General features: G+C 68.5%; 45 protein-coding genes and 1 pseudogene (2 of these 46 running past the window's edge). 19 read left to right on the forward strand and 27 right to left on the reverse strand.

Annotated elements, in window-relative coordinates; translation table 11 throughout:
• Nucleotides 1–154, forward strand: the 3' portion of a protein-coding gene (locus tag OD750_RS18870) for a glycosyltransferase family 2 protein (RefSeq protein WP_272842044.1). 785 nt of this gene lie to the left of the window's left edge; only the last 154 of its 939 coding nucleotides appear in the window; the start codon falls outside the window, past its left edge; the stop codon is at nt 152–154.
• Nucleotides 147–1,160, forward strand: coding sequence for a hypothetical protein (locus OD750_RS18875; protein WP_263542171.1), 1,014 nt, complete (start codon nt 147–149; stop codon nt 1,158–1,160). Before OD750_RS18870 ends, OD750_RS18875 begins: the two co-directional genes overlap by 8 nt.
• On the opposite strand, the gene OD750_RS18880 is transcribed toward OD750_RS18875, so the two are convergent.
• Entirely contained in the window at nt 1,138–1,530 is a 393-nt protein-coding gene (locus OD750_RS18880) for a DUF3658 domain-containing protein (RefSeq protein WP_263542170.1), read from the reverse strand. The genes OD750_RS18875 and OD750_RS18880 overlap by 23 nt on opposite strands.
• Entirely contained in the window at nt 1,449–1,832 is a 384-nt protein-coding gene (locus OD750_RS18885) for a hypothetical protein (protein WP_272842046.1), read from the reverse strand. Before OD750_RS18885 ends, OD750_RS18880 begins: the two co-directional genes overlap by 82 nt.
• Before the next feature lie 481 nt (nt 1,833–2,313).
• On the opposite strand from OD750_RS18885, the gene OD750_RS18890 reads away from it, so the two are divergent.
• Nucleotides 2,314–14,616, forward strand: coding sequence for a DUF6923 family protein (locus OD750_RS18890; RefSeq protein WP_263542168.1), 12,303 nt, complete (start codon nt 2,314–2,316; stop codon nt 14,614–14,616).
• A 112-nt stretch (nt 14,617–14,728) separates the two neighbouring features.
• Here the strand turns inward: OD750_RS18890 and OD750_RS18895 are convergent, their stop codons facing one another.
• The 6 genes from OD750_RS18895 to OD750_RS18920 all read right to left on the reverse strand — a co-directional run bounded on the left by OD750_RS18895 (nt 14,729) and on the right by OD750_RS18920 (nt 20,111).
• Nucleotides 14,729–15,220 (reverse strand): hypothetical protein, encoded by a 492-nt coding sequence (locus tag OD750_RS18895; protein WP_263542167.1) that lies wholly within the window; start codon nt 15,218–15,220, stop codon nt 14,729–14,731.
• Nucleotides 15,221–15,223: 3 nt separating this feature from the next.
• Nucleotides 15,224–15,562 carry a zinc ribbon domain-containing protein YjdM gene (locus tag OD750_RS18900; protein WP_263542166.1) on the reverse strand — a complete coding sequence of 113 codons (339 nt, stop codon included), beginning with the start codon at nt 15,560–15,562 and terminating at the stop codon, nt 15,224–15,226.
• A gap of 80 nt (nt 15,563–15,642) precedes the next feature.
• Nucleotides 15,643–16,686 (reverse strand): Fic family protein, encoded by a 1,044-nt coding sequence (locus tag OD750_RS18905; protein WP_263542165.1) that lies wholly within the window; start codon nt 16,684–16,686, stop codon nt 15,643–15,645.
• Between the two features lie 151 nt (nt 16,687–16,837).
• The gene (locus OD750_RS18910) at nt 16,838–17,263 is read right to left on the reverse strand and encodes a GNAT family N-acetyltransferase (RefSeq protein WP_263542164.1); all 426 of its coding nucleotides are present in this window, start codon (nt 17,261–17,263) and stop codon (nt 16,838–16,840) included.
• A gap of 119 nt (nt 17,264–17,382) precedes the next feature.
• A complete protein-coding gene (locus OD750_RS18915) occupies nt 17,383–19,182 on the reverse strand; it encodes an acyl-CoA dehydrogenase (RefSeq protein ID WP_263542163.1) in 1,800 nt (599 codons plus the stop codon).
• Between the two features lie 38 nt (nt 19,183–19,220).
• Nucleotides 19,221–20,111, reverse strand: coding sequence for a LysR substrate-binding domain-containing protein (locus OD750_RS18920; protein WP_425508241.1), 891 nt, complete (start codon nt 20,109–20,111; stop codon nt 19,221–19,223).
• A gap of 76 nt (nt 20,112–20,187) precedes the next feature.
• Here OD750_RS18920 and OD750_RS18925 point away from each other — a divergent pair, with 76 nt between their 5' ends.
• Nucleotides 20,188–20,970 (forward strand): cupin domain-containing protein, encoded by a 783-nt coding sequence (locus OD750_RS18925; RefSeq protein ID WP_263542162.1) that lies wholly within the window; start codon nt 20,188–20,190, stop codon nt 20,968–20,970.
• A 40-nt stretch (nt 20,971–21,010) separates the two neighbouring features.
• On the opposite strand, the gene OD750_RS18930 is transcribed toward OD750_RS18925, so the two are convergent.
• The 3 genes from OD750_RS18930 to OD750_RS18940 are packed head-to-tail and all read right to left on the reverse strand — an operon-like array spanning nt 21,011 to nt 22,396.
• Complete coding sequence (locus OD750_RS18930) at nt 21,011–21,388, reverse strand: DUF3037 domain-containing protein (protein ID WP_263542161.1); 378 nt, start codon at nt 21,386–21,388, stop codon at nt 21,011–21,013.
• Nucleotides 21,375–22,142, reverse strand: a complete 768-nt coding sequence (locus OD750_RS18935) for a HipA family kinase (protein WP_336407567.1) — start codon at nt 22,140–22,142, stop codon at nt 21,375–21,377. Before OD750_RS18935 ends, OD750_RS18930 begins: the two co-directional genes overlap by 14 nt.
• A 2-nt stretch (nt 22,143–22,144) precedes the next feature.
• The gene (locus OD750_RS18940; protein WP_263542159.1) at nt 22,145–22,396 is read right to left on the reverse strand and encodes a DUF3297 family protein; all 252 of its coding nucleotides are present in this window, start codon (nt 22,394–22,396) and stop codon (nt 22,145–22,147) included.
• 141 nt (nt 22,397–22,537) lie between these two features.
• Here OD750_RS18940 and OD750_RS18945 point away from each other — a divergent pair, with 141 nt between their 5' ends.
• On the forward strand, nt 22,538–24,664 hold the full coding sequence (locus tag OD750_RS18945; protein WP_263542158.1) for a hypothetical protein: 2,127 nt from the start codon (nt 22,538–22,540) through the stop codon (nt 24,662–24,664).
• Here the strand turns inward: OD750_RS18945 and OD750_RS18950 are convergent.
• The 3 genes from OD750_RS18950 to OD750_RS18960 form a co-directional block, all read right to left on the reverse strand.
• On the reverse strand, nt 24,637–25,764 hold the full coding sequence (locus tag OD750_RS18950; RefSeq protein ID WP_263542157.1) for a YkvI family membrane protein: 1,128 nt from the start codon (nt 25,762–25,764) through the stop codon (nt 24,637–24,639). The genes OD750_RS18945 and OD750_RS18950 overlap by 28 nt on opposite strands.
• 2 nt (nt 25,765–25,766) lie before the next feature.
• Nucleotides 25,767–26,954 (reverse strand): dipeptidase, encoded by a 1,188-nt coding sequence (locus OD750_RS18955; protein WP_263542156.1) that lies wholly within the window; start codon nt 26,952–26,954, stop codon nt 25,767–25,769.
• A 76-nt stretch (nt 26,955–27,030) separates the two neighbouring features.
• Entirely contained in the window at nt 27,031–27,969 is a 939-nt protein-coding gene (locus tag OD750_RS18960) for a GlxA family transcriptional regulator (protein ID WP_263542155.1), read from the reverse strand.
• Nucleotides 27,970–28,082: 113 nt separating this feature from the next.
• Here OD750_RS18960 and OD750_RS18965 point away from each other — a divergent pair, with 113 nt between their 5' ends.
• Nucleotides 28,083–28,880, forward strand: a complete 798-nt coding sequence (locus OD750_RS18965; protein ID WP_263542154.1) for an SDR family NAD(P)-dependent oxidoreductase — start codon at nt 28,083–28,085, stop codon at nt 28,878–28,880.
• 42 nt (nt 28,881–28,922) lie between these two features.
• Here OD750_RS18965 and OD750_RS18970 read toward each other — a convergent pair whose 3' ends face one another.
• The 5 genes from OD750_RS18970 to OD750_RS18990 form a co-directional block, all read right to left on the reverse strand.
• Nucleotides 28,923–29,354 (reverse strand): DUF411 domain-containing protein, encoded by a 432-nt coding sequence (locus OD750_RS18970; protein ID WP_263542278.1) that lies wholly within the window; start codon nt 29,352–29,354, stop codon nt 28,923–28,925.
• 65 nt (nt 29,355–29,419) lie between these two features.
• Nucleotides 29,420–29,890 (reverse strand): YybH family protein, encoded by a 471-nt coding sequence (locus tag OD750_RS18975; RefSeq protein ID WP_263542153.1) that lies wholly within the window; start codon nt 29,888–29,890, stop codon nt 29,420–29,422.
• 2 nt (nt 29,891–29,892) lie between these two features.
• Entirely contained in the window at nt 29,893–31,305 is a 1,413-nt protein-coding gene (locus OD750_RS18980; protein WP_263542152.1) for a multicopper oxidase family protein, read from the reverse strand.
• Complete coding sequence (locus OD750_RS18985; RefSeq protein WP_272842048.1) at nt 31,302–32,897, reverse strand: TolC family protein; 1,596 nt, start codon at nt 32,895–32,897, stop codon at nt 31,302–31,304. The genes OD750_RS18980 and OD750_RS18985 overlap by 4 nt, the downstream gene beginning before the upstream one ends.
• 120 nt (nt 32,898–33,017) lie before the next feature.
• Nucleotides 33,018–33,416, reverse strand: a complete 399-nt coding sequence (locus OD750_RS18990; protein ID WP_263542151.1) for a CopL family metal-binding regulatory protein — start codon at nt 33,414–33,416, stop codon at nt 33,018–33,020.
• Nucleotides 33,417–33,910: 494 nt separating this feature from the next.
• Between OD750_RS18990 and OD750_RS18995 the strand changes: the two genes are divergently transcribed.
• The 8 genes from OD750_RS18995 (at nt 33,911) to OD750_RS19030 (ending at nt 44,860) form a co-directional block, all read left to right on the forward strand.
• The gene (locus OD750_RS18995; protein ID WP_263542150.1) at nt 33,911–34,336 is read left to right on the forward strand and encodes a DUF2170 family protein; all 426 of its coding nucleotides are present in this window, start codon (nt 33,911–33,913) and stop codon (nt 34,334–34,336) included.
• Nucleotides 34,337–34,340: 4 nt separating this feature from the next.
• Nucleotides 34,341–34,898: a hypothetical protein gene (locus tag OD750_RS19000; protein ID WP_263542149.1), complete on the forward strand. Its 558-nt coding sequence runs from the start codon at nt 34,341–34,343 to the stop codon at nt 34,896–34,898.
• A complete protein-coding gene (locus OD750_RS19005; protein ID WP_263542148.1) occupies nt 34,895–35,248 on the forward strand; it encodes a hypothetical protein in 354 nt (117 codons plus the stop codon). Before OD750_RS19000 ends, OD750_RS19005 begins: the two co-directional genes overlap by 4 nt.
• On the forward strand, nt 35,245–35,871 hold the full coding sequence (locus tag OD750_RS19010; protein WP_263542147.1) for a YqiJ family protein: 627 nt from the start codon (nt 35,245–35,247) through the stop codon (nt 35,869–35,871). Before OD750_RS19005 ends, OD750_RS19010 begins: the two co-directional genes overlap by 4 nt.
• A 48-nt stretch (nt 35,872–35,919) precedes the next feature.
• On the forward strand, nt 35,920–37,977 hold the full coding sequence (locus OD750_RS19015) for a flotillin family protein (RefSeq protein ID WP_263542146.1): 2,058 nt from the start codon (nt 35,920–35,922) through the stop codon (nt 37,975–37,977).
• Nucleotides 37,978–38,162: 185 nt separating this feature from the next.
• A complete protein-coding gene (locus OD750_RS19020) occupies nt 38,163–43,226 on the forward strand; it encodes a DNA repair ATPase (RefSeq protein WP_263542145.1) in 5,064 nt (1,687 codons plus the stop codon).
• Nucleotides 43,227–43,651: 425 nt separating this feature from the next.
• On the forward strand, nt 43,652–44,041 hold the full coding sequence (locus tag OD750_RS19025) for a MarR family winged helix-turn-helix transcriptional regulator (protein WP_272842051.1): 390 nt from the start codon (nt 43,652–43,654) through the stop codon (nt 44,039–44,041).
• A 3-nt stretch (nt 44,042–44,044) separates the two neighbouring features.
• Nucleotides 44,045–44,860: an NAD-dependent epimerase/dehydratase family protein gene (locus OD750_RS19030; protein WP_272842052.1), complete on the forward strand. Its 816-nt coding sequence runs from the start codon at nt 44,045–44,047 to the stop codon at nt 44,858–44,860.
• A 148-nt stretch (nt 44,861–45,008) separates the two neighbouring features.
• Here the strand turns inward: OD750_RS19030 and OD750_RS19035 are convergent, their stop codons facing one another.
• The gene (locus OD750_RS19035; protein ID WP_263542141.1) at nt 45,009–45,638 is read right to left on the reverse strand and encodes a TetR/AcrR family transcriptional regulator; all 630 of its coding nucleotides are present in this window, start codon (nt 45,636–45,638) and stop codon (nt 45,009–45,011) included.
• 86 nt (nt 45,639–45,724) lie between these two features.
• Here OD750_RS19035 and OD750_RS19040 point away from each other — a divergent pair, with 86 nt between their 5' ends.
• Nucleotides 45,725–46,708 (forward strand): oxidoreductase, encoded by a 984-nt coding sequence (locus tag OD750_RS19040; protein ID WP_263542140.1) that lies wholly within the window; start codon nt 45,725–45,727, stop codon nt 46,706–46,708.
• A 106-nt stretch (nt 46,709–46,814) separates the two neighbouring features.
• On the opposite strand, the gene OD750_RS19045 is transcribed toward OD750_RS19040, so the two are convergent.
• The 3 genes and pseudogenes from OD750_RS19045 to OD750_RS19060 form a co-directional block, all read right to left on the reverse strand.
• A complete protein-coding gene (locus tag OD750_RS19045; protein ID WP_263542139.1) occupies nt 46,815–47,267 on the reverse strand; it encodes an Hsp20/alpha crystallin family protein in 453 nt (150 codons plus the stop codon).
• 180 nt (nt 47,268–47,447) lie between these two features.
• Nucleotides 47,448–48,229: pseudogene (locus OD750_RS19055) on the reverse strand (SDR family oxidoreductase).
• Nucleotides 48,226–48,552, reverse strand: a complete 327-nt coding sequence (locus OD750_RS19060; RefSeq protein WP_263542136.1) for a nuclear transport factor 2 family protein — start codon at nt 48,550–48,552, stop codon at nt 48,226–48,228. The pseudogene OD750_RS19055 and the gene OD750_RS19060 overlap by 4 nt, the downstream one beginning before the upstream one ends.
• 100 nt (nt 48,553–48,652) lie before the next feature.
• On the opposite strand from OD750_RS19060, the gene OD750_RS19065 reads away from it, so the two are divergent.
• The 4 genes from OD750_RS19065 (at nt 48,653) to OD750_RS19080 (ending at nt 53,228) form a co-directional block, all read left to right on the forward strand.
• Nucleotides 48,653–49,588 carry a LysR family transcriptional regulator gene (locus OD750_RS19065; RefSeq protein ID WP_272842053.1) on the forward strand — a complete coding sequence of 312 codons (936 nt, stop codon included), beginning with the start codon at nt 48,653–48,655 and terminating at the stop codon, nt 49,586–49,588.
• Nucleotides 49,589–49,675: 87 nt separating this feature from the next.
• Entirely contained in the window at nt 49,676–49,951 is a 276-nt protein-coding gene (locus OD750_RS27530; RefSeq protein WP_425508242.1) for a hypothetical protein, read from the forward strand.
• 303 nt (nt 49,952–50,254) lie between these two features.
• Entirely contained in the window at nt 50,255–52,228 is a 1,974-nt protein-coding gene (locus tag OD750_RS19075) for a DUF7933 domain-containing protein (RefSeq protein ID WP_263542133.1), read from the forward strand.
• 781 nt (nt 52,229–53,009) lie between these two features.
• Nucleotides 53,010–53,228, forward strand: a complete 219-nt coding sequence (locus tag OD750_RS19080) for a type I toxin-antitoxin system SymE family toxin (RefSeq protein ID WP_263542132.1) — start codon at nt 53,010–53,012, stop codon at nt 53,226–53,228.
• 77 nt (nt 53,229–53,305) lie between these two features.
• Here the strand turns inward: OD750_RS19080 and OD750_RS19085 are convergent, their stop codons facing one another.
• From OD750_RS19085 to OD750_RS19100, 4 genes are all read right to left on the reverse strand, one after another.
• Entirely contained in the window at nt 53,306–54,601 is a 1,296-nt protein-coding gene (locus OD750_RS19085; protein ID WP_263542131.1) for a sensor histidine kinase, read from the reverse strand.
• A complete protein-coding gene (locus OD750_RS19090; RefSeq protein ID WP_263542130.1) occupies nt 54,598–55,338 on the reverse strand; it encodes a response regulator in 741 nt (246 codons plus the stop codon). The genes OD750_RS19085 and OD750_RS19090 overlap by 4 nt, the downstream gene beginning before the upstream one ends.
• 27 nt (nt 55,339–55,365) lie before the next feature.
• A complete protein-coding gene (locus tag OD750_RS19095; protein ID WP_263542129.1) occupies nt 55,366–55,899 on the reverse strand; it encodes a redoxin domain-containing protein in 534 nt (177 codons plus the stop codon).
• Nucleotides 55,900–56,203: 304 nt separating this feature from the next.
• Nucleotides 56,204–57,671 carry the end of an efflux RND transporter permease subunit gene (locus OD750_RS19100; RefSeq protein ID WP_263542128.1) on the reverse strand. Its footprint extends 1,658 nt past the window's final position, so 1,468 of the gene's 3,126 nt are visible here — the last part of the coding sequence; its start codon lies beyond the right edge, outside the window; it ends in the stop codon at nt 56,204–56,206.

A 57,671-nucleotide genomic window follows, 5' to 3' on the forward strand; every position in this document is an offset into this window, starting at 1 on the left:
CACCGCGGCGAAGAAACTGGCGCGCGGCGCGGCGACGGCGCTGCGTTCGCCGCGGCGCGGCGGATGGATCGCGCGCGGCGCGTTCGATGCGGTCGCGGGCCGTCTCGGCAAGACGTTCGCGCCGGAAGACCATCTCGGAGACGGCGATGCGTGAGCGCGTGCTGCGCAAGCTGCGAACGCTGTGGCGGCGCGTGTTTCCGCGCGCGCCGGCGTGCCGCATCGAGGCGGTCGGCGAGGCGCGCCTCGCGATCGATCCGGAGTATCCGGCGGTCGTACGCGAGTACTACGCGCACGTCGTCGGGCTGTTCCGGCGGGCGCTCGCCGAACGCGATGCGGCGGTGAACCTCGTCTTCGGCGACCTTCCGGCCGATTTCGGCAACGCCAATCCCGTGCGTCGCATCGACCTGCAATGGGAGCACACGCTGGTCAAACCGGGCGGTCGCGACAGCGACGGCGCGCCGGTCGGCGACGTGCCGCTGATGGACGGGGCAGGTCGCTATCTCGCGCGCGTCGCGAATCGCGCACATCTGGAAACGTGCGACGCGATCGTCGACTACAGCCGCGCGAACGTCGAAAACCTGCGGCGCGCCGGCGGCTTCGAGGCGTATCTGGCGAAGACGATCGTCGTCGCGCCGCTGCTGTACGACATCGATACGACGCAAGGCAGACGGAGGCGCGACGCGATCACGCTGTTCGCCGATCTTTCGCAGACGCGGCGCCGCGCGTTTCTCGACGCGGCGCGCGCGGCGCGGCTGCCGCTCGCGAACGTCAACGGCATCTACGGCGGCGACGCGCTGCGCGCGCTGTACCGCGACACGCGCGTGCTCGTGAACGTGCACCAGACCGGCGAGCATCACACGTTCGAAGAGCTGCGCGTGCTGCCGGCGCTGCTCTGCGGCGCCGTCGTCGTCAGCGAAGACGTACCGCTGCGCGAGACGATTCCTTACCACGCGTTCGTCGTCTGGGCGCGCTACGGCGAACTCGCCGACACGGTGCGCGCGGTACTCGCCGACGATGCGGCGTATCGCGAGCGGATTTTCGGCGGCGGGCGGTTCGAGGCGCTTGTCGAGCGGATGCGGCGGGACGATCGCGATGCGGTCGGCGCACTCGTAACGCGCTTCGTCGCGACGGGTTTGCTCAGCGTCGAGCCGACAATCTGACTTCGCACCAGCGCATGCGATCGACGAAGCCTTCGAGTTCGACCGCACCGGTCTGCGCTATCGCACGCACACGTTCCGCATAGAACACATCCGGCAACGGCGGTTGTCGGTTTTCGAACGCGTTCATTGCCGTCGCGACGACGTAGGCGACCCTGCGCCAGCGCACATCGACGATGTCGAGCAACGTACGGTCGATCTGTGCGAGTTGCTCGTCGGTCAACGCGTCCGCAATCGCACGCTGTTGCGCGTCGAGCGGCGGATCGGGTGGTTCGAAGTCGCCTTCTTGCGTCACGCCGCCAACCCGTGCCGCGCCCCAATCGCCGCCAGCAACGCCGCACCCGGCGACGTCGATTTGCGCCGCGCGAACCATGCCGGCAGCTCGGACAGCTTCTTCGGCGGCACGTAGCCCGGCCCGCCGCAGCCGCAGCTTTCGAAGTTCAGGCCGCGCGCGTACAGGTGCTCGACGATCCGCCACGCCTCGACGTCGCGCTGCGGCGGCGCCTTGAAGTCGAGTCCCATCTTCGCCATGCGTCGGGCGCATTGCGGACACACCGAACGCGCGCCGTCGCAGTCCTCGCCGGTGGCGAACCGGCCGCGCTCAGACGCCGACCACGCCTTCCTGTACGTCTTGCGACAGGCGAAGCAGGCGAAGTGATCCTTGTAGGTGTGCATTCCGTAGCGGCACATGACCCACTCGGGTATTGGCGACGAGGCGCGCGGATGCTGCGCTTGTCGCGGGGGTTCGTCAATGGGATTTTAGTGCGTGCATTTTTGTGACGCTTTTCACAATGCGCGCCGCGGCCTGCGCGTGCTCGGACCTTCTCGTCGGTTGGACCATTGGCGAGTGTCCCTGTGGACATTGCGCAAAATACAAAGTGCGGTAATTCGGAACGCTTGCATCGTTGCGATTTTCACGCGGCATTGACGCTCGCGTGGCCTATACATTCCGAGAAGTACGGAGCGTGAGCGAACACGTGCGGGCAGGCGTGCGTGTTCGTTGTACGTCGGGTTGCGCGTGCCGGAAAGCTGCTGCGCGCGTGAAGGTCAGGGCTCGGCGCAAGGGACTACCAGGAGGGCGATCGAAACCGGCCGTTACGGGCCGGGCGGACGCGTGCGTCCTCAAATCGGCGCGACATCAGCTAGGGGTCAGGCAATGCACACGACAGATATCACGCAGGCGATACGAAGCACGGCGACCAGTGCCGTCTCGTCGGCGCAGGCGCAGCCCGCGGCCGATACCGGCCGCATCGTCCGGTCACGAACGCGCGTCGTCGCCGGCTGGCTCGCCGCCGCATTGGCGATGTTTTATACTATGCCACAAGTTAATGCGGCGCCCGGCGACAACCTCGCGCTCGGCAAGCCCGTGACGATGTCGGGCGGCAATCCCGCCGATCCCACGCAGCACGGCGCCAACTGCGTCGACGGCGTGACCGCCGGCAACTATCCGACGAATACGATCTGCCGCACGACCGGCGCGCAGACCGGCGCCAATCGCGAGTGGATAGAGGTCGATCTCGGCCAGGACTACGTCATCGATCGCGTGCGCCTGTTCAACCGCACCGACGGCGCGAACGGCGACTTTGCGCGCTGGGTCGTCGTCACGACGCGACCGTCCTCGTTGACCGGCGTCACGTCCGACCCGCAGTCGACGCTCGATACCGCGGTCAACCCCAGTGCGCCGTTCGTCAACAAGATCGCCTACGCGACCGGCAATACCGCCGGTGTTTCGTACGGCACCGCGCAGGCCGCGGCGTATACGTCGCTCGACCTGCAGGTCGGCCGGCACATCGCGCGCTATGTGCGCATCTATTCGATGAAGCCGGCGCCGACAGCGCTGAACCTTGCGGAAATCCAGGTGATCGAGGGGCCGCCGCCGGTCCGCACGATCGGCAATGCGAGCTTCGAATTGCCGGGCGTCGCCGCCAGCTCGTTCGCGCAGATCTCCGAAACGCTCGTGCCGGGCTGGTCGACGACCGAGCCCGTAGCGGTGCCGACGACCGGCGCGTCGTTCGTCAACGGCGGCGACGTCGAGATGTGGGGCAACGGGTTCGGCGGCGTCCTGGCGGACAACGGCCTGCGGTTCGTCGAACTCAATGCCTACAGCAACGGCGCGCTCAGCCCGTATCCGTTGTGCGTGTATCCCGGCGAAACATTCCAGTGGCGCGTCTCGCATCGCGCTCGCGGCGCCGCAGCGCAAGTCGACGTCGCGCGGCTGCGTATCGCCGGACAGGACATCGCGACCTTCAGCGACGGCACGATACAGGCCGGCACTCATACGTGCGCGCCCGCGCCGGGCTATACGTGCACCGCGCAGGCCGGTTCGCCGACCACGGCCGGTTGGGGCCGCTGGGAAGGCTCGTGGACGAACGCGGCGCCGACGCCGACCGCGATGACGTTCGAATTCGCCGCGATCTCGGCGAGCGGTCCGGGGGCCGGCAATTTCATTGACAACGTCAGCATCACGGGCCTGACCGCCGCGGTGGAACTGTCCGGCGACGCGAGCGGATCGGAAACGATACCGACGGCGAACCTGCCGACGCTGCTGGTCAACGGTCCGGTCACGGTGGCGCAGACGATCCAGCTCGACATCACGGGCGGCACGGCCATGCGCGGCGTCGACTACACGACGACGCCGGCGACCGGACCGATCACGATCACGATTCCGGTCGGCACGTACGACGGCACGGCCGCGACGTCGATCTCGCTCGCGCCGTACATCCAGGTGACGTCCGACTTCGCGATCGAAGGCGACGAGACGATCGCGCTCGGCGTCGGCAATCCGTCGGGCGGGTTGTCGATCGCGGGCGCGTCGGGTTGCCGCGCCGGCGTCGCGACCGCGACGTATACGATTCTCGATCTCGTGCAGCCGCAGATCACGGTGACAAAGACCGCCGCGCCGACGCCGTTCCAGACCGGCCAGCCGGCGAGCTATGCGATCACGATCGAGAACACGGGCAATGCGACCACCGTCGGCAACATCACGCTGGCTGACACTTTGCCGGCCGGCATCACGCTCGCGAGCGCGAGCGGCACGAACTGGAGCTGCACCGGCACGACGACGCTCGCGTGCACGTTCACCGGCACGCTCGCGGTCGGCGCGAGCACGGTGCTGACGCTGAACGTCAACGTCGGCCTCGGCGCCGTGTCGACCGGCGGCAACAACTCGGCGACGGCCCGCGGCGGCGGCGATCCCGACTGTCCGGCGAGCGGCGCGACCGCGGCGCACTGCACCGGCACCGTCAACGTGTCGGTCGTCAGCGGCTACGTGTGCTCGCCGTCGACGATCTTCGTCGCGCAAGGGACGCCGACGCAGCTCAACGCGCAGACCTACGGTGCGGGCAGCACGACATTCACGCCGATCGGGCCGGCCGTGTGGAGCTACAACGCGATCGCCTATCGCGCAGCCGACAATTTCATCTACGGGGTCAGCGGCGACCTCGACGCCGGCCATCCGGCGAACCGCCTGCTGCGCGTCGATCCCGGCACCGGTGCGGTCAGCAATCTCGGCGCGATCACCGGCGCGCTGCCGGCGAGCGGCAGCGCCAACGTCGGCGTGTTCGACGGCGCCGGCAACTACATCATGGCGCAGTCGTCCGAGCAGCGGTTCATGCGCGTGAACCTGACGACGCGCGTGTCGACCGCCGTCGCGCTGGCGCCGGCGCAAGCGATCGCGATCGCCGACCTCGCGTTCGCGAACGGCTTCCTGTGGGGCGCCGACGGCGGCACCAACCCGGCGCAGATGGTGCGCATCAATCCGAACAACGGCGCGATCGCGCGCTTCAACATACCGGCCGCCGTGATTCCGACCGGCGTCGCGTTCGGCGCGGCGTGGACGTTCGGCAACGGCAATCTCGGTTTCTCGGACAACAACACCGGCAACGTCTACCAGGTGCGCGTGACCAACCCGACCGGCACGCCGACGTTCGCGCGCGTGAGCCTGTCGCCGGGCCCGACCTCGGGCCAGAACGACGGCACGTCGTGCGTGTCGCCGCCGATCGACCTTGCGATTTCCAAGACCGGTCCGGCCAGCGTCGCTCCCGGCGGCGCGATCTCGTGGACCGTCACGGTCACGAACAACGGCCCGCTCGCGAGTTCCGGCTTCACCGTCACCGACACCGTGCCCGCCGGCGTTACCGGCATCGCATCGCCGACGCCGGGCTGCACCGTCGCCGGCAGCACGGTGACGTGCGTCGGCGGCACGTTGGCCAGCGGCGCATCGTTCGCCTTCACCATCAACGCCGTCGCGCCGAATCCGTTCGCGACGCCGATCACGAACGCGGCTTCGGTCGAAGGCAACGAAACCGATCCGGTGCCCGGCAACAACACAGCGACGCACACGATCACGCCGCCGCCGCCGGCGAACGTCGCGGTCTCCAAGGCGCTGACCGGCGAGAGCGGTACGATCGCGGGGCAGGCCGAGCCGGGCGAACAGCTCACCTACACGATCGCGCTGACGAATACCGGCGGCCAGGCGGCCACCGGCTACGGCGTGACCGATACGCTCGATCCGAACGTGACGTACGTCTCGTCGACCGGCGGCGGCGCGTTCGCCGCCGGCGCGGTGACGTGGACCGGCCTGACCGTGCCGGCCGGCGGAATGCTGACATTGCAGATTGTTGTACAGGTGAACAATCCGATTCCCGACGGCGTCTCGCGCATCGGCAACGCGGCGTACCAGACGGGCGGCACACCGCCGAACTGCACGACCTCGCCGCTGCCGGCGAACTGCACGTCGATACCGACCGTCGCGAAAGTGACGCACGAGAAGGTCGCCGGTGTGCCGGCGACGACCGGCACGCCGAACGAATACCGCATCACCTACACGGTGACGGTGACGAACCACGGCGGCAGCGGCGGTACGTACGATCTCGCCGACACGCTGACGTTCAACGGCGCGACGGTGACGGCGATTACGCCGCCGACGTACGCGTCGACGACGGGCGACGTGCAGAGCGGCACGCCCGGCACGTTCGCGCCGCCGGGCGGCGGCACGATCGTCACCGGCGAGACGATCGGTGCGCTCGGTGTGGAAACGTGGACTTATACCGTCACGTACACGATCGCGAATCCGGCCGTCGCGGCGAATTGCGCGACGCCGGCCGGCGGTCTGCGCAACAGCGCGGCGCTCGGCGGCGGCACGACCGGCGTGCCGCCGGTCGCGATCTGCTCGGGCGCGCCGAACGTGTCGATCCTCAAAGCGGCGGCGACGCCGGTGCCGACCGGCACGCCGAACCAGTTCACGCTGACCTACACCGTCGACGTGACCAACACCGGCACGCTGGCCGGCAGCTACGACCTCGGCGACACCTTCGCGTTCAACGGCGCGACCGTGAACACGGTCAGCGCGGCGGCCTACAGCTCGACGAGCGGCGATACGCAGACTGGCACGCTCGGCGCGTTCGGCGCGCCGACGGGCGGCACTATCGTCACCGGAGAAGCGATCGCGGTCGGCGGCGCCGAACGCTGGATCTACAGCGTGACGTACACCGTGACGAACGCTGCGACCGCGCAGAACTGCGCGTCGCCGACCGGCGGCCTGCGCAACAGCGCCGAACTCGGCGGCGCGATGAACGGGCAGGCGACGATCTGCACCGGTGCGCCGGCCGTCGGCATCGCCAAGGCCGTCAGCGGCCCGACGCCGACCGGCATCGTCAACCAGTACCGCCTGAGCTATCTCGTCACCGTGCGCAACGACGGCACGCTGCCGGGCACGTACGACCTCACCGACGCGTTTACGCTGCCGGGCGCCACGGGCGTGACGGTCGGCGCCGTGACGCACGGCGGCGCCGATCCGCTCGCGACGACGCTCGGCACGCTGACGGCTGCCGGCGGATCCATCGTCACGAACGAGACGATCGCCGCGGGCGCGCTCGAAACCTATGCGTACGACGTCGTGTTCACCATCGCAAATCCGGCGACGGTCGGCGTGTGCAGCGCGAGCGGCGGCCTGCGCAACCAGGCGGCGCTCGGCGGTTCGTCCGCGGGCTTCGTCGGCACGTGCAGCGACGTGCCGAACATCGTCGTGACGAAGGTAGCGAGCGCACCGGCCGCGACCGGCGCGCCGAACCAGTACGTCATCGCGTACGTCGTCACCGTCAACAACACCGGCAGCGCGGCCGGCCTGTACGACCTGACCGACGCGTTCGCGTACAACGGCGCGGTGGTCGACGCGGTCAGCGCGGTCTCGCATGCCGGCACCGATTCGCTGTCGACGACGCTCGGCGCATTGACGACGGCGGGCGGCACGATCGTCAACGCCGAACCGATCGGTGCGGCGACGAGCGAAACGTACAGCTATTCCGTCGTGCTGACGCTGACGAACCCCGCGACCGCGAACGACTGCGCATCGCCGTCCGGCGGCCTGCGCAACACGGCGGCGCTCGGCGGCGCGGTGAGCGGCAGCGGTTCGGCGTGCAGCGGCGCGCCGGTGATCGCGGTGTCGAAGGCGCTGACCGGCGAGAGCGGCACGCAGGCCGGCATCGCCGAGCCGGGCGAAACGCTCACGTACACGATCACGCTGACGAACACCGGCAGCGCGGCCGAGACGAACTACCCGGTCACCGACGCGCTCGATCCGAACACCGTGTTCGTCTCGGCGACCGGCGGCGGAACTTATGCGGCCGGCAATGTGAACTGGACGGGCCTCACCGTCGCGGCCGGCGGCACGACGACGGTGACGGTCACCGTGATCGTCAGCGCGCCGATCGCGCCGGGCGTCGCGCAGATCGGCAACGTCGCGTACCAGACCGGCACGACACCGCCGGCGTGTCCGCCGGCGAGCCCGCAGTGCGTGCTCGTGCCGACCGCGGGTTCCGTCACGGTGTCGAAGGCGCTGACCGGCGAGAGCGGCACGCAGGCCGGCATCGCCGAACCGGGCGAGCAGCTCACGTACACGATCACGCTGACGAACGCCGGCGGCAGCGCCGCGTTGAATTTCTCGGTCACCGATCAACTCGATCCGAACACGGCGTTCGTGAGCGCGACCAACGGCGGCACGTTCTCGGCCGGCGCGGTGAGCTGGACGGGCCTGACGGTGCCGGCCGGCGGTACGCTGACGCTGACCGTCGTCGTGACGGTGAATTCGCCGATTCCGCCGGGCGTGACGCAGATCGGCAACGTCGCGTACGAAACGGGCTCGTCGCCGCCGGCATGTCCGCCGGCGAGCCCGCAATGCGTGCTCGTGCCGACCGCGGCGCAGGTCGCGATCGTCAAGGCGCTCGCGAGCGAGTCGGGCACGCAGCCCGGCGTCGCCGAACCCGGCGAGCAGCTCACGTACACGATCACGCTGACCAATACCGGCGGCAGCAACGCGACGAACTACGCCGTCACCGACGGACTCGATCCGAACGTCGGCTTCGTCAGCGCGAGCAACGGCGGCGCACCGGCCGGCGCCAACGTCCAGTGGACGGGCCTGACCGTTCCCGCGGGCGGCAGCGTCGTGCTGACCGTCGTGGTCAGCGTCGACACGCCGATTCCTCCGGGCGTCACCGCGATCGGCAACGTCGCGTACAACCCGACCGTCGGCCCGCCGAACTGCGGCGTCGTTCCGCTGCCGCCGAACTGCACGAGCACGCCGACGCCGGACCTGACCGACTTCGGCGACGCGCCCGACAGCTTCGGCACGCTGCTCGCCAGCAACGGCGCGCGTCATGCCGCGGCCAATCTCAACGTCGGCGCCAATACCGCGCCGCTGATGCTCGGCGCGACGATCGACGCCGAAGCCGACGGCGTGCCCGATCCGGGGGCGCTCGGCGACGACGGCACCGGCATCGACGACGAGGACGTGCTGTTCGGATCGATCACGCTGCAGCCGGGCACTACGAGCGCCTCGCTCGATGTTCCGGTCGCCAACGCGACAGGCGGTCCTGCCAATCTGTACGCCTGGATCGACTTCAACGGCAACGGCGTGTTCAACGCGGCCGAGGCGGGCAACTGCCCGCCGGTGCCGGCGGCGGTCACGAGCGTCACCTGCACCTGGTCTGGCCTGGCGCCGCTCGTCGACGGCTTTGAGACCTACGCGCGACTGCGCCTCACCACGCAGACGCTTGCCGCCGGCACCGCGCCGAACGGCGGCGACGCCCGCGCGCAGGGCCCGGCGAGCGACGGCGAGGTCGAAGATCATCGCGTCGTCGTGGCGACGACCTTGCCCCTGACTTGCGAGGCGCCGTTCGTCGATACCTTCGGTACCTTTGCGGCGGCACCGGGCGCATTCGCCGGTTGGGGACAGGCGCTGCCGGCCGGCACGACCACCTATGCGTTCCAGGCAGGCTCGGCGGCGCCGGCGAACACGGTCGGAGCCGGCCAGTACGCGCTGCTGACCAACCCGAGCCGCAGCCATGCCACCGCATGGCAGAACGTGCCCGATCATACGGTCGGCGACACCGACGGCTTCATGCTGGTCGTCAATGGCAGTCCGGGGCCGGGCGTGTTCTACAGGCAGACCTTCAGCGGTCTGATCATCGGCGCGCGCTACCGCTTCTTCTCGTCGCTGGCCAACGTCGTGGCGGGCCTCAATCTCGGCTTGCCGAACGTCACGCTGCGGGTCGTCGATCCGGCGACGAACGCCGTGCTTGCTTCGACCAATACGGGCGACATACCGGAAGATCCCGCCGGCGCGATGACGTGGCATTCGCACCAGCTGATCTTCACCGCGACGCAAAGCAGTATCCGGCTCGAGCTCGCGAACAATTCCGGAGTGGGCGGCGGCAACGACGTCGCGCTCGACGACATCGGCTTCGCGCAGGTCTGCGAACTCGGCGACGCGCCGGACAGCTATGCGACGCTCAACGCGAGCGACGGCGCCGGACATCTCTTCCCCGGCACGGGACTCAGTCTCGGCAGCGGCGTGCCGGACGGCGAGGTCGACGGCCAGCCCGGCATCGATGCCGACGGCGACGACCTCAACGGCAGCGACGACGAAAACGCGTTCCCGGGCGGCGCCGCGTCGCTCGTGATCGCGGCGCCGTACGTCCTCGCCGTGCCGGTCGACACGACGTCCGGCGACGCGACGGCCTGTGCGTGGCTCGATCTCGACCAGAACGGCGGCTTCGGCGCCGCGGAAGGCCAGTGCCAGCCGCTGGCGGCCGGCGCGACCACGGCCGGCTTCGCCTGGAGCGGGGCCGCCACGACGGGACTCGCCGTCGGCAGCACCTATCTGCGCCTGCGCATCGAACGCAACGGCATACTCCCGGCGAACCTCGGCACGACGGACTTCGCCGGGGTCCGCGGACCGGGCGAGGTCGAAGACTACGTCGTCCCGGTACTCGCGCCGGCGAACGTGACGCTGGCCAAGGCGCTGTCCGCCGAGGACGGCAGCGTTGCGAACGTCGCCGAGCCGGGCGAGCAGCTCACGTACACGATCACGCTGACCAATTCGGGCGGCGTTCCCGCGGCGAACTACGGCGCGACCGACACGCTCGATCCGAACACGGCGTTCGTCAGCGCGACGAACGGCGGCGCTTTCGCGGCGGGCAGCGTCACGTGGAGCGGCCTGACCGTGCCGGCGAACGGCAATCTCGTGCTGACGGTCGTCGTGACCGTCAACGCGCCGATACCGCCGGGCGTCGCGCAGATCGGCAACGTCGCGTACGAAACCGGCACGACGCCGCCGCCGTGTCCGCCCGCGGGCGGGCAGTGCGTCGTCACGCCGACCGCGGCGCAGATCTCGCTGACGAAGACCGGCGGCACGCCGGTCGCCACGGGGACGCCGAACCAGTTCTCGATCACCTACGTCGCGACCGCGCGCAACGACGGCGGCAGCGCAGGCTTGTACACGCTGACCGACGCGTTGTCGTTCAACGGCGCGACGGTCAACGCGATCTCGACGCCGGCCTACGCGACGACGACCGGCGACACGCAGACCGGCACGCCCGGCACGTTCGTTCCGCCGACGGGCGGCACGATCGTGACCGGCGAAGGCCTCGCGCCGCTCGGTGTGGAAACGTGGACTTATACCGTCACCTACACGGTGACCGACCCGGTGCTCGCGGCGAACTGCGGGAGCCCGACCGGCGGCCTGCGCAACAGCGCGGCGATCGCGGGCGACACGGCGGCGACGTGCTCGGGCGCGTCGAACGTCAATATCGTCAAGACCGCCGGTGCGCCGGTGCCGCTCGGCCCGCCGAACCAGTTCGCGCTGACCTACACGGTCGAGGTGACGAACTCGGGCACGCTTGCCGGCAGCTACGGTCTGGACGACGTGCTGACGTTCAACGGCGCGAGCGTCAACTCGGTCAGCGCGCCGGCCTTCAGCTCGCCCAACGGCGGCACGCAGACCGGCACTCTCGGCTCGTTCGGCCTCGGCGGCGGCACGATCGTCACGGCCGAACCGATCGCCGTCGGCGGCGTCGAGATCTGGACGTACACGGTCGGCTACACCGTGACCGACGCGGCAACCGCGCAGAACTGCGCGAGTCCGGCCGGCGGCCTGCGCAACAATGCCGCACTCGGCGGTTCGTTCAACGGCAGCTCGACGACGTGCACCGGCGCACCGGCCGTCGCGATCGGCAAGAGCGCGAGCGGCCCCGTGCCGACCGGCGCCTTGAACGAGTACGCGATCACCTATCTCGTCAACGTGCAGAACAACGGCACGCTGCCGGGTACGTACAACCTCGCCGACACGTTCACGTTCCCCGGCGCCACGGGCATCAGCGTATCGCCGGTGGCGCATGCCGGTTCCGATCCGCTCGCGACCACGCTCGGCACGCTGACGATCATCGGCGGCACGATCGTGACGAACGAGACGATCGCCGCGGGCGCCGACGAGAACTACACGTACACCGTGACGTTCACGATCGCTGACCCGGCGGCGGTCGGTTCGTGCGCGACGAGCGGCGGCCTGCGCAACAACGCGTCGCTCGGCGGATCGTCGAGCGGGCAGGTGAATACGTGCAGCGACGTGCCGAACGTGACGATCGCCAAGACGGGCGGCACGCCGGTGCCGACCGGCACGCCGAACCAGTTCGCGATCACGTACGTCGTCACGGCGACGAACGGTGGCGCGGCGGCGGGCGTCTACGATCTCGCCGATGCGTTCGCGTTCAACGGTGCGACGGTCAACGGCGTGAGCGTCGTGACGCACGGCGGCGCCGACCCGCTGTCGACGGTGCTCGGCACGCTGACCGCGGCCGGCGGCACCATCGTCAACGACGAGCCGATCGCGGGCGCAGGCGCCGAAAGCTACACGTATACCGTGACGTACACGGTGACCGATCCGGCGCTCGCGGCGAACTGCGGCAGCCCGTCGGGCGGCCTGCGCAACACTGCGGCGCTCGGCGGCAGCGTGTCGGGTTCGGCATCGACGTGCTCGGGCGCGGCGAACGTCGGCGTGGTCAAGTCGGCGAGCGCGCCGGTACCCACCGGCACGCCGAACCAGTTCACGCTGACGTACACGGTCAACGTGGCCAACGCCGGCACGATCGCGGGCAACTACGATCTGTCCGACGTGCTGACGTTCAACGGTGCGACGGTCAATAGCGTGACCGCACCGGCATTCGGCTCGGCGAGCGGCGATCCGCAGACCGGTACGCTCGGTGCGTTCGGAACGGGCGGCGGCACGATCGTCACCGACGAACCGATCGCCGCGGGCGGCGCGGAGCGCTGGACGTACACGGTGACCTACACCGTGACCGATCCCGCGACCGCGCAGAACTGCGCGAGTCCGAGCGGCGGCCTGCGCAACCGGGCCGCGTTCGGCGGTACGTTCAGCGGGCAGGGCACGACGTGCACCGGTGCACCGGCGGTCGTCATCGGCAAGAGCGCGACCGGCCCGACGCCGACCGGCGCATTGAACCAGTACAGCATTACCTATGTGGTCAATGTGCAGAACAACGGCACGCTTGCGGGCACGTACGGTCTGACCGACGCGTTTACGCTGCCGGGTACGACGGGCGTGACGGTCGGCGCCGTGACGCACGGCGGCGGCGATCCGCTCGCGACGACGCTCGGTACGCTGACGGCAGCGGGCGGCACGATCGTGACGAACGAGACGATTGCCGCCGGTGCGAGCGAGACCTACACGTACGTCGTGACGTTCACGGTCGCCGATCCGGCGGTCGTGGGCTCGTGCTCGGCGACGGGCGGCCTGCGCAACAACGCATCGCTCGGCGGATCGTCGAGCGGGCAGGTGAACACGTGCAGCGACGTGCCGAACGTGACGATCGGCAAGACCGGCGGCACGCCGGTACCGACCGGAACGCCGAACCAGTTCGCGATCACGTACGTCGTCACGGCGACGAACGGCGGCGCGGCGACCGGCGTCTATGATCTCGCCGATGCGTTCGCGTTCAACGGTGCGACGGTCAACGGCGTGAGCGTCGTGACGCACGGCGGCGCCGATCCGCTGTCGACGGCGCTCGGCACGCTGACCGCGGCCGGCGGTACCATCGTCACCGACGAACCCATCGCGGGCGGAAGCGCCGAAAGCTACACGTATACCGTCACGTACACGGTGACCGATCCGGTCGCGGCGAACGACTGCGCCACGCCGACCGCGGGCCTGCGCAACAACGCGAACCTCGGCGGCAGCGTGACCGGCGGCGCGACGACGTGCTCCGGCGCGCCGAACACCACGATCGCGAAGGCGCTGACGGCCGAAGGCGGCACCGTCGCCGGCACGGCCGAACCGGGCGAACTGCTCACGTACACGATCACGCTGACGAACGGCGGTTCGGTCGCGCAGACGAACTATGGCGTCACTGACGCGCTCGATCCGAACGTCGTATTCGTGTCGGCGTCGAACGGCGGCGTCGCGGCGGCCGGGCAGGTGACATGGACGGGCCTGACCGTGCCGGCCGGCGGCAATCTCGCGCTGACCGTCGCGGTGCGCGTTGTGGATCCGGTTCCGGCCGGCGTCGCGGCGATCGGCAATGTCGCGTACCAGACGGGCACGACACCGACCGACTGCACTGTCGTGCCGCGACCGGCGAACTGCACGTCGATTCCGACGCAGCCCGGCGTGCCGCAGCTGTCGATCGCCAAGAGCGCGAACGCGGCGACGGCGATGCCGAACGGCACGGTGACGTACACGATCGTCGTGCGCAACATCGGTACGGCGGCGGCGATCGACGCGCAGATCGCCGACCCGATGCCCGCGGGCGTGGCGAGCTACGCGTGGACGTGCGCGGCGGCGGGCGGGGTCGCATGTCCGAACGCGAGCGGCACGGGCGCGATCGCCGAAACGGTGCCGGCGTTCCCGATCGGCGGCATGCTGACCTACACGGTGACGGCGACGCTGACGGCGACGCCGCCGGCGAACCTCGTCAACGTCGCGAGCGTGACGCCGACGGGCCTGGGCGTGTGCGCGCCGAGCGGTTCGCCGCCGCCGTGCTCGTCGACGGTGAGCGTGGTGGTCGGCGCGAGCACGCCGCTGCCGGTGCCGGCGCTCGGCGTGTGGGCGTTGATGTTGCTGGGCCTCGGCATCGCCGCCGCGGCATGGCGACGTCGCGGCGCGATGTAAGCGCGAAGTGGCGGCGGGCCGTCGAAAAACGGCCCGCCGTCGCAACGCCGTCCTCGTGGAGAAAGCGGCGCAGGTGTCGCCTGCGCCGCTTTCCACGACCGGTTCGAGGCGTTCAGAACAAGTCGGCGCGCTGGTCGAATTCGCGGTCCGGCGCGCCGCGCAGAAAGCAGTCCGGCGCGATCGCGTCGCCGAAAGCGACGTGGTAGATCGTCTCGGTATAGTGCTGGCCCGAGTAGCTCGTATGCCGCGCGTTCGTCCAAAGGCGCGCGGTTTCTCCGGGCACGAGCTGCAGCGCCAACGACCGCGGCTTGCGCGGCGGCTGACCGCGGCAGAACGTTGCGCCGAGGCCGAGCTGCAGCGTCGATGCGTCGGCGAGCGTCAGGCGCAGCGACGTTTCGGTCGCGGGCGGCCGGTCGGCGCAGCACGTCTTCGTCAGCACGCACCGAAACCCGTCGTCCTCGGACATTCGGCGGTACTGCACCTGGTACGCGGCATCGACCGGCGCCACCGCGAACGCGCGCGGCAACGCGGCACGCGCGTTCGCGCGCGGCGCACCGCGCGTCGCCTTCGTCCAGACGATCTCGACGACGTGCACGACGATCACGGCTCAGGCTTTCTTGACGAACTGCGATTTGAGCTGCATCGCGCCGACGCCGTCGATGCGGCAGTCGATATCGTGATCGCCGTCGACGAGACGGATGCCCTTGACCTTCGTACCGACCTTGACGACGCCCGACGAGCCGCGGATTTTCAGATCCTTGATCACCGTGACCGTGTCGCCGTCGGCGAGCACGTTGCCGACCGCGTCGCGCACGACCCGTGCCTCGTCGGCGGCCGGCGCCGTGGTCGCACTCCATTCGTGCGCACATTCGGGACAGACGAGGCGGCCCTCGTCCTCGTACGTAAACTCCGACCCGCATTGCGGGCAGTTCGGCAGTTCGCTCATCGCGCGTATTCCTTCGCGCCGACGGCGCATCGAAGCGGGATGATCGGCGAGCGGGGCGGACGGTTGCAAATCGACAGGTGCTACTTCGGCGAACGCTTCGACGTGCGACGATATTTCTGATCCGGACTGCGCGGCGCGTCCGGCAGCGTCATCTCGACGATGCCGGCGTCCAGCGCCGGTACGAGGTAGCCGCTGCGGAAGTTCGGACGATGACGCAGGCCGAGCCGCTGCATCAGTTCGCTCGCGGTCAATATTTCGCCGCGACGCATCGCCGCCGCGACACGCGCGATCGGCGCTGCCGCCCCCGACCGATCGTCGACTTGCACGGCAGCTTGGTCGGTAGCTTGATCGGTAGCTTGGTCGGTCGTCGCTTCGGCGAGCGCCATGGTCAGCGCGTCGAGCATGAACTCGACGAATACCGTCGAATTGCTCGCCCGGTCGCTGGCAGCGAGCGCCGCGTAATAGTCGCGCTGGCGTTCGCGGATGACGGTTTCGACCGGCAACCAGGCGAGCGCCGGCTGCCACCGCGAGAGAATCAGCGTCTGCCAGAGCCGTCCCATGCGGCCGTTGCCGTCGGCGAACGGGTGGATGAACTCGAACTCGTAGTGAAAAACGCAGCTCGCGACGAGCGGGTGCGTGTCGGTGCGTGCGAGCCAACGCACGAGGTCGGTCATCAGCTTCGGCACGCGCGATGCCGGCGGCGCCATGTGGACGAGCCGTTTCCCGCGATAGATGCCGACGCCGCCGGTGCGCCAGCGGCCGGGCGTGTCGACGAGGCCGGCCATCAGAATCGCATGCGCTTCGAGCACATTCCTCAACGCATCCGGGCGCCAGTGCGGCAGACGTTCGTACGCGGCGAACGCGTTGCGTACCTCGTGAACGTCGCGCGGCGGCGCGAGCACGCGCCGGCCGTCGAGCACGGCCGTGACCTGTTCGAGCGTCAGGCTGTTGTTTTCGATAGCGAGCGAGGCCTGAATCGTGCGCACGCGCTGCGCGCGGCGCAGATGCGGCGAGGGTACGGCCTCGGCTCGCGCCGTCCAGCGGCCGAGGCGCTCGCCGATCTGCGCGACGTGGTTGAGCACCGTCGGCGTGATCGAGAATGGCGGCGAGTACGGCTTGGGCATCGTGGCGCGGGCCAGGAGGGGGCTTCGCTAGTGTAACCGCGCGCAGCGGGCCGGCGCGCAACGCTGCGGGTCTGCTTCTTTTCCCAATGTGGAATCCGCCCGCCGTGCGGCTTCGACAACGGATTCGAGGCGCGCTGAATCGCGCGCCGGCTCAGTCGCCGTCGACGATCCCGCCTTCGATCGCGGCGGCTTCGTTGCCGAAGATCGCCATCGCGGTGCGCATGCGGCGGAAACCGAGTTTGCGGTAGAAGTCTTCCTTGCCCGGCACCGCGTACAGGATGATCTTGCGGTGGCCTGTCGACAGGTCGCGCAGGCGTTCGACGATCTGCCGGCCGAGGCCCAGGCCCTGGCGCCCGGGATGCACGACGATGTCGCACAGATACGAGCAGTCGACGCCGTCGGCGAGCGCGCGGCCCGCGCCGATCACCGCGTCGCCGTCGTAGACGAAACACTTGTAGCGGCTGTTCGCGTAGGCGGTCTTCAGCCACTCGGCGCTTTTGTCGCCGAGCGGCGCGATGCGGTAGAGGTGCGACAGGGCTTGCCAGTCGATGCGGGAATCGTCGTCGGTCCAGTGCATGGGTGCCTGCTCGTCATTCCAGCGAAAGCTGGAATCCAGCCGTTGACTTTACGACAAAAGAAACCGCTGGATCCCAGCTTTCGCTGGGATGACGAGCAGAGCGAAAGCGCGAGCGAACATCAAAACCACGCATCCTTCATCTCGAACGCACTCCCATCCGCCGTCGCCACCAGCTTCGCCGCCAATTCCACTTTCGGCAGCTCCGTGGCGAACCAGAACCGGCACGCCTGCACCTTGCCGTCGAGGAAGTCGCGCTCGGATCCCGTCGCGGCCGGCGCGAGGCGCCGCGCGACCAGCGCCATGCGCAACCAGCACCATGCGACCGCGACGTGCCCGACCAGCAGCAGATAGTCCGACGCGTTCGCCAGCGCGCGTCGCACCTCGCCCCGGCCCATGCGCTGCGCGACCGCGAGCGTCGTGTCGCCGACGAGCCTGGCCTTCACCGCGAGTTCCTGCGCGAACGGCGCGAGTTCCGCGTCGCTCGCCGCGGCGGTGCACGTCGTCGCGATTTCGCCGAGCAGGAGGCGCAGCGCCGCGCCGTCGTGCAGCAGCGCCTTGCGGCCGAGAAGGTCCAGGGCCTGGATGCCGTTGGTGCCTTCGTGGATCGGATTGATGCGGTTGTCGCGCCAGCACTGTTCGACCGGGTAGTCGCGCGTGTAGCCGTAGCCGCCGAGCACCTGGATCGCCAGATCGTTCGCGCGCAGCGCGTACTCGGAACACCAGGCCTTGACGATCGGCGTCAACAGTTCCAGCAGCGCCGCCGCTTCGTCGCGCGTCTGCGCGTCGGCGTCGCGCTGCCGGTCGACGAGCAGCGCCGCGTGGAACGCGAGCATCTGTCCGCCTTCGACGTAGCATTTCTGCGCCAGCAGCATGCGGCGCACGTCGGCGTGTTCGACCAGCGGCACGGCCGGCGTCGAGGGGTCCTTCTGGTCGGGATGGCGGCCCTGGCGCCGCTCGCGCGCGTAGGCGAGGGCGTACCGCCAGCTCGCGCAGGCCTGCTGGATCGCGGAAATGCCGACGCCGATGCGCTCCTCGTTCATCATGTGGAACATGTACGCGAGGCCATGATGCGGCGCGCCAACGAGCCACGCCTCGCAGTCGCCGGCTTCGCCGAACTTGAGAAACGTGTTGACGCTCGCGCGCTGACCGAGCTTGTGGTTGAGGCCGGCCAGGCGCACGTCGTTGCGCGCGCCCCGCGTGCCGTCGGCGGCGACGCGCCAGCGCGGCACGATGAACAGGCTGATGCCGCGCACGCCGGCCGGCGCGCCCGCGATGCGCGCGAGCACGAGGTGCACGATGTTCTCGCCGAGCTCGTGGTCGCCCGCGGAAATCCACATTTTAGCGCCGGTCAGCCGGTAGCTGCCGTCGTCGTGCGGTTCGGCGCGCGTGGTGATGTCGGCGAGCGACGAACCCGCGTGCGGCTCGGACAGGCACATCGTGCCGAAATAGCGGCCCTCGAGAATCGGCTGCATGTAGCGCGCCTTCTGCTCGTCGGTCGCGTAGACCTCGAGCAGGTTCGCCGCGGCGCGCGCGAGCGTCGGGTAGGCGATCGTGCCGCCGTTCGCGGCGCAGAACAGCGCGTCGCACGCGGCGGTGACCACGAACGGCAGCTGCATGCCGCCGCGTGCCTCGTCGGCCAGCGCGGCGGTGAAACCCGCTTCGCCGAACGCGCGCACGGCCTCTGCGATTTCCGGAATCAGCGCGACCTTGCCGTCGACGAGCCGCGGCTCTTCGAGGTCGGCCTTGCGGTTGTGCGGCAGGAACTTCTCGGCCGCCAGCTGCTGCGCGAGCGAGATCGCCGCGTCGAACGTCTCGCGGCTGTGCGCGGCGTAGCGCGGATACGCGCACAGCGCGTCGACGCCGAGCACGTCGTACAGCATGAAATCGAGATGGCGGCGGTCGACGGTCGACGTATCCATGGCGCGGCTCCGTGTCGGGTAGTCGCGAGTGTAGTGATTCAGCCGGCGTCGAGCAGCCAGTCGCGGAAAGCGCGCATACCCGGCGTCGGCGCGCGCGTCGTCAGGCGCGTGAGCCAGTACGCGCCGGCGTCGATCTCGATCGCGAACGGCCGCACGAGCCGGCCGGCGGCGAGTTCCGTGTCGAACATCGCGGGCGGCGCGAGCGCGACGCCGGCGTCGGCGATCGCCGCCTGCACCATGATCCACGACGAGTCGAACTGCGGGCCTCGCGCCGCGACGCCGTCGACGCCCGCGGCCGCGAGCCAGGCCGGCCAGTCCTGCGCGCGGTACGAGCGCAAGAGCGTGCAGGCCGACAGATCGTGCGGCGCGGCGAGGCGCTCGGCCGTGCGCGGCGAACACAGCGGCGACAGCGGCGCGTCGAGCACGCGTTCGGCGTGCGCGCCGTGCCACGCGCCGTCGCCGTAGCGGATCGCGTAGTCGAGGCGTTCGCCGGCGAGGTCGACGACGTTGTTGTGCGTCATCACGCGCACGTCGACGAGCGGACACCGCGCGCGGAATTCGGGCAGGCGCGCGAGCAGGCGCACGGCGAACGTGCCGACGACGCCGATCGTGACGACCTCCTGCACGCCGCCGGCCTCGATCTGGCCGAGCCATTGCGACAGGCGGCCGAACGTGTCCGACAGCATCGGCACCATCGCGGCGCCTTCGTCGGTCAGCACGAGCCCGCGCGGCGCGCGGCGGAACAGCGCGACGCCGAGCCGGTCTTCGAGGGCCTTCACCTGATGGCTGATCGCTGCCTGCGTGACCGACAGCTCCGATGCCGCGCGCGTGAACGACAGATGCCGCGCGGCCGACTCGAACGCGCGCAACGCGTTGAGCGAAACGGTGCGCGTGGTCAGCGCGGCATGAGAAATTCTTGCGTCGGGCACGAGAGGATGTCGCTGGCGGGCGGGGCGTCTGGAGGAGCACGATTCGACGCGACGATGCAGCGGAGCGGGGCGCAACATGGGTCGAATTGATGGCGAAATCCGGGCAGGCGGCTTCACGCGCCGCGACGTGCTGCGCGCGTTCGGCGCGTTCGCGACCGTCATGCTGTTGCGCGAAGCCGCCGTGGCGGCGCCCGCGCGGCGCATGGCCGCGACCGACTGGATCGCGCGGCAGGACGAGGCGGCGCGCGCGCTCGCGGCCGGGCGGCTCGCGCCGCGCGCGTGGATGGCCGAGGTCGAACGGCTCGCGGCCGAAGTCGACGTCGCCGAACTCATGGTGAGCGTGAACCGCGCGCGGATCACCGCGGCCGGGCGCGGCGCGGCGAACGATCCGGCCAAGCGCCACGTGAAATTTCTCGATCCGGCGACCGGCGAGCCGCGCGAGCTCGCCTACGGCGCGGCGCTGTTCGACTTCGAACCGGGCAACGTGATCACGCCGCACGCGCACCGGCACATGGCGTCGGCGCATCTCGTCGTCGACGGCCGCGTGCGCGTGCGTAACTACGACCGCGTGCGCGACGACGGCGACGCGATCGTGATCCGGCCGACGCGCGACGCGGTGTTCGGCGTCGGCGCGGTGTCGACGATGTCGTCCGAGCGCGACAACGTGCACTGGTTCGTGCCGCAGCGCGGCCGCGCGACGACGTTCGACGTCGTGATCTCCGATCTCGACGCGGGCGAGCCGCCGTACGAGATCCGCGCGCTCGATCCGCTCGCCGCGACGCCGCTCGCCGACGGTGCGCTGCGCACGCCGGTCATCGGGTTCGCCGACGCGTCGAAGAAATACACCGCCGACGTCTGATCGCGCAAAGTACCTTTCGATACTTTGCGCGTCGTGGCGCTCAGCGCCGCACCATCCGCGTCATGAGATGTTCGAGCGCCGCCAGCGGATCGCCGCAGCGGCCGGTGTGCACCGGCGAGGTCTGGAGAATCGAGCTGCGCTGCGCGGTGAGCCAGTGGAAGCGCTGGCGCGGCGGCAGTTCGCCGATCGGACCCGCGCCCGCGCAGATCGCCGGGAATGCCGCGAGGTAGGCGATCACCATGTCGAGATCGACGCCGGGATCGAGCGCGACGAGGCGCGCCGCGTCGAGTTCGACGCGCGCTTCGAGAAACCGCGCGCCCGGACACGACAGGATCACGCCGGCGTTGACGAACTCCTCGCGCTCCACGCGCGGCACGACGCGGATCACCGCGTAGTCGTAGGTGTCAGGCGCGCGCACGGACGGCCTCCGCGACGAAGCGCTCGCGCCGCGCGAGCCGCGCGACGAAGTAGTCGACATACGCATTGCGCCGGGCGGCGGCGTCGATCGTCGCGTCGCCGTTGGCGAGCCACGCGTCGGGCGCCAGCGCGAGGATCGCCTCGAACGTCGCGCGGTCGAGCCGCGCCGCGAGTTCGGCGTCGATGCGATCGATCTGCGTCGCGGCCGGCAGCAGCACGTGGTGCCGGATCAGCGCGAACGGGCTGTCGGCGGCGTCCGCGCCGCCGTCCCACGCGTGGTGGAAGTACAGCGCGGCGCCGTGGTCGATCAGCCACAGCTTGCGGTGCCACATCAGGAGGTTGGTGTTCTTCGCGGTGCGGTCGACGTTGCTGACGAACGCGTCGAACCAGACGATGCGCGAGGCGAGGTCGGCGTCGACCTGGCTCGCGGCGGGATCGAACACGAGCGAACCGGGCAAAAAGTCGAGCGCGAGATTGAGGCCCGCGCTCGCGCGGATCAGCGACTGGATTTCCGGGTCGGGTTCGGTGCGCGCGAGGTCGGGGTCGAGATCGGCGAACACGATTTCCGGCACCGGCAGGCCGAGCGCGCGCGCGATCTCGCCGCCGACGAGTTCGGCGACGAGCGCGCGCGGCCCTTGTCCGGCGCCGCGGAATTTCAGCACGTACAGGCCCGAGTCGTCGGCCTCGACGACGGCCGGCAGCGAGCCGCCCTCGCGCAGCGGCGTGACGTAGCGGTCGACCGCGACGGTGCGCAGCTTCACTCTTGCGGTGCGGCGTCGAGGTAATACGGTTCGACGACGCCCTTGAGCCTGACGGTCATCGGATTGCCGCTGCGGTCGCGCGCCTTGCCGGCCGCGACGCGGATCCAGCCTTCGCTGACGCAGTATTCCTCGACGTCCTGGCGCTCCTTGCCGTTGAAGCGGATGCCGATGCCGCGCTTGAGCACGTCGGTGTCGTGGTGTTTGCTTTTCGGGTTGACGTCGAGGCGGTCGGGAGGCGTGTCGGTCATCGTTTTTTCTCGCGCAAAGCGCGGATTGTAGCGGCGTTCGGGCGAGGTCGGCAGGTTCCATGATCCCTGTACGACGGTTTTTGCGTACGTGCCGGCAACGAGGGAACGCGACTGGGCGTTCCCGTTTGCCGGAGCACGACCGTGTCGACCAAGCCCTTGTTCGCTATTGCCATCCTGTCGATGTTCGCCGGCACGGCAGCCGCATCGCAGACGACGATCGACGGTCCACCCGGCAGCGTCGCATTCGGTACGCGCGTTCTCACGCTGCCGAACGGCAACGTCGTCGTGACCGACCCGGATGCCGGCGGCGGCGCGGGCGCGGTGCATCTGTACACGCCGGCGGGCGTCAAAGTCAGCACGCTCACCGGTTCGATTCCCGCCGATCACGTCGGTTCCGGCGGCATCAAGGGCGTCGGCGATGGCCATTTCGTCGTCGTCAGTCCCGACTGGAACAACGGCGCGGCGACGAAGGCCGGCGCGGTGACCTGGATCAATGGCGCGACCGGTCTGAACGGCGTCGTTTCGAGTGCCAATTCGCTCGTGGGCAGCGTCACGGACGATCGCGTCGGCATCAACGGCGCCGATGCGCTCGCCGTGCTCGCGAACGGCAACTACGTGGTCAACAGCTGGACCTGGTCGAACGGCGGCACCACGTTCGTCGGCGCCGTGACCTGGGCGAACGGCAATGTCGGCATCGCCGGCCCCGTTTCCACCGCCAATTCGCTGGTCGGCACGACGACCGGCGACGCTGTCGGCTCGTCCGGCGTGCGCGCGCTCGCGAACGGCAACTACGTCGTCGCGAGCCTCGGCTGGGCCAACGGCGCCGTGCAGAACGCCGGCGCCGTGACCTGGGCCAACGGCACGACCGGCCGCATCGGCGTCGTATCGACGTCGAACTCGCTCGTCGGTACGAAGACCGACGACTTCGTCGGCGACAACGTCTACGTGCTCGCGAACGGCAACTACGTCGTCGGCAGCGCGCGCTGGGACAACGGCGCGCTCGTCGACGCCGGCGCGGTGACGCTCGGCGACGGCGCCGTCGGCCGCGTTGGCGTCGTGTCCGTCGCCAATTCGGCGGTCGGCAGCCACGCGGGCGACTCGCTCGGCCAGTCCGTCATGCCGCTCGCCGACGGCGACTACGTCATTGCGTCGCGCTACTGGGACAACGCCGCGATCGTCGATGCCGGCGTGGCGCGCTGGTGCGACGGCGTCGCCGGCTGCGCCGGGGCGCTGACGATCGCGAACGCGCTGATCGGCACGACCGCCGGCGATCAGGTCGGCTCGCGCGTCGTCGCGCTCGCGAACGGCAACTACATCGTCGGCTCGTCGCTGTGGAACAACGGCGCGCTCGCCGGGGCCGGCGCCGTGACGTGGGGCAACGGCGCGACCGGCACGAAGGGCGCCGTGTCGGCGGCGAACTCGCTCGTCGGCAGCAAGGCCGGCGATCGCGTCGGGGTCGACCTCGAGCCGCTCGCGAACGGCAACTACGTCGTCGGCAGCTGGATGTGGCGCAACGGCGCGTCGACGAATGCCGGTGCCGCGACGTGGGGCAACGGCAACGGCGGCACGGTCGGCGCGGTGTCGGCCGCGAACTCTCTCGTCGGTACGACGGCCGGCGACAAGGTCGGCCTCGACGTGCTGGCGCTCGCCAACGGCCACTACGTCGTCGGCAGCACGTTCTGGAACAACGGCGCGATCGTCGGCGCCGGCGCGGCGACGTGGGGCAACGGCGTGACCGGGATCACCGGCGCGGTGACGACCGCGAACTCGCTGGTCGGCTCGAAGGCGCAGGACCAGATCGGCGGCTCGCTGTTCGCGCTCGCCAACGGCAACTACGTCGTGGGCAGCCGCTACTGGGACAACGGCGCGGTCGTCGATGCCGGCGCGCTGACCTGGGTCAACGGCGCGAAGGCGTATGTCGGCACCGTGTCGGCGGCCAATTCGTTCGTCGGCAGCCAGGACGGCGACGCGCTCGGTTCGTCGCAGAGCGTGTTCGCGCTCGCCGACGGCAGCTACGTTTCTCGCGCGATCGAATGGGATCTCGGCCCGTTCGCAAATTCGGGCGCCGTCACGCTGACGGGCGGCAACTATCGCCTGCGCGGACAGGTGGAGCCGTGGAACAGCGTGATCCCGCCGCAGGCGAGCGGCGGCCCGAAACTCTACATCACGTACGACCTGCCGAACGAACGGCTGGTCGTGGGCCGGCCCGTCGAGAACAAGGTGACGCTGTTCCGGCGCGATCAGCTGTTCGCGGACGGCCTCGATTGAGCTGGCCGCGCCGATAGAGTCAGACGCCAAAGGCCGAGCGACAGCAGCGGCAACACGTATACAAGAAGAAACGTCAGCGCGAGCCCGCGGTAGCCGCTCGCGATCAGCGCGACCATGCCGTAGCGGTCGGCGAGAAAGATCGAGCCGGCGAGCAGCGCGCTCGCGACGCCGAGGCGTGCCGGCGTCGCAAGCGTGCGCCCGTGCGCGGCGAATGACGACGCCACGCGCTCGTTGATCGCATGCACGATGCCGCAGCCGCTTTCGAGCAGCGCGAGGAAGATCATGAGCTGGAACAGCGCGTGAAACCACGGCAGGTTCAGGCGTTGCAGGAGAAAGTCCGACGGCAGCGTCTCGCTGCCGATCGCGGGATAGAACGCGATCATGCAGACGAAGAACAGGATCGCCGGCAGCATCGCGAGCGGTCCGGCCGCGAGGCCCGCGATCACGGCGTCGCGGCGGCTCGTCAGATGCCGCAGCGCCGGCAGGACGATCACCGCGCCGACGATGTTGTAACCCGCGTAAGTCAGACCGCCGGTCGCCCAGCCGTCGCTCGCCGCGGGAGTCGAGAAATTTTCGACGACGCGATCGCCGAACCTCGTCAGCGCGAGCACGACGAACGCTGCGTACACGGCGTACAGGAAGAACGTGACCCACTTGAACAGCCGCTCGACCGAATCGTTGCCGAACGCGACGACCCCGGCGACGCCGGCCATCAGGCACAGCGTGCCGGCGAGCGGCGGCCAGCCGAGCATCGCCACGCCGATCGCGCCGGCCGCGGCGCCGAACACCGCGAGCACGAGCACGAGAAACGCGAGGTACGCGATCTCGTAGACGAACCACGCGGGGCCGAGCAGCTCTCGGAAGAAACGGCGGTAGTCGTACGCCGACGTCGCCTGCGCGAACGCGAACGTCGCGGCGCAAACGCCGCTCCAGACGAGCATCGCGAGCAGCATGCCGAGCACGCCGCCGACCGGCCCGGCGGGCAGGAAGAACTCGGCGAGTTCGCGTCCGGTCGCATAGCCCCCGCCGATCACGACGGCCTTGAACGCGAAGCCGGGCAGCAGGAACCGGCGGAACCAGGTCGATCCGCCGGCGCGCACGGTCAGCGCCAGACCTGGCCGAGCAGGCGGCGGAAATTGCCGCCGAGCACGAGGCCGATGTGGTCGTCGCCGTAGCCGCGGCGAATCAGCGCCTCGGTCAGGTCGTACGTCTTGGTCGGATGGTTGAAGCCGTCGATGTCGATCTTTTCGCGAAATCCATAACTGGCTTTGTACGCGGCCTTGAGCGCGGCCACCTGGTCGGCCGGCATCGCGTCGTAGCCGTACAGATCGGCGTCCGAACCGATGCCGACGTGTTCGATGCCGACGAGCTTGACGACGTGGTCGATATGGTCGACGAGATGCTCGATCGTCGTCGGCTCCTTGCCCGCGACGAACATGCGCACGCCGGTGATGCCCATGACGCCGCCTTTCGCCGCGAGCTTTTTGATCGCCTCGTCGGTCTTCAGGCGCGGGTGATCGTTCAACGCGCGGCAGTTCGAATGCGTGATCGCGATCGGACCCTTCGCGAGCTCGATCGCGTCGAGCGTCGTGCGGTCGCCGCAGTGCGAGACGTCGACGAGCATGCCGACCTCGTTCATCGCCGCGACGATCTTCACGCCGAAGTCCGACAGGCCGCCGTCGACGCGTTCGGTCGCGCCCGCGCCGATCAGGTTCTGGCTGTTGTACGTGAGCTGTGCGCAGCGCAGGCCGAGCTGATGGAACGTTTTCACGTCTTCGACGGCGTAGAACTGTTCGGCGTTCTGCAGGCCCATGATCACCGCGATCTTCTTCTGTTCGCGCGCGCGGTCGAGATCGGCGGCGCGGTCGACGAGCGCGAACAGGTTCGCGTTGCGCGCGATGAAACCGTTCCAGCCGGCGAGATATTTGAAGCAGTGCTCGCGCGCGTCGGTGCCGCCGAGGCCCCAGGCGTTGTGGAAGCCGGTGATGCCGCTCGCGCGAAACGCCACGGCTTCGGCGTCGGTCAGCGGTTTGGCGTAGATGTCGTCGCTGAGGTCGAGCCGCAGCGGCGCGAGCATGTCGATGACGAGCGAGCGTTCGACGACGCGTCGCGCGCGAGCCGAGTACTTGCGCGGATCGGCCGTTGCGGGCGCGGCGAACGCGCGTCGCGACAGCGCGGCGGAACCGGCGACGGCGATCGCCGCGGCGGCGGCCTGCAGCACGCGGCGGCGGCCGGTGTTTGCGAGTTCGACGGTCGGGAAAGCGGTGGGCGATGCCGGTCGTGTTTTCATAATCAGAAAATCGTATTTCGGTTTCTGAAATTGACACGTGCCGCCGCGGAAAGTCAAACGGCGTTGCAGCAATCGCTCAGCCGGTTTCGCGCGCGTGCCGCCGCAACGCCTGCGGCGGCTGGCCGAACGCGCGCACGAACGCGCGGCGCATGCGTTCGCGGTCGGCGAAGCCGGTCTCGCGCGCGACGACGTCGACCGGATGCCGCGTCTCGTCGAGCATCAGCCGCGCCGCTTCCACGCGCAGCCGCTCGACCGCCTTCGCCGGCGACTGCCCGGTCTCGCTGCGGAACGCGCGGCTGAACTGGCGCGCGCTCAAGTTCGCCGCCGCGGCGAGTTCGTCGACCGACAGCGCGCGCTTCAGATTCCGGCGCGCGTAGACGAGGGCGGTCTGGATGCGGTCGGACTTCGCCTCGAGATCGAGCAGCGCCGAGAACTGCGACTGGCCGCCGGCGCGGCGGTGGTACAGCACGAACTTGCGCGCGACCGTGCGCGCGAGCGCCGCGCCGTGGTCGGCCTCGACGAGCGCGAGCGCGACGTCGAGGCCGGCGCTCATGCCGGCCGAGGTCCAGATCGGCCCGTCGATCGTGTAGATGCGGTCGTCGTCCAGTCGGATCGACGGAAACCGCGACGCGAGTTCGCGCGCGAGCAGCCAGTGCGTCGTCGCGCGGCGGCCGTCGAGCAGGCCCGCCTCGCCGAGCAGGAACGCGCCGGTGCAGATCGACACGACGCGGCGCGAACGCCGCACCGCGCGGCGCAGGTAGGCGACGACGCGCGGCAGCGGCGGCGGCGCGCCGACGCCGCCGCAGACGATGACCGTGTCGAACGCCGTGCGGCCGAACGGCTTCGTCTCGACGCGCAGTCCGGCCGAATCGGCGACCGCGCCGCCGCGCTCGGATACGACGGTCACGTCGTAGCGCGGCACCGGCGCTTCGAGATTCGCGAACTCGAAGACCGACATCGCCGCGAGGCTCATGATCTGAAAACCCGGAAAGACGACGAACGCGACGCGCTGCATGGCGATGGCTCCACAGAATGACCGAAAAGGTGGCATCCATGACATTTAAGTCAATGGGGGCAGCATACATCGTTTGCGCCGACACCCGCATGTCGCGGGCGAGGAGCAAGGCGATGACCAATTCCATCACTCCGGGCACGGCCCTCATCACCGGCGCGTCGTCGGGTATCGGCGCGATCTACGCCGACCGGCTCGCGCGCCGCGGCCACGATCTCGTGCTCGTCGCGCGCAGCCGCGACAAGCTCGACGCGCTCGCGCAGCGCCTGCGCGCGGCGACGGGCCGCGCCGTCGACGTGCTCCCGGCCGATCTCGCCGACCGCGCCGATCTGGCGCGCGTCGAGGCGCGGCTCGCGAGCGATGCCGCGATCACCGTGCTCGTCAACAACGCCGGCATCGGCGCGTACGGCGCGCTCGTCGACACGCCGGTCGAACGCGTCGATCCGATGATCGACCTCAACGTCACGGCGCTGACGCGGCTGACGTATGCCGCGGTGCCGGGCATGGTCGCGCGCGGACGCGGCACGATCGTCAACATCGCGTCGATCGTCGCGATCGCGCCGGAGCTGCTCAACGGCGTCTACGGCGCGTCGAAGGCCTATGTGCTGTCGCTGTCGCAGTCGCTCGCGCACGAACTCGACCGCAAGGGCGTGCGCGTGCAGGCCGTGCTGCCCGGCGCGACGGCAACCGAGTTCTGGGACGTCGCCGGCGTCGACATCGGCAACCTGCCGAAGGAGATGGTCATGTCGGCCGACGCGATGGTCGACGCGGCGCTCGCGGGCCTCGACCTCGGCGAGTTCGCGACGATTCCGGCGCTGCCCGACGCGGCCGACTGGCAGCGCTACGAGGACGCGCGGCAACGGATGCGGCCGAACCTGTCGCATACGCAGCCGGCCGCGCGCTATCGCGCGTGAAGCGTGCCCGCGCGGTCCTTCGCGGTCCGCGCGGCGCGGCGTTCAGCGGCCGTGTTCGGCGTAGGGCGTCGTCGTGCCGTCGCGCCCCACGAGCTCGACGGTATACGGCTGCACGCGGCCGTCCGGCAGTTCCATGCCGGGCGAGCCCGCCGGCATGCCCGGCACCGTCAACCCCTTCGCGTCGGGCTTCTCGGCGAGCAGGCGCTTGACGTCGTCGAGCGGCACGTGGCCTTCGATGAAGTAGCCGCCGACTTCGGCCGTGTGGCACGAGCCTTTCGCGTACGGCACGCCGACGCGCTGCTTGACCGGACTCATGTCTTCGATCTCGCGCACGGTCACGACGAAGCCGGCCTTGCGCGCGTGCTCGACCCACAGGCCGCAGCAGCCGCAGGTGGGGCTCTTGTGCACGATCATTTCCGGCAGTGCCGCCGTGCCGGGCTTCGACGGCGCGGGCTTGTCGGCGTATGCCGGCATCGCGGCGAAGAGCGCGAATGCGAGCGCCGCACGGCGGGCGAGGGGATTCTTCCAGAAAGAAACCATTACTTTTCTCCGGTTTTGTCGGGTCGCGACGACCAGTGGATATGCACGATGCGCCAGCCGTCCGGCGTCTGCGCGAGCACCATCGTTTCGGTGCTCAGGAGCTTCACGGGCTTGCCTTTCGACACGGCTGCGACGCGCGACTCGCTGCCGACCCACGCGAGCGCGCCGCGCGCCTTCGCGGTGCGCCATACCGGCGTCACCGTCGCGCCGCGCAGGAACTCGGCGTCCGCGCCGAGGTGATGCGCCGCGTATTCGTCGCGCGACCGCTCGACGCCGCCGCTTTCGAGGATCGTCGCTGCGGGATCGAGCAGGTTCAGCGCGACCGCGGTATCGCCCGACGCGAGCGCCTTGCCGAACGCGTCGACCACGGCGACCGGCGCGGCGGCGTTCGCGTCGATGTCCGCCGCGTACGCGAAACCGCCGGACACGGCGAGCGCGATGATAAAAACACGACTTTTCCACGACGACATGCTCATCCTCCGTGCTTGGAATGGTCCATGACCGCAGGTTCGGGCGGCGTCGCATCCGGCGCTGCCGGACGTTTCTGCGTTGCCGGCCCGTATGGCGTGCGGCGGTGCGGGCTGCCGAAGTCCGGGTCGGAACTCACGCGGCGCGCGAGCTTGTCCTTCGGATAGCGGTACCAGCCCGGATCGCGGTAGTCGTCGGGCGACTGGTCGTCGCGCACCTTGAGCACCGTGAACATGCCGCCCATCTCGATCGGTCCGAACTGGCCGTCGCCGGCCATCATCGCGAGCGTGTTCTCCGGGCCTCGCATGCCCGCCGCGACGTGCGTCGCATGCTCGCTCATGCCGTCCTTGCCCATCGCCATGTAGCCCGGCAGCATCTGCCGGATCTGCGCCTCGACGCCGCGCTGGTCGACGCCGACCGTGTTCGGAATCTCGTGCCCCATCGGCCCCATCGTGTGGTGCGACATGTGACAGTGCAGCGCCCAGTCGCCCGGTTCCGTCGCGACGAATTCGAAGTCGCGCATCTGGCCGACGCCGACGATCTCGGTCACCTCGCGCCGCCACTGTTCGCGCGGCCAGCGGCCGGCGTCGGAGCCCGTCACCCAGAACGGGTTGCTGTGCAGGTGGATCGGGTGGTTCCACATCGAGAGATTCCCGACGCGCAGCCGCAGGCGTTCGCCGGTGCGCATGACGAGCGGGTCGATCGCCGGAAACACCTTCGAGTTGAACGTCCACAGGTCGAAGTCCTGCATCACGCTCGGGTCGGGCCGGTAGGTGCCCGGATGCAGCGCCCAGTTGTGCAGCAGGATCGCGTAGTCGCGGTCGATCGGCACGTCTTCGCCGTTCTTCGGATGGATGATGAACAGGCCCATCATGCCGAACGCCATCTGCGTCATCTCGTCGGCGTGCGGGTGGTACATGTGCGTGCCGTGCTGTTTCAGCGTGTACTCGTACACATAGGTTTCGCCCGGCCCGATCGCGCGCTGGTTGAGGCCGGCGATGCCGTCGTAGCCGTTCGGCAGGTCGATGCCGTGCCAGTGAACGGTCGTCGGTTCGTTCAACCGGTTGGTGACGAAGATGCGCACGACGTCGCCTTCGACCGCCTCGATCGTCGGCCCCGGCGTCGTGCCGTTGTAGCCCCAGCACTTCGCGCGCGAGCCCGGCGCGAATTCGTGTTCCACTTCCTCGGCCACGAGGTGGAATTCCTTGACGCCGCCGTTCATGCGGTGCGGCAAGGTCCAGCCGTTGAGCGTCTGCACGGGCTTGTAGCCTTGCGCGGTGCGACCGGTGCGCGGCGGCGCGGGTTCCGCACCGTGTCCGGCCGGATGCTGCGCTTGTGCGGTGCGCAGATGGGTCGCGGCGACGAGCCCCGCGCCGCCCGCGCCGATGTATTGCAGCAGTTCGCGTCGTGTGGTCATCGATGGTCTCCGTGTTCGTCGTGCTTTGCGTCGTCTTGCGTGGCCTTCGGCGCCGGCCCGGAATGATCCATCCTGGAATGGTCCATCTTCGAGTGGTCCATCTTGGCGTGGTCCGCCTCGCCCGGGTCCGGCTTGGAGTGATCCATCGTCGAATGATCCACGCCGCCGTGACCTTCGCCGGCCTGCGGCGGCGCGACGATCGCCTCGACGCCGATCGTGCGTTCGCCGATCGCGGTTTCGCTCGGCAGGCGCGTGCCGATCGCGCGCGCGAGGTCCACGCGGGCGAGCCAGTAGTCGCGCACGGCTTCGAGATACCCCTGGTAGGCGTCGTATTCCTGCTGCTTGGTGAGCAGCAGTTCGAACGCGCCGATCAGCATGTAGTTGAAGCGTTCGAGCTGGCGCGCGACCGCGGCTTCGCGCTGCGGCACGAGCGCGTCGCGATAGTCCTGCGCGATGCCGCGCATCGCCGCCACGCGTTCGACGCCGAGCCGCACGTCGTTGTCGATCGCAAGCTCGAGCTGCGCGAGATCGGCGCGCGAGATTTCGAGCTGCGCCTGCGCGCGCGCGATCGCGGCCTGGCCCTGGTTGAACAGCGGCAGCGCGAGCGACAGCGTCGGGCCGGTCACGCGTTTCGCGCCGGTTTCGGTTTCCGTTTCGACGCCGACTTCCACGCTGCCGAGCAGGCGCCAGCGCCGCGCGACGCCGAGCGCGTCGGACAGGATCTCGACCTCGCGCCGCGCGGCCGACAAGTCGAGCCGTTGCGCATGCGCGAGCTTCAGCAACGCGTCGAGATCGTCCTCGGCGGCGACCGGCGAGGCGAGCGGTACGTCGAGCCGCCAAGCCTGGCTTTGCGCACCCGACAGGCCCATGCGCGCGTTGAGTGCGAGGCGGGCACGCGTCGCTTCGGCCTGCGCGCTCGTCGCCGCGATGCGCGCCTGGCTCGCCGCGGCCTGTTCGAGTTTGAGCTGCAGCGCGTTGATGTTGCCCGCGTCGTAGAAGCGCTGCGCGAGTTCGGCCGATGCGGCCGCCGCCTTCGAGACGGCCGCGCGCATCGCGGCCACCTGTTCGGCGCCGGCCGCGGCGTACCAGTCGCGTTCGGTGTCGGCGCCGAGGTCGACCAGCGCGTTGGCGATCGTCTGCTGCGCGCGCACGTATTCGGCCTCGGCCAGACGACGCCGCGACGGCAGCAGCAACAGGTCGGCGAGCGGCGCGCCGAGTTCCGTCGTCGTCTTGCGCACGCCGTCGGCCTGCGCGGTCGATACCGCGAGCGTGGGATTGCCGATGCGGCTGGCTTCGACCACGTCGGCCTGGGCGATGCCGAGTTCGGCGTAGCGCGCCGCGATTTGCGGGTTGCGCAGTTGCGCGAGCGCGAACGCCGATGACGGCGTCAGCGGCGCGGCGACGAGTTCGGCGACGCGCGCGTCGATCGCCGCGCGGCCGGCGGGGTCGGTACGCCACGCGAAGGCGCTCGGCAGGCGCTGCGCCACCAGTTGTTCCACCTGGTCGGCGCCGTCGCGGCGCGATACGGAGACGCAGCCGGCGAGCCACGCCAGGGCGACCACCAGGGGCAGTCGCGTGAGAGTTCGTTCCATCGTAAGACTCGATCGTCGGCATGCGCGGCGTCGGCACGGAGCCGAGCCTGCGGCATGCACAGGAAAGGGCGCGTCGACGACGCGCGGTCGGCGTTCACGACCTGCGCGAGCAGGCCGGAATCAGACGATGGGGGGTCGGAGCGCGACCGCGTAGCGCACGGTCGCGACATGCAGCGCGATCGGCAGGGCGGTGCGGGAATCCGCCGCGTACGGCGCGGACAGGCCGTTCGCGGGTACGTTCGCGGCGAGCAGGCAGCCGCAGAGGCATTGACCGTGATTGCAGCAGTTGCCGTGCTTGCCGCCGTGGTCGGCGGCCGGCGCGAGGTGTTTGGACCCGGCGTATTCGGAAACGGGTTGTTCGGAAACGTCGCCGGCTTCGCTTTCGTGACACGAGCCTTCGTGATCGGCGCTCTGCGCCGCGGCCGGCACGCCGCCGTGATGCGCCATGGCAACGGGCGCGAAAAACCCGTTGAGGCACAGCACGCAGGCGAGCAGGAGGCGAACGGCGAGACGCAGCACGACGGTTCCGACGACGAAGACGGCGCATAGACTGCGCGCCGATCGTCAAAGTTTCAAGGCGTTGCGCGCTTTTTTGCGACAGTGCGAAAGATCCGCAGGCCGCCCAGGGTGAGAGGGCGGCCTGCGGCGAACCGTGTCGTGGCCTACACGGTCGGTACCGCGCGGCGGCACTGCGGGCGCCGCCGACGGGGTCTGCGCTGCGAATCGGAGGGAGAAGCTGGGGGGAGAATCGCGGCGCATCCCGTGCCCTGAAGTATCCGCGGCGGCGCCGTCGCGGACATCACCGATTCATCACAGCGGCATTCGGTTTCCCTGTCATTTGTATAACGTCTGCCTTTCGTTGCGTGTTCGGCGGATGTACGAGCGCCGTCGCGCCGTCGGGTTCGCGCTGCATCGCGTCATATTATGTCGTTGACATAGTATGTCGCGGCCCGTTAGTTTCGAGGCCGTCAGGAAGCAGGTTCGTGGGGATGGCCGACGGGGAAGGAGGACGCATGCCGAGCCGGCGCAAGCTCGTATCGTTGGTGAGTGCCTCGGTGCCGCGGCTGCGGCGGCAGCTGGCGATCGACGCGATCGACGTCGCGTCCGTCCCCGGCGAAGTGCCGGTCGTCGAAATCGGCTTTCCGGGCAGCGAGCGCCTGTCGATCTACGTCACCGATGCCACAAGCCAGCTTTTGTGCATCTGCTATTTGTGGCGCGACGCCGACGTCAAGCCGCGCCGGCGCGCCCGGCTTCTCGAAACGCTGCTCGATCTCAACCCGAGCGTGCCGCTGTCGGCGTTCGGCCGCATCGGCGAACACTTCGTGCTCGTCGGCGCGCTCGGCCCCGGCGCCACCGCGGACGACATGGCGCTGGAACTGGCGACCTTGTCGGACAACGCGCGCGACGCGATCGCGACGCTCGCCGAATTCCTGGAGTAGGGCGATGGCCTGGTGGGACGACATACTCGGCATGCTCAAGGACGAGTTCGCAGCGAACGCCAAGCCGGCCGCGCACGCCGAACCCGCGTCGATGCGGCAGGCGCAGAACCTGTTGCGGCGCACGTCGCGCGAACTCGTGGCCGCGCGCACGCGCGCCGACGCGCTGCGCAAGCGCCTGGCGCGCACGCAGGCCGATCTCGATGCGCTGACGCGTACGCAGAACAACCCGCGCTACCGCGAACGCTTGGCCGCGCTCGCGCAGTCGATCGCCGCCGAAAGCGCCGCCGCCGGCGGCTTCGCCGCGCACATCGCGCAGATCGATGCGCTGCACGACGGCGTCGAACGGCAGTTGCGGCAGTTCGAGCGCGACGTCGCGATGGCGCGCAGCGCGCATGCGGCACGCGAAGCCACGAGCGCGGCCGCGCGCAAGCGCGCGGCCGCGCGGCCGACTCCCGGCGCCGAGCCGGGTTTCAGGCGCAAGCGTCCCGACGCGGTCATGCAGCGGCTCAAGGATCTGCCGCCGCGCGCGAAAACCGCAAAAAAGCCGCGGGCGCCGCGATGAAGACCGAACGCCTGCCGACGAGCTGGCGTTCCGCGCAGCCGGCGCTGCGCGCGGTGCAGGTCGCGTTCGACGTTTCGGAAACCGTGCTGCGCGAAATCCGCGCCGCGGCGTACGAATCCAACCTTTCCAATTCCGACCAGGTTCGGGTCGTGCTCGGTCTGTCGTTGATCCGACAGGCCAAGCGCCCGCGCCTGACCGTCAGCCTGAGCGCGGACGACTACCGCCAGCTCGGCCGTCGCTACGGCCTCGATCCCGACGACTCGCTCGCGATCAAGGAACGCGTGATGGCCGAACTGCTGGCGTTCGCGTCCGAGCGTGGCGCCAAGCGCAAGAGGAAATCCCAGACATGACGTTCGTTTACGTGTTGACGCACTATCCGGGCATGGTGCCGACGGTGCTGGTCGGTGTATTGATGGTGTTCTGGCTGCTCGTGATCGCCGGGCTGTTCGACTTCGAGTCGGTCGGCCCCGACTGGCTCGGCGACGCCGACCTCTCGCACGACGGCGACGTCGGCGCGCCGGCCGTGCTCGCCGCGCTCGGACTCGACCGCCTGCCGTTTTCGGTCGTCGTCACCGCGATCGCCGTGTGGTGGTGGCTGCTGACGATGCTCGCATCGCCGCTGCTGGCGTGGCTGCCGCTGCCGACGTGGCTCGCCGGCAGCGTGCTGCTGTTCGCCGCGTTCGCCGCGAGCGTGCCGCTCGCGGCGCTGACGTTGCGGCCGCTCAAGCCGATCTTCATCGTGCACGAAGCCGCGCAGCAGGCCAGCGCGATCGGCAAGGTGTGCCGCATCGTCACCTCGAGCGTCGAGGAAAACTTCGGCCAGGCCGAAGTGGAGATCGAAGCGGGCAACCGCATCCGCGTGCAGGTGTGCGCGACCGAGCCGAACCGGCTCGCGAAAGATTCGCGCGCGCTGATCATCGAGCACGACAAATTACGGAACAGATATCTGGTCGCGGAGTACGACGGTCCGTAACGGTCCGGCAGCGACGCCCTTTCACGCATACCACCAAGAGCAACGACCATGGATATCGCTTTCGTCACATTGATCGTCGTCGTCGTCTTCGCCGTCATCGCGCTGTTCGGCGTCATGGCGCTGATCGCGAAGTTCTACCAGAAGGTCGACCAGGGTCACGCGATGATCGTCAACACGATGCGTGCCGAACCCGAAGTCACCTTTACCGGCCGTCTGGTGATTCCGATCCTGCATCGCCGCGAGATCATGGACATTTCGCTCAAGACGATCGAGATCGAGCGCATGGGCAAGGAAGGCCTCATCTGCCTCGACAACATGCGCGCCGACATCAAGGTGAAGTTCTTCGTGCGCGTGAACAAGACGCGCGACGACGTGCTGCGCGTGGCGCAGGGCATCGGCTGCCAGCGCGCCAGCAACCAGGCGACGCTCGAAGACCTCTTCAGCGCGAAGTTTTCCGAGGCGCTCAAGACCGTCGGCAAGTCGATGGATTTCGTCGATCTCTACGGTGCGCGCGACCGCTTCCGCGACCAGATCGTGCGGCAGATCGGCGACGAGCTGTCGGGCTACGTGCTCGAAGACGCCGCGATCGACTATCTCGAACAGACGCCGCTCGAAAAGCTCGATCCGCACAACATCCTCGACGCGCAGGGCATCCGCAAGATCACCGAGCTGACGGCCGAGCAGAACGTCAACACGAACGAACTGCGCCGCAACGAGGAAATGCGCATCAAGAAAAAGGACGTCGAGACGGCCGAGGCCGTGCTCGAGCTCGAACGCCAGAAGGCGCACGCCGAGGCGAACCAGCAGCGCGAAATCGCGATCACCAAAGCGCGCGAGGAAGCCGAAGCCGCTCGCGTGCAGGCCGAGGAACGCGCCAAGTCGGAAACCGCGCGCCTGCTTGCCGACCAGCAGATCGCCGTGCAGAGCGAGAACATGAAGCGCGAGTCGGAAGTGGCCGAGAAGAACCGGCAGCGCGCGGTCGCGATCGAGGAAGAAAAGGTCACGCGCGCGCGCGACCTCGAAATCGTCGACCGCGAGCGCGAAGTGACGCTGCAGCGCATCGAAAAGGAAAAAGCGGTCGAAGTGCAGAAAAAGGCGATCGCCGACGTGATCCGCGAGCGCATCGTCGTGGAACGCACCGTCGCCGAGCAGGAAGAAGAGATCAAGAACCTGCGCAACCTCGCCGAAGCCGAGCGCACGAAGAAGAGCACCATCGTGCTCGCCGAAGGCCAGGCCGAGGAGAAGTTCATCGCCGAGGTGAAAGAAGCGCTCGCGAGCGAACAGCGCGCCAAGCACAAGGCCGCCGAGGAACTCACGCTCGCCGACGCGCGCCTCGCGATCGCGTCGAAGACCGCGGAGGGCAAGAAGCGCGAAGCCGAAGGCGTCGAGGCGCTTGCGGCCGCCGGCGGCCTCGCGCAGGCGAAGGTCGCCATCGCGCAAGCCGATGCGAAGGAGAAGGAAGGCCTCGTCGAAGCGAAGGTGAAGCTCGCCGACGCCGAAGCGATCGCCAAGCACGGCGTGGCGCAGGCCGATTCGCTGCGCCTGAAGCTCGAAGCCGAAGCGGCGGGTCGCCACAAGCACGGCGAAGCGGAAGCCGCGGCGATCGCCGCGCGCTTCGCGGCGGAGTCGGGCGGCCTGAAGGACAAGTTCGACGCGATGAGCGCGATGAGCGCCGACACGCGCGCGCACGAAGAGCAGCGCATGCAGCTCGACTACGCGCATGCCGAGAATCTCAAGCGAATCGAGGCGAACACGTCGATCGCGCGCGAGCAGGCGCAGATCCTGTCGACGGCGCTGGGCGCGGCGAAGATCGAGATCGTCGGCGGCGACGGCGAATACTTCGAGCGCTTCATGCGTTCGCTCGCGATCGGCCGTTCGATCGACGGCACGGTCGACCGCAGCGCGCTGCTGTCGCAGGCGTTCGCGGATCACAAGAGCGGCAAGCGCGACCTGATCGCCGACGCGCGCGACCTGATCGCGGCGGTCGGCGGCGCCGACGCGGTGCGCGATCTGTCGGTCGCCGCGCTGATGCAGAAGCTGACGGCGGCGGGGAAGGGCAAGGAGGCAGAACAGTTGAAGAAGCTGCTGGGGGATTCGGGGCAGTAGCGCGCGGCGACGCGATGCGATGCGACTCCCTCTCCCCCGCGCTCGCGCGGGGGAGAGGGGTGGGGTGAGGGGGCGACGCGGCGATATGCGTCGATGCGTATTTGTCGCCGCCCCCTCACCCAACCCTCTCCCCCAAGCGAGCTTGGGGGAGAGGGCTTTCCCCGGCCGCGATGGAACGTTTCGCCATGACCGAATCCGCCACCTTCGACCTCCTGCGCAAGCGCCTCGTCGGCGCCGCCGCCACCCTGCGCGACAAGTCCGCGGCGTTGAACCGCGCGCGGCTCGCCGCGTTCGGCCGCGTCGAATCGAAACTGATCGGCCGCCTCGCCGCGCGCACCGAACACAACTGCGTCGCGCGCGACATCGTGCGCGTCGGCGACGATCTCGTGTTCGGCTACAACGTCTTCATCGGCCTGAAGAAAGAGACGCAGACGAGCGACGTGTTCTGCCTCTACCGGCTGATCGAAAACGCCGACGGCTACGATCTCGAGCCGCGCGCGCTCGCCGGCAGCTTTCTCGACGATCCGCGGTTCGTCGCCGATTTTCGGGAATTGTTCACCTATTACAAATCGACGACGCTCGACCAGCTGCGCGTCGTCGGTGAACGCCTGCTGCTGATCTTCCGCACCGGCACGCAGATCGGCGACAAGCGCGTGTTCCGCTTCGCACTCGGCACCGACGGATCGGTGCACTACCTCGACAATCGCGGCGAGCGCGACAACGTCCAGCTGCCGTCGCACGATTTCGAATGGACGCCGATCACGCGCGAGAACTTCGTCATCGGACGCCACCCGCACGCGAACGTGCTCGATACCGTATTCGTCGAAACGATCGGCGGCGATCTCACGATCAAGGTCGAGAACAACACCGAGTCGGGCCTGGGCATCCTGTCCGAACCCGTCGACGACAAGAACCAGGCTCTCGGCGACGCCGAGATGGCCTACGCCGATCTCGGGCAACTGATACTTTTGCGCATCCGGCCGTACCGCGAAACCGTCGTGCGGCACTACGTGTACAACAAGCGCCTGAAGTCGGCGCTGCGCATCGACGAAATCGGCGCGTCGTGCATGCAGCTGCCGGAAGACCACGGCATCGTGTTTCCCGGCGGCTACTATCTCGAATCGGGCGATCACAAGCGCTTCACCGATCTCGGTCACGATTTTTCCGACTTCCGCATCAAGCGCCAGATCCGCGCGCCGAGCGGCGAAGACGTGCTGTATGTGTTCTATCAACCGGCGGGCGGCATCTACGCGCTGCTGACGTACAACCTCATCGACCGCGTGATCGGCGCGCCGCTCGTCGGCAACGGCTACGGCCGATTCGTCGACGGGCGCATTCTGCTCATCACGCCCGAATCGCCCGACGAGGCGTCGCGCCTGCACACGATGCAGCTGTGGCGCACGCCGTTCGCGTTCGACGAATACGCGAGCGCGCAGCCGCGCGTCGCGGGCCTCATCGGGCGGCTCGGCAACGCGACGATCGTGCGCGCGCTCGCCGAGCTGCGCGAACTCGAACGCCTCGCCGAAGACACCGGCAGCCGCGGCGCGTACGAGCGCCTGCTGCGCGTCGCCGCGCGCTGCGGCGACGCATACCCGTGGCTCGCCGAAGCCGAAGCCGGCGGGATCGGCGCCGATGTCGCGACGCTCGCGCGCAGCGGTCGCGAGGCGCTCGCCGCGTACGAAACGCTCGAGCGCGCGCAGGCCGACGCGCGCGCGCAGGTGAAGACGGCCGACAAGGCCGCGAGCGAGCTGTTGTCGCGCGTCGCCGCGTTCCTGTGGCAGAAGCCCGACGATTTCACCGAAGCGATCCGCACGTTGAAGCGCCAGCGCGGCGAGCTGATGCAGATTGCCGAACGCCCGCACGTCGACGCGACCGCCGTCGCCGCGATCGACGCGCGCCTGCGCGAAGAACTCGACCGCATCGGCACGCGCGCGGTGAAGTTCTTCGCCGAACCGGCCGCGTTCGAGCCGCTGCGCAAGGGCCTGACCGAGGCGAACGCCGCGGTCGAACAGGCCAAGACGAGCGCGGCGCTCGCGCCGGTCGGCGAATCGCTCGACAAGCTCGCCGAATCGCTCGACGGCCTGACCGAACTCATCGCCGGTTTCGAACACGCCGACGCGCAGCAGCGCGCGGAACTCCTGGGCGCCACCTCGTCGCTGTATGCCGACGTCAACCGCATCCGCGCCGCGTTGCGCACGCGCCGCGAAGCGCTGGTCGAAGCCGAGCAGGGTCTCGAATTCGGCGCGCAGCTGACGGTGCTCGAACAGTCGCTCGTCAATCTCGTCGGCCGTTGCGACACGCCCGAATCCGCCGACGCGGGCCTCGCGCAGATGCTCAGCCAGATCGAACAGCTCGAAGCGCGTTTCGGCGAACAGCCGGCGTTCGTCGTCGAGCTGACCGCGCGGCGCGAAGGCGCGCTCGACGCGTTCGCGGCGCGCCGCGAACAGCTCGCCGCGCAGCGCGACAAACGTGCGCAGGGCCTGAAGGACGCCGTCGCGCGCGTGCTCGACGGCGTGCCGCGGCGCCTTGCGAAAATCACGGCCGCCGACGAGCTGCATGCGTTCTTCGCCGGCGACGGCCTCGTCGAACGCGCGCAGCGGCAGATCGACGAATTGCGCGGGCTCGGCCAGGCCGTGGCGGCCGACGAACTCGCATCGCGTCTCAAATCGCTGAAAGAAGCCGGCCTGCGCGACCTGCGCGACCGCACCGAACTCGGCGCGAGCGGCGAAAGCCTCGCGCTCGGCGCGCAACGCTTCACGATCGAACGGCGCGCGCTCGATCTCGCGCTGACGCACGATGCGCGCGGGCTCGCCGTGCAACTGACCGGCACCGACTACCGGCGCGAACTCGACGAACCCGATGCCGAACGCTTTCGCGCGGTGTGGGGGCAGACGCTGCCGAGCGAGAGCGATGCGGTGTATCGCGCCGAATTCCTCGCGTGGCGCCTGTGGCGCGAGATCGAGAACGGCGACGCGACGCTGCGCGCCGCGGTGCGCGCGGCCGAGCCCGAGGCGCTCGCCGAGCGCGTCGCGACGGCGGCGCAGCGGCAGCCGGTCGAAGACTATCAGCGCGGCGTGCACGACGCCGACGCCACGGCGATCCTGCGCGCACTCGCGCAACTCGCGGCCGGTGCCGGCGAACTGCGCGTGCCCGCCGCGGCGCGCGTGCTGGCGCAGGCGCACTATGCGGCGTTGGATACGAAGGAACAAAGCGCATTGCGCGCGCATGCGGCCGGTCTGCACTGGTTTCTCGCGCGCGGCGACGCCGTGCCGCTGCCGCCGTCGTGGCTCGCCGCGCTCGCCGCGAGCGCGCAGCGTATCGGCGTCGGCGCGAGCGCGATCGAGCACGAAGCCGCGGCGCGGCATCTCGTCGCGAGCCTCGGCGGCGACACGGCGCACTTCGCCGCCGCCGGCGAAGCGCTCGATCTCGCGCACCGCGTGCAGGCCGAACTGCCGCGCGGCGCGCTCGCGGCGCTGAGTTCGGCGCTGCCGGCGGCCGAACGTCTCGCGCTCGCGTCGCAGTGGTGCGTGCGCGTCGGTGCGGCGCGTCCGGCGCTCGCGCTCGAAGCCGCGGCGATCCTCGCGTGGCCGGACCTGCCGCGCGAACGCGTCAACGCCGATCTCGTCGCCACCGTGACGGGCCTGCGCGGCGCGCACGCGCGCGTGAACGACGGCAAGCTCGTCGTCGACCTGCCGGAATTCGCCGCAAGGCTCGATGCGTACATGCAAGGCACCGCGCGCGACTGGCACGACTTCGCCGCGTACCGCCACGCGCTGGCCCAGCGCGAACGCGAACGGCTGGGGCTCGCGCGCTTCGAGGCGAAACCGATGGCGGGCTTCGTGCGCAACCGCCTGATCGACGAGGTGTACCTGCCGCTCGTCGGCAACAATCTCGCCAAGCAGATCGGCAGCGTCGGCGACCGACGCAGCGACCGCTCGGGCATGCTGCTCCTGATCTCGCCGCCGGGCTACGGCAAGACGACGCTGATGGAATACGTCGCCGACCGCCTCGGCATGATCTTCGTGCGCGTGAACGGCCCGACGCTCGGCCACGACGTCGTTTCGCTCGATCCGTCGCAGACGCCGCAGCGCGGCGCGGCCGAGGAGCTCGTCAAGCTCAACCTCGGCCTCGCGATGGGCGTCAACGTGATGCTGTATCTCGACGACATCCAGCACCTGTCGCCGGAATTTCTGCAGAAATTCATTTCGCTCGCCGACGGCACGCGCCGCGTCGACGCGGTGATCGACGGCCAGGCGCGCACGCTCGACCTGCGCGGCAAGCGCTTCGCGCTCGTCATGGCGGGCAACCCGTACACCGAAAGCGGAGAGACGTTCCGCATTCCGGACATGCTCGCGAACCGCGCCGACGTCTACAACCTCGGCGACGTGCTGAGCGGGCGCGAAGCGCTGTTCGCCGACAGCTACATCGAAAACGCGCTGACCGCGAACGCCGCGAGCGCGCCGCTGGCCGAACGTCCGCGCGAGGAACTGCTCGCGGTGCTGCGCGCCGCGCGCGGCGACGACGATGCGCTGCCGCCGCAGGTGCCGGGCGGCGCGCAGGCGATCGAAGTCGTCAAACGGCTCGTCGCCGTGCGCGACGTGCTGATGCGCGTCAACGCAGCCTACGTCGCGAGCGCGGCGCAGGACGACGCGTACCGCACCGAGCCGCCGTTCAAGCTGCAGGGCAGCTACCGCAACATGGGCAAGCTCGCCGCGCAGGTGAGCCCGCTCATGAGCGACGCCGAACTCGACGCGCTGGTTCGCGACCACTATCGCGGCGAAGCGCAGACGCTCGGCGCGCGCGCGGAAGAAAACCTGCTGCGGCTCGCGCAGCTGATCGGTCAGCCGGACGCGCAGGAGACCGCGCGCTGGAACGCACTGTGCGACGACTTCAAGCGGCTTGCCAAGCAAGGCGGCAAGGATGCCGACGGCGCGACGCGCGCGGCGCAGATGCTCGCGGAAATCGCGGTGCAGATCGAAAAGCAGGGCGAACACGGCGCGGCGCTGACGCGCTCGCTCGGGGCGCTCACGGAAATCCGCGCGGCGCTCGAACGCGACCAGAACCTGACCGCGCCGCCGGCGCTCAACGACGCGCTCGCGCGGCTGGCGGCGGCGTACGAGAACACGATGGTGCCGCTCGTGTCGGCGCTGCATCACAAGACGACGCTCGATCACGATATCTGGGAGCAGGTGCGCGCTCTGCGGACTGGCGTGGATGCTTTGATGAAGAGGATCGGGCAGGGGAAGTAGCTCGGGGAAGCGGTTCTTGCTCTGCTCTTCGCTCGTCATCCCAGCGAACGCCGGGCTCCGGTTCTTGCGCGTCGCTTTGTAGTTTTCGCCTGATCTTAAACCGGGCGTTTCGCTCGCTGCCGCGAGCGCGCAGAGAGGGACTGCTTGTCCAATCCCTCTCCGCACTTTCCAGTTGCGCCTTGTTGCGTATTACTCGCCGGTTCGATATCGAATCACGCTCGCTGAATCGACACGAGTGCGGGCGCTTCGAATCCGTCTGCGAAAGCGCAGTCTCCGGCAGACCGACCCCGCGATCGGGCGCGTCGATCCGGACGCGGGTATGCAGAGGAATTTGACAATTTGTCTTGTGCCTAACAATATTGTCAGATGGCTAACAAAAAAGCAAACCTCACAGCTCTGTCGGCGCTTGGGCGAAGCGGTGTTACATGGCTGGCCGTGCCGCCATGGAAGCTGTGCTCCGTCCGTATGAGCTCGGAACGACGCAATGGTACGTGCTGTACCAGCTCGCTCACTGCGGCCCGACCATGCAGCGCGACCTGGTGAAGGCACTCCAGGTCGAACGTGCGACCTTGAGCGCGATCATCGGCGTGCTCGTTCGCAAGGGACTCGTCGAACAGGTGCCCGATCGTGTTGACCAAAGGCAGAAGCTACTGCGCATGACAGCGGCGGGCGCCAGGCTCTGGAAAGAACTGCCTGATCTGGCCGTCATTCACGACGTGGCATTCAAGGGCATGGACGACACGGCCATCGCCAATGCCATCCGCGTGCTCCAGACCGCGACCGAGCGACTTGAAAAATTCATAGACAGGAGCTGACACATGACAATCTTGATGACCGGCGTAACCGGGCTGGTAGGAGCCAGGCTTCTTCCTCGCCTCGTCGAAGGGGGCTTGGATTGCCGGGCACTCGTGCGCGGCGGGAAACAGGTTCCTGCCGGCGTCATGCCGGTGGCGGGCGATCTCTTTGATCCCTCGACGCTCGCGCAGGCGGTGGAGGGCGTCTCGGACGTCATCCATCTTGCGGCGGTTTTTCGAAGCCGGGACACCGATCTCATCTGGAAGAGCAATCTGGAAGGGACGCGCAACCTCATCGCCGCGATGAAGGCCCATGCGCCAAAGGCTCGTTTCATCATCGCGAGCACCAGCAACGTCTACGACATGGACAGCCCGCACCCTGGGCGCGAGAACGATCCGGTCGACCCAAAACCTGCTTATCCGGCCAGCAAGGTCGCGGCCGAGAAGGCGTTGCAGGATAGTGGGCTCAACTGGGCCGTGCTCCGCCTTCCCTTCGTTTACGGTGACGGGGACGGCCATCTCGAGGACCTGCCCAAGCATGCGATTGCCGGCAAGTGGCACCCCGCAAAGAGGATGAGCACCATCCACCATCGCGACATCGCCACAGCCATCCACCTTGCATTGGACGGCGCATTCGACGGCCGCATCGTCAACCTTTCCGACGAGGCGCCGACGTCGATTTACGAACTGGCCGGGTTGGTCGGGGAAACTCTGGAACCATCGTCCGAACCGCTGGAGAACCCGTGGCACCTCCATGTCGATGGCTCGCTCGCACGTAGCCTCGGCTTTCAGCCCCGCGTGAGAACCGTCTACCAAGCAGTTCAAGAGAAGCTGATGTGATATGCCGCAGCGTTCAATGGATGGCCCGTGACATTGCAGCGCATGTATTCGTGTGCTGCCGTACAAGCGCTTAGCGGCGGGTGGCTCGATATGGCGAGCGGCTCGAAATGAGGAGTTCTCCTCCGCCTCATGCCGTTGCAATGCGCAGTCAAAGCTCCGCTCGAAGACTCTCGAACGCATCGTGCAGGAACTGGGCCGCTGGCTTGCGCTTCCCCGTCTGCTCTCTCCAGGCTTGGAGCGCCAGCCTCATCGCACCCATGGATACCATCGCCACCATCCGAAGTGCCGTCTGCCGTTCGGGCTGTCGCCACACCTCACGCAGCGCGACAAAGAGCGCCTGTTCCTGCTTCGCGTAGAACGCCTGCTTGCGTGCGAGCAGCGATTCGCTCGACAACATGAGGTTGTCGATGGCTGTCATCTCTTCGGTCGTATGGCGAGCAATGCGCTTGACCATCACATCCCGGACGGCGTCCAGCGGCGGCACGTCGGGCGACGTCTTGAGCAGTTCGGCGATCAGCTCGGCCGAATCGGCTTCCATCCCGAACAGGATGATCTCGTCCTTCGACTTGAAGTACGAGAAGAAGGTGCGGCGGGAGATATCCGCCGCTGCCGCGATCGCTTCAAGCGTCGTGCCGTCGTAGCCGTCGGCAAGGAACAGGCGCAGCGCGACCTCGGCGATGCGCTGCCGGGTTTCACGTTGTTTTCGTTCCCGCAAGCCTTCCGATGGGGGAGCGCCTGCGGCATTCAAATTTCCTGGCATCGCGACGGCCTGTTGCAAATATGCACTCGGTGCAATAATAATTGCATCGAGTGCACAAATAGGTGCACCCAGTGTGCCCCCTCGTCTTCCTTCCGGCAAGAACCATGACCCATTGGACAGCTTTCGACATTCCCTCCCAACGTGGCCGTACGGCTGTCGTCACGGGCACCGGCGGGCTGGGGTTCCAGGATGCGCTGGCGCTGGCCCGCGCGGGTGCGCGCGTGATCATTGCCGGGCGAAACCCCTCCAAGGGGGCAGCGGCCGTGAACCGGATCCGCGAGGAAATTCCCGGCGCGGACGTGACGTTCGGCCTGCTGGATCTGGCCAGCCTCGATTCCGTCCGATCCTTTGCCGAGCGCCTGCGCAGTTCGCATGACAGCCTGGATCTGTTGATCAACAACGCGGCGGTGATGACGCCGCCCCGGCGCCAGTCGACTGCCGATGGGTTCGAATTGCAGCTCGGCACGAATTACTTGGGTCACTTTGTCTTGACCGCACAGATCATGCCCCTGCTGCGCAAGAGCAAGCAGGCACGTGTCGTCACCCTGTCGAGCCTCGCCGCCCGCAACGGCGCGATCGACTTTGACGATCTGCAAGCTCAGCGTGGCTATCGGCCGATGCAGGCGTATGGCCAATCGAAACTCGCTTGCCTGATGTTTGCCTTGGAGCTGCAGCGCCGTAGTGATGCGGCCGGCTGGGGAATCCTGAGCATCGCAGCCCATCCCGGTATTTCGCGAACCGATCTGCTGCCCAATGGGGCCGGTCCACGAAGTGTCGCGGGCATCCTTCGTCGCTACATGTGGTTCCTGTTCCAACCCGCGGAGCAGGGCGCGTTGCCGACGCTCTTCGCTGCGACTGCGCCCCAGGCGCGCGGCGGCGCCTACTACGGCCCGGACAGGCTCGGCGAAATGCGCGGCTACCCGACCACTGCCGTGATCCCTCCGCAGGCACTCGACACAACCGTCGCGGCGCGCCTGTGGACGACCTCCGAGGAGCTGACCGGCACGGTCTTCCCCAGGGGCCAAGGCGCACGGGCTGATTCAATGGACAGGTATCTGCGCAGCGCCAGTCAACGCGTTTCCGAATAAATGCACCAAGCACAGGATGAGGCTCGACGGAGCGTGCTTGTGATCGCCGAAACTGCCGCAGCGGCGTACCGCTGCGGCAGCATTTGGGCATGCGTGTTCACGCATCTCACTGCGTCTGGATAGCGATGCGTCGCGGTGCAGACTCGGGGCGTTTGGGAATCGAAATTTCAAGAACACCGAGCTTGCCGCTCGCGCTGATACCGGCGGGGTCTGCGCTGTCCGGCAGCGCAAAGCGTCGATAGAAGACGCCGTGCGAACGTTCGACGCGCGTGAACTTGCCGTCTTCCTTCGCGATTTGGATCTTGCGCTCGCCGCGGATCGAGAGAACGCCGCGGTCCATTTGGATTTCGATCTCGTTCGGGTCCACTCCCGGCACGTCGGCGGCCAGAACGAACCGATGATCTTCCTCCCGGATATCGACGCGCGGCGCCCACTGGCTCGTGACCACGTCGGACTGGTCCGCATCGTCCGTTCGCAGAAAGCGGTTCATCATGTTCTTGAATTCGTCCTGGAACGTGACGGTGTTACCCGACCAGGGTTGAAAACGCAGCGTATTCATGGGTTTCCTCCTGACGAAATCGTGCCGTGTGGCACCGTGGAGTCGCGAAAATATTTCCACGCTCCGTGGTTTCAAGGGCATGCTTCCTTACCGTTCAGTCGAAAAAATAGACCGCTTATCGCCAGGCGGGGCGGACGGCCTGCTCGCCGCCCGGGAGGCGACCCGGAGCGCGCTTGCAGGCTACAGGGTGGGAACGGTGCCGCCGTCGATCCGATACTCGGACCCTGCGATCGAAGCGGATCTCGGGGACGCCAGGAAGGCGATCAAATCGGCAACTTCTTGTGGTTTGGCGGGTCGGCCCACTGGGATTCCCCCAGCCAATCCATGACGATTTTCTTGCCGCCCTCGTAGTCCGTTCCGGCCCGTGCAGCCGTCCGTTCCGCAAACGCTACGGAAGCCTCGGTCTCGATCCAGCCCGGCGCAACGCTCAGCACGCGAACTCCCTTTGGCGTTACTTCCCTTGCCAGCGACTTGCTGTACGTAGTGAGGGCGCCCTTGGCTGCGGCGTAAGCGGTAGTGGACTCGGGCAAGGGCAGCACGCGCTGGATGGAGCTGACGTGGATGATGACACCAGAGCCTTGAGCCAGCATCGATGGCAGCAGTGCGCGATCTAGTCGTACGGGGGGCATCAGGTTCAGGTTCAACTCGGCGAACCAGTGCTCATCGCTGATCGCAGCGAAACCGCCGCCGGGAGTCCTTGAGCCGCCGAGCACGTTGATCAAGATGTCGACACCGCCCCATTCCCGCAGGACGGTTTGCGCAAGATGACTCGTGCCTTCCGCCGTCGACAGGTCGGCAGGTATGTAGGCGACCCCCTCCACCGGGTGCGCTGGCACGGTGCGCGCGGACGTCGCTACCCGAGCGCCGGCCTCCGCAAGGGTTTTCACGACTGCAGCGCCCAGGCCCAGCGTGCCGCCGGTGACCACGGCCCGCAGGCCATTTAAGTGAAGGTCGAAGCTCATGCCGTGATCTCCAGGCTTGCGATCAGGCCGCGCTCAAGGCGAAAGCGATAGGACAGAACGATCGGGCTGCCAGGGAAGTTGCCGGTAACGTTGGCGCGGACGAGTTGGAAGCCGTCTTCCCGCTCAATGGCGAACGGCACGCTCGTCGCGCCGTACTTGGCCGATGCTTCGGCCATGAAGGCCTTGATGGCGTCGATGCCCGTGCAGGTGTGACCGTCGTCCTTCATGACGGCTTGCGCCGTGAAGCAATTCGCCAAGGCTTCATGGTCGTGTTCGGCCGCGAAGTAAGCGGCAATTGGCTCAGGAAGGGTCAAGGTGTTCATGTCGTTGGCTCCATGGGCAGTGAAGGCCTCAGGATGCGTGCCGGCGTGAATTTAGTGAATATCCTAGAATCAGGATGGGTTGTGTAGAAAGGAATGCATAATGCGCGGATCCGACTTCGCTGAGCTGAAGGCCTTCGTAGCCGTTGTGGAGCGCCGGAGCTTTGCCCGAGCTGCGGAGCATCTGGGCCTATCGCCTTCGGCACTCAGCCAGACTATCCGGCAGCTCGAAGGCCGCATCGGCGCACGTCTTCTGAATCGCACGACTCGAAGCGTCGCGCCGTCGGCCAGTGGCGAGCTGCTCTACAGACGCATAGCTCCGTTGTTTCGGGAGATGGCTGTTGCGGTCGCTGAGGCCAGTGAGGCAACAGGACAGATGAGCGGCACGCTCCGCATCAACACGCTAGGGATCGCCGCAAGAACCATCATTGCGCCCCGGCTTTCGCGTTTCCATCAAACATACCCTGACGTGGTTCTCGACATCGTGGTCGACGACGCGCTGGCGGATATCGTCGTTGGCCGCTTTGACGCGGGCATCCGCGTGGGGGGGCAGCTCGAGAAAGACATGGTGGCCGTCCGCCTCACGCCGGACCTGAATATGATTGCCGTGGCGTCCCCCGACTATCTCGCGCGTCGGGGAACGCCCAAATCACCTGCCGAGTTGCATGACCATGCATGCATCAACTGGCGGCTCCGGATGGACGGCAGGCACTATCACTGGGAATTCAGTAAACGAGGGCAACGGCTCGAAATAGCGGTGGACGGCCCTGTCGTCACCAATCACGCTGACATCGGCATTGCTGCTGCGCTGAACGGGCTCGGCATTGCCTATCACTTTGAGCGGGATGGGGTGGGTGAGCTTTTGGCCCAGGGACGGCTGGTCCAGGTCCTCGCAGACTGGTCGATTTCGCGGCCGGGGCTGTTCCTCTACTATCCGAGCGCGCAGCATCGACCGGCCCTCCTCGGTGCATTCATCGACTGTCTGCTGGATAGAAAACCGTTCGACAAGCAACCAGCCGCTACGCGAACCGTGATATGAGGGCACCTCGAACAACCCCTTCGCGACAGCGCGAGCTCGCCGAAGCGACGATTCGTGAGACCCCGCAGAGTGCGGCTACGTAGATCGTTGCCGCTCACTCGCCGCATCGCGGCGGCGGCGGTGCCTCACGCAGGCACGATCCCGCGGTGGCGTAATCACCTTCAACGCGATCATCATCCGCGCTCGCGCCAGACCGATCGTGCGGATGCACTTGCGGCCCATCTGCGCCAAGCGCGCAAACGGGTGCTCGCCGAACGCGCGGCGGCACGCAAAGCGTCGGTTGCGACGCTGCTGGGCCTGGCTCAGCGGTTGATCCGCCTGGCCCTTGCGCTGGGTGCGATCTCGATAGCCCGCTTCACGTAGCGCCGGTTGGCCAAGCCGCTTTCCGGCAGGCGCGCCGCGTGGCTGCGGGAAGCACATCCACGGTTCGCGCGTCCCGAAAATCCCCACGAATCGCCCGGTTGCCGTCCGGTTAGCGTGCGGTTAGACGATCGAAACCCGCCTGCAACCGTTCCGAATGGACAACCCGTTCCGCCAGCGCGGTTAATGAAACGGTGTCGTGCAGCGTCGCCGGAGCGGCTGCTGTTCCGCGCATCAATCCAATGTCCGCCCGAGGGGGGCTGCATGCCGATGAGATTCAACCGGGGAACAACGAGAACCGGCGCGATGTGCGCGCTCGCACTGCTGGCGACGGCGGCAAGCCCTGCCGCGCTGGCGGGAACGGCCGCCATTTCGCTCGACAATACGCAGATCGTCGAATACTGGTACTGGGCCAGCGGCGTCGTCGTCAGCGGCAGCGGTTTCGCGGCGACCTCGAACGTCACCGTCACCGGCACCGACCCGAACGGGGCGACCCGGCAGTTCGCCGCCGCCACCGACGCGAACGGCGCGTTCAGCGTCCGCGTGAACGCGTTGAAGATCCATTCCGTGCTCGGCCAGCACGTGATCTCCGTGGCCGATTCGCAGAACAACGCCGCCCAGGCGCCGCTGTCCGTCATCCGCAACCCCGACGAGATATTGGACGTGGCGGCCGGATCGGCCGAGCTGCCGATCTCGCAGTTCGGCGCGTCGGGCGTGCAGATCCACATCGGCGGCCTGACGCCGAACGGCCGCGTGCGCATCAACCTCGGCGACCCGGCCGACAACATCGGCGAACTGATGACCACCACGCAGCTCTTCGCCGACGCGAGAGGCGCGTTCGATTTCCAGCTCGATCCGAACACGCAGATCTGGGGCTTCGGCGTCGGCGCCATCGTCCCGGTGGAGGGCGTCTGGACATTGACCGCCCACGACGTGGCCGGCGGCAACTCCCATTTCGGCACCCTCAAGTTCCGCATGCTGCCGGACGATCCGAACCCGAACGCCTATTGCAGCGTGGGCATGTCGCAGTCGGTCGAGCCGATCACCTACGTCGGGTTCGCCGGCATCGACCGTGCTTCGCCGGCCGATTCGACCGACGGCTACGAAGACTTCACGAGCGTGCACGGCCAGGTGACGACCGGCCGCACCTATCCGATCCGCCTGAGGGGCAAGGCCGACTTCGCGTCCGACGCGAACACCTACACCGTGTTCGTCGACTGGAACCGCGACGGCATCCTCGATGCGGCCGACGAGATTCACAGCGCCGGCTATCTCATCGGTTCGACCGGCAGCGACGGCATGGAAGCGGTGCACGACATCACGGTGCCCGGCAGCGCGGCAGGCGGGCCGACGCGCATGCGCGTGCTCAAGGTGTATTCGCCGTCCTCGTTCGCGTTCTACTGGCCGAGCGGCGCGTGCGGCAGCTACCGTTGGGGACAAGTGGAGGATTACACGCTCGACGTCGTGAGCGAGGACGCGATCTTCGCGAACGGCTTCGACGCGGCGGCGCAGAACGCGCCCACGCTCGCCAAATCGTTCGCGACGGCGAGCGTCGCGACGAACACGCCGACGCGACTGACGATCACGCTCGCGAACACCAACGCGACGCCGGCCACGCTGACGGCCGACCTGACCGACGCGTTCCCGAGCGGCATGGTGTCGGCGGCGAGCGCATCGACCACGTGCACCGGCGGACCGGGCATCGCGCAGACCGGTACGTCGGTCACGTTGCGCGCCGGTGCCGTCATTCCGGCGTCGGGTTCGTGCGCGATCAACGTCGACGTCGCGGCGCAAACGGCCGGCACGCTCACCAACACGATTCCGGCGGGCGGACTCGCGACCGACGCCGGCAGCAACGCCGCCGCCGCCAGCGCGACGTTGACCGCCATCGCGCCGGTGGTCGCGCCGACGCTCGCCAAGGCGTTCCCGGCGTCGACGGTGCCGACGAACACGCCGACGCGCCTGACGATCACGCTGTCCAACAGCAACGCGACGCCGGTCACGCTGACGGCCGACCTGGTCGATGCGTTCCCGAGCGGCATGGTGTCGGCGGCGAACGCGTCGACCACCTGCACCGGCAGCCTGGGCCAGACCGGCACGTCGGTCACCTTGCGCAGCGGTGCGATCATTCCGGCGCTGGGCTCGTGCGCGGTCAACGTCGATGTCGCGGCGCAGGTCGCAGGACAGCTCGTCAACACGATTCCGGCGGGCGGACTCGTTACCGATGCCGGCAGCAATGCCAGTGCGGCCAGTGCGGCGTTGACCGTTACTACACCGTAGCGAAGTAGCTCTAGTCCCCGCGCCGCATTGCGGTGCGGGGACGAATTTTTCTTTGTAGCTTTTGCCTGGCGTTGAACAAAGCGTTCCGCTCGCTGCCGCGAGCGGGCAGGGAGAGATTGCTTGCCCAATCCCTCCCTGCACCCTCCAAGGGCACCCCGACGGCCGCGGTTTGCGGGCATCCATGCCCGCAAACTTCGCGAGATCGCTCCGGGGTTCGTTGAAGGACCATCCATGGCCCTGCAACGAACTCGCGCGCATCCTGCGCGCGACCCTGCGGGCTGATCCTCCGCGATCTCGCCGCGACCGACGGGGCCCCGGGTAAGGCGGGCGGCTTCCTGCCGCCAGAAGCAACGGCAACGGCCAAAGCGCGGCATTTCTACAATGCCGTCATACCGGCGTAGGCCGGTATCCAGCTTTTTGCGCAAAGTAAACACGTAGACGTCAAGTCACGCCACGCCTAGCCCTCTCCCCCAAAACGCTTTTGGGGGAGAGGGTTGGGTGAGGGGGCGACGCTCAGTTCTTCGTTGCGACTCCGTCTCGGCGAGAAGCCAAAGCTCGCCGCGTTGAACGCAATACAAAGCTCGCTGCGGTCGTCTCAGCCTAGCACCGTGCTCGGCACGTCAAGGACTGCGCAAGTTCGATAAAACCGAATCCTTGACGTGCCTGCGCGCGGCGCTCTGAAAGGTCGCCCACAGCGACCAATCGCTCAAGGGCAAAGCGCGAACGGCGCGGTTGCTGCCACGCCGTTCGCTAACCAAAACCCACTGGATAGGAGTGGATCGTGGCCAAGCCCAAGCATACTTCGCCAACATCTTCCACAAAGCACATCCGCATCGGTACGGCTTACTACCCGTCGATCGACGGTTCGCCGAATCGTCCGGTTCGCGCAGTCCCTTACATCCGCCTGCGAGGCACCTGGCTCGTCGACGCCGGCTTCTCGCCCGGCGACATCGTCACCATCCGCGCCACCCGCGGCCGCCTCGCGATCGCCCGCGCCTGACGCAAGCATCCGGAAGCCTCGCCCGTCGAGGCTTCCGCTCGTCCGCGATCGGTCGGTTCGTTCGCGTGTCCGGTGACTCAGCAAGGCAACCGCAACCCCGCCTCCAACCCGCCGCCCTCCCGATTGCGCAACACCAGCGCACCGCCGAGCGCCGCCGCCAGTTGCTGCGCGATCGCAAGCCCGAGTCCTGTTCCGCCCGTATCGCGATTGCGCGACGCTTCGAGCCGGTAGAACGGGTGCAGTACCGCGCCGAGTTCTTCCGCCGGTATGCCCGGCCCGCGATCGCGCACATGGATCGTCACCGCGCCGTCTTCGTCGTCGACCGCGACCTCGGCACTGCCGGCGTATTTGATCGCATTGTCCACAAGGTTGACGAGTACCCGTCGCAGCGCCTGCGGTCGCGTGGTCACGGCCACCGCGGCTGTTTCGGCCAGCGTCACCGCCTTGCCCGTGTCCTGGTAGTCGCAGACCAGGCTGTCCAGAAACGCGTGCAGGTCGAGCCGCAGCGCCGGTTCCATCGCGCCGTCGACGCTGCGCGCATACGCCACGCCGTCGCGCACCAGGTGCTGCATCTCGGTCAGGTCGCCGAGCAGCTTGGCGCGTTCGGGCACGTCGTCCATCGCGTCGACGCGCAGCCGCAGCCGCGTGATCGGCGTCTGCAGGTCGTGCGAGATCGCCGCGAGTATCTGCAGGCGTTCCTTCAAATGCTGCGCGATGCGATCCTGCAGCGCGTTGAACGCGGCAACGGCTTGCGCGACTTCCGTCGGTCCGCCTTCCGGAAGGCGCGCCGCGTCGCTGCCGGGGCGCATCGACGCCGCCGCGTCGGCGAGTTTGGCGAGCGGCCGCGTCGCCAGGCGCACCGCGATCCACGCGCACGCGAGCAGCAGTACGACCTGCGCGACGAGCACGAACGGCAGCCATTGCGCGATCGGCATGACCGACGGCGTGACTTCGATCGTCAGCGGCGCACCGTCGCTGAGGTTCAGATGCACCTGGTAGCGCTCGGGCCGCGTCGACGTGGTATTCGCGCGCACGGCAAACCGTTCGCCGACCACGCCGGCGATCAGCGTCGTCACGCGCTGCGCGCGTTCGCTCAGCGGCGCGTCGCCGGCCTGTCCCGCGTCGAGCAGATAGCGATAGGTGCGGCGCTGCAGACGATCGATCCATCGGCCGCGTTCGTCCGCGGGCAGGCGGTCGAGCAGCGCGACCGACGTCGCGACGTCCTGCTCGAGATTGCTCAGCATCATCGCCGTGGCGGTGACGTAGCGCTCGTAGAACAGCAGCCCGAACGACAGGCCGTGCGCCAGCAGCAGGCCGACGACGAGTATCAGCGTGAGGCGCGCGGCCAGCGTGCGCGGCAGCCGCGGCTTCATGCGCCGTCGTCCAGCAGCGTGACGGCCTGACAGAACACGTAGCCTTCGTTGCGCACGGTCTTGATGTACGCCGCTTCGCCGGCGTCGTCGCGCAGGCGCTGGCGCAGGCGGCTGACCAGAAGATCGATCGAGCGGTCGAACGCGTCGGCGTCACGCCCCTGCGTGAGGTTCAGCAGCTGGTCGCGGCTGAGCACGCGCTGCGGATGGTCGAGAAAAACGCGCAGCAGGCGAAACTCCGCGCCGCTCAAGGCGACCGCCGTGCCTTGCGCGTCCAGCAGATGCCGCGCCGTGGTATCGAGCCGCCACTGCCCGAACGCGAGCAGGCGGCTCGCTTCGCTGATCTGCAGGTTCGGCGGCAGCATGCGCGTGCGACGGATCACCGCCTTGATCCGCGCGAGCAGTTCGCGTGCGGAGAACGGCTTGGTCACGTAGTCGTCGGCGCCCATTTCGAGGCCGATGATGCGATCGGTTTCGTCGTCCCGCGCGGTCAAGAGCACGATCGGAATCGCGCGGTGCTTGCCCGCGCGCAGGTTGCGGCACAGCACGAGGCCGTCGTCGCCGGGCATCATCACGTCGAGCACGATAAGGTCGACCGGCGTGGTTTCGAGGATCGCGCGCATCTCGCGGCCGTCGGCCGCGAGCGACGTGCGCAGGCCGTTCTTCGCGAGGTAGTCGCCGACCATCCGGCGGATTTCCCCGTCGTCGTCGACGACGAGGATGTGATCGGGCTGTTCCATGGAGAATCCTTGCGGCCGTTGCGTCGATTATGCGTCGGGCGCGGTCGCCGTCGCGTCCCCGAGCAGCGCCCGGATGCGCGCCTCGGTGTCGGCGTAGCCGCCTTCGCCGATATGGCGGTAGACCACGCGTCCGTCGCGGTCGATCAGGTACAGCACCGGCCAGTAGCGGTTCGCGTACGCGTCCCAGGTGCGGTAGTCGTTGTCCTGCGCGACCGCGTACTCGATCCGCAGGCGCTTGACGGCGGCGTCGACGTTCGCGTCGACTTTTTCGGATTCGTATTCGGGCGTGTGCACGCCGACCACGACGAGGCTGTCCTTCGCGTACTGCCGATGCCATGCGTTCACATGCGGCACGACGTTCAGGCAGTTGCCGCATTCGAAGGTCCAGAATTCCACGAGTACCACTTTGCCGCGCAACTGCGCCATCGTCAGCGGCGCGCTGTTGATCCAGCGCTTGATGCCGGCGAATTCGGGCGCGGTTTGCGGCTCGGCGTAAGACGACGGCGCGCAGGCGGCGAGGGTGAGGAAAAGACAAAGAACGGCGAGCATGCGACGCAACATGATGGCTCCTTCATGCGACAGAAGTATGGAGCGGCTGTCATGGTCCGACAGACCGGCTCCGCGCGACGGATCGTTCAGGCACGTGCTCGACTGAGCCGGCTCGGTCGAGCCGGCGCGACCGGGCCCGTTCGACGGAGGCCGCGTGGCTGCCGACCGCGGTGCGCAGTCTTTCAATCGCGTGTCGGCGAACGATGTCGGGAAACGTCGGCGGTGCAAGCACGTGTATGCGGCGCGGCGGCGGATACAAACGGATACAAACGCGCGGCTTGCCATGGCCGGCGCGAGTCGCCGATGCCGAGTAGTTTCATGATCGCGGCCGGCGCAGCAGCCGATACACGACCGGCAGCACGAACATCGACAGCAGCGGCGCCGAGATCATGCCGCCGATCATCGGCACGGCGATGCGTTCGAGGATTTCCGCGCCGGCGCCGTCGCCGAACGTCATCGGCGCGAGGCCCGCGAGGATCACCGCGACCGTCATCGCCTTCGGCCGCACGCGCTGCACCGCGCCTTCGCGGATCGCGGCGACGAGCGTCGCGTCGGTCGACGCTTCGCCCGCCGCGAGGCGCCGCTCCCATGCCTGCTTCAGGTAGACGAGCATGACGACGCCGAACTCGGCCGCGACGCCGGCGAGCGCGATGAAGCCGACCGCGGTGGCGACCGAGTACGCGTGGCCGTACGCGTAGACGAGCCACGCGCCGCCCACGAGCGCGAACGGCACGCTCGCGAGAATCAGGAACGCTTCGTCCCAGCGCCGGAACGTTGCGTAGAGCAGCACGGCGATGATCGCGAGCGTCGCCGGCACCGCGACGGCGAGCCGCGAGCGCGCGCGCTCGTAGTGCTCGAACTGTCCCGACCACGCGATCGACGTGCCCGGCGGCAGCGCGACGTCGCGCGCGACGCGGTCGCGCAGGTCGGCGACGACCGACGCGAGGTCGCGGCCGCGCACGTCGAGGTAGACCCAGGCGGACAGTCGCGCGTTTTCGCTCTTGATCATCGCCGGACCGTCGGCGATCGCGATGCGCGCGACGTCGCCCAGGCGGACCTGCGCGCCGCTCGCGGTCGCGAGCGGCAGGTCGCGCAGCGCCTGCACGCCGTCGCGGCGTTCGCGCGGATAGCGCACGCCGATCGGAAACCGGCGCCGTCCGTCGACGACCTCGCCGATCGTCTCGCCGCCGATCGCGGCCGCGACCACGGCATGCACGTCGGCGACGGCCAGGCCGTAGCGCGCCGCGGCCGCGCGGTCGACGTCGATATCGACGTAGCGGCCCGCGGACGCGCGCTCGGCGAGCGCCGAATGCACGCCGGGCACGGTCTTCGCGACGGCTTCGACATCGCGCGCGACGGCCTCGACCGTGGCGAGGTCGCCGCCGCCGACCTTCACGCCGATCGCGCTCTTGACGCCGGTCGCGAGCATGTCGAGACGATTGCGGATCGGCGGCACCCACAGGTTCGTCAGGCCGGGCACCTGCACGGCGCGGTCGAGTTCGGCGAGCAGCCGCTCGGGCGTCATGCCGGCGCGCCATTCGCCGCGCGGCTTGAAACGTACGGTCGTTTCGATCATCTCCATCGGCGCGGGATCGGTCGCGGTGTCGGCGCGGCCGATCTTGCCGAACACGCTCGCCACTTCCGGCACGCCGCGGATCATCCTGTCGGTCTGCTGCAGGATCTGCGCGGCCTTGCCGGCAGCGAGGCCGGGCAGGGCGGTCGGCATGTACAACAGGTCGCCTTCGTCGAGCGGCGGCAGGAATTCGCCGCCGCTGCGCGCGACC

This window comes from Tahibacter soli (genome assembly GCF_025717065.2).
GTDB lineage: Bacteria > Pseudomonadota > Gammaproteobacteria > Xanthomonadales > Rhodanobacteraceae > Tahibacter > Tahibacter soli.

Coding starts and splice junctions, on each gene's coding strand:
- OD750_RS18875 (WP_263542171.1), top strand. CDS start 147: ATGCGTGAGCGCGTGCTGCGCAAGCTGCGAACGCTGTGGCGGCGCGTG.
- OD750_RS18880 (WP_263542170.1), bottom strand. CDS start 1,530: ATGGTTCGCGCGGCGCAAATCGACGTCGCCGGGTGCGGCGTTGCTGGC.
- OD750_RS18885 (WP_272842046.1), bottom strand. CDS start 1,832: ATGCACACCTACAAGGATCACTTCGCCTGCTTCGCCTGTCGCAAGACG.
- OD750_RS18890 (WP_263542168.1), top strand. CDS start 2,314: ATGCACACGACAGATATCACGCAGGCGATACGAAGCACGGCGACCAGT.
- OD750_RS18900 (WP_263542166.1), bottom strand. CDS start 15,562: ATGAGCGAACTGCCGAACTGCCCGCAATGCGGGTCGGAGTTTACGTAC.
- OD750_RS18905 (WP_263542165.1), bottom strand. CDS start 16,686: ATGCCCAAGCCGTACTCGCCGCCATTCTCGATCACGCCGACGGTGCTC.
- OD750_RS18910 (WP_263542164.1), bottom strand. CDS start 17,263: ATGCACTGGACCGACGACGATTCCCGCATCGACTGGCAAGCCCTGTCG.
- OD750_RS18915 (WP_263542163.1), bottom strand. CDS start 19,182: ATGGATACGTCGACCGTCGACCGCCGCCATCTCGATTTCATGCTGTAC.
- OD750_RS18925 (WP_263542162.1), top strand. CDS start 20,188: ATGGGTCGAATTGATGGCGAAATCCGGGCAGGCGGCTTCACGCGCCGC.
- OD750_RS18940 (WP_263542159.1), bottom strand. CDS start 22,396: ATGACCGACACGCCTCCCGACCGCCTCGACGTCAACCCGAAAAGCAAA.
- OD750_RS18955 (WP_263542156.1), bottom strand. CDS start 26,954: ATGAAAACACGACCGGCATCGCCCACCGCTTTCCCGACCGTCGAACTC.
- OD750_RS18960 (WP_263542155.1), bottom strand. CDS start 27,969: ATGCAGCGCGTCGCGTTCGTCGTCTTTCCGGGTTTTCAGATCATGAGC.
- OD750_RS18965 (WP_263542154.1), top strand. CDS start 28,083: ATGACCAATTCCATCACTCCGGGCACGGCCCTCATCACCGGCGCGTCG.
- OD750_RS18970 (WP_263542278.1), bottom strand. CDS start 29,354: ATGCCGGCATACGCCGACAAGCCCGCGCCGTCGAAGCCCGGCACGGCG.
- OD750_RS18975 (WP_263542153.1), bottom strand. CDS start 29,890: ATGTCGTCGTGGAAAAGTCGTGTTTTTATCATCGCGCTCGCCGTGTCC.
- OD750_RS18980 (WP_263542152.1), bottom strand. CDS start 31,305: ATGACCACACGACGCGAACTGCTGCAATACATCGGCGCGGGCGGCGCG.
- OD750_RS18985 (WP_272842048.1), bottom strand. CDS start 32,897: ATGGAACGAACTCTCACGCGACTGCCCCTGGTGGTCGCCCTGGCGTGG.
- OD750_RS18995 (WP_263542150.1), top strand. CDS start 33,911: ATGCCGAGCCGGCGCAAGCTCGTATCGTTGGTGAGTGCCTCGGTGCCG.
- OD750_RS19000 (WP_263542149.1), top strand. CDS start 34,341: ATGGCCTGGTGGGACGACATACTCGGCATGCTCAAGGACGAGTTCGCA.
- OD750_RS19005 (WP_263542148.1), top strand. CDS start 34,895: ATGAAGACCGAACGCCTGCCGACGAGCTGGCGTTCCGCGCAGCCGGCG.
- OD750_RS19010 (WP_263542147.1), top strand. CDS start 35,245: ATGACGTTCGTTTACGTGTTGACGCACTATCCGGGCATGGTGCCGACG.
- OD750_RS19015 (WP_263542146.1), top strand. CDS start 35,920: ATGGATATCGCTTTCGTCACATTGATCGTCGTCGTCGTCTTCGCCGTC.
- OD750_RS19020 (WP_263542145.1), top strand. CDS start 38,163: ATGACCGAATCCGCCACCTTCGACCTCCTGCGCAAGCGCCTCGTCGGC.
- OD750_RS19025 (WP_272842051.1), top strand. CDS start 43,652: ATGGCTGGCCGTGCCGCCATGGAAGCTGTGCTCCGTCCGTATGAGCTC.
- OD750_RS19030 (WP_272842052.1), top strand. CDS start 44,045: ATGACAATCTTGATGACCGGCGTAACCGGGCTGGTAGGAGCCAGGCTT.
- OD750_RS19040 (WP_263542140.1), top strand. CDS start 45,725: ATGACCCATTGGACAGCTTTCGACATTCCCTCCCAACGTGGCCGTACG.
- OD750_RS19045 (WP_263542139.1), bottom strand. CDS start 47,267: ATGAATACGCTGCGTTTTCAACCCTGGTCGGGTAACACCGTCACGTTC.
- OD750_RS19060 (WP_263542136.1), bottom strand. CDS start 48,552: ATGAACACCTTGACCCTTCCTGAGCCAATTGCCGCTTACTTCGCGGCC.
- OD750_RS19065 (WP_272842053.1), top strand. CDS start 48,653: ATGCGCGGATCCGACTTCGCTGAGCTGAAGGCCTTCGTAGCCGTTGTG.
- OD750_RS19075 (WP_263542133.1), top strand. CDS start 50,255: ATGTGCGCGCTCGCACTGCTGGCGACGGCGGCAAGCCCTGCCGCGCTG.
- OD750_RS19085 (WP_263542131.1), bottom strand. CDS start 54,601: ATGAAGCCGCGGCTGCCGCGCACGCTGGCCGCGCGCCTCACGCTGATA.
- OD750_RS19090 (WP_263542130.1), bottom strand. CDS start 55,338: ATGGAACAGCCCGATCACATCCTCGTCGTCGACGACGACGGGGAAATC.
- OD750_RS19095 (WP_263542129.1), bottom strand. CDS start 55,899: ATGTTGCGTCGCATGCTCGCCGTTCTTTGTCTTTTCCTCACCCTCGCC.